The organism is Azoarcus sp. TTM-91, from assembly GCF_012911025.1.
GTDB lineage: Bacteria > Pseudomonadota > Gammaproteobacteria > Burkholderiales > Rhodocyclaceae > Azoarcus.
This window is the reverse complement of the sequence record NZ_WUEI01000032.1, coordinates 1-45,505: the sequence shown is the minus strand read 5'-3', so window position 1 is coordinate 45,505 and position 45,505 is coordinate 1. Positions and strand designations below refer to the sequence as shown.

Sequence of the window (45,505 nt, the reverse complement as noted above, 5' to 3'; positions counted from 1 at the left end):
CCTCCTTTCCTCCCCGTGCGACCGACCTCAGGCCCACCGCTTCTCCGTCCGCCCCCGCCCGCCTCCCCGGCGATGCCAGCCGGCGCCGTGCCCGCAATGCCCTGCTGCTGTTCGTGATCGCCCTGCCGCTGTCGATCTGGCTGTTCCGCTCGGCCGAAGTGCTGTGGGCCGGCATCATGCCGCTGGAAGGCGCCACCTTCATGGGTGCAGCCACCGCCTTCGGCGCCGCGCTCGCCATCGCGCCCCTGCTGTGCCTGATCGGCTTCCTGGTCGCGCTGTGGTGCGGCGTGGAGAGCGTCTATCAGGCGCGCGACAAGCGCACGCCGGTGCTGGACAAGTTCATCGTCGGCCTCGGCTTCCTGATCTGGTTCCTGCCGGCGGCAGCCACGCTGGCGACCATCGTCGATTCGCTGCTGAGGGGCCGGGTGCATTTCCCCAGCCCCTCGCGCGACTACTTCCTCGCCACCGATCCGATTCCCTACTGGCAGGGCATAGGCTTCCTCATCCTCGCCACCGGCTTCTTCAGCTTCCTCGCCTGGCGCTACTGGCGGTCGAAGCTGCAGCGCAAGGGCTGAGCTCCGCCGGTTGCCGCGCCCCGATGTCCGCTCCCGAATCCTTCTCCACCGTTGCCCGGCGGCTGCTCCACCACGCCTGGCCGGTGCTGGTCGCCCAAGTGCTCTCCATCGGCATGATGGTGGCGGACACGCTGATCGCCGGCGCCTACGGCACCGCCGATCTGGCGGCGGTGGCGGTGGGCGGCGGGCTTTATGTCTCGGTGGTGATGTTGCTGGTCGGCATCCTGCAGGCGGTGGCGCCCACCATCGCCCACCATTACGGCGCCGGCCGCCTGGAGGAGATCGGCCCGGCGCTGCAACAGGGTTTCTGGCTGGCCGCCATGCTGGCGCTGCCCGGCACGCTGATGCTGGCGCAGCCGGGCATGCTGCTGGAACTCGCGCGGGTGCCGGCGGAGGTGGCGGAGAAGGCGGCGGACTACATGATGGCGACCGCCATCGGCCTGCCGGCGGTGCTGCTCTACCGCACCTTCTACGCCTTCAACAACGCGGTGGGCCGGCCGCGGGTACTGATGACGATCAGCTTCGTCACCACCACCAGCCATGTGCCGCTGGCCTGGGCACTGACCCACGGCCACCTCGGCTTCGCGCCGCTGGGCGCCGCCGGCTGCGGGCTGTCCACCGCCGTCGTCTGCTGGCTGGCGCTGCTGTGCGGCGCCACCTACCTCGTCCGCAACCCGGCCTACCAACGCTACCGCATCTTCACCGCCTGGCAGCCGCCGCGGCTGCGGGCGCTGGGCGCGCTGTTGCGGCTGGGCGTGCCGATGGGTTTTTCCACCTTCATCGAGATCACCTCCTTCACCCTGATCGCACTCTTCGTCGCCCGGCTGGGCGCGGAGGCGGTAGCCGGCCACCGCATCGTCGCCAACCTGGCGGCGCTGATCTACATGCTGCCGCTGTCGATGTCCATCGCCACGCTGGTACTGGTGGGCCAGGCGGCAGGCGCCGGCGACTGGGCCCGGGCGCGGGCGACGATACGGGTGGCGCTGCTGATCACCGCCGGCCTGGCGGGCGGCATCGGCCTGCTGCTGTGGCTGGCGCGGGCGCCGGTGGTCGCGCTGTCTTCGGCGGATGAAGGCGTGCGGGCGGTGGCGCTGGGGCTGATCGTGTTCATCTGCGTCTACCAGCTCTTCGACGCGGTACAGACGGTGGCCTCCCACGCCCTGCGCGGCTACAAGATCACCTTCGCGCCCATGCTGCTGCACACGCTGTGCTTCTGGGGCGTGGGCCTGGGCTGCGGCTACTGGCTGAGCTTCCACGCGCCCTGGCGGGTGGCGGCGCCCAGCGTGGCCGGCTTCTGGGAGGCCGGCGTGCTGGCGACCCTGCTCGCCTCCCTGCTGTTCGGCGCCTTGCTGCGGCAGGTAACCCGCCGGCTGGGTCGCGCCGCCACCTGAATGCCCGGCAGCCCGCCGCGGGCGGCGGGCGCCGGCCAGCACGAACCTCAGAACAGTTCGTTCACCCGCTCCGGCGGCCGGCCGACCACCGCCTTGTCGCCGCGGACGATGATGGGGCGCTCGATCAGGATGGGATGGGCGACCATGGCGTCCAGCCAGCCGTCGTCGTCCAGCTGCTTGCCGGCGTAGTGCTCCTTGAACACGTCCTCACCCTTGCGCAGCAGCGCCTCCGGCTTCATGCCCAGTTTGGCCAGCAGGCCGCGCAGCTCTTCCTTGCTTGGCGGCGTCTTCAGGTACTCGACGACCTCGGGCGTGACGCCCTTTTCCGCCAAGAGCGCGCAAGCGGAGCGGCTCTTGCCGCAGCGGGGGTTGTGGTAGATGCGGATGTCGCTCATCGGGAAGCTCCTGGGTATCGAAAGATCGAATCAAAACCTGTTGGGCGGTATCGGACTCAGGCGCCCAGCCAGCCCTTGCGCAGGCGGCGCGCGGCCGGCGTGGGCTTGTCCGCGAGGGTGAGCTTGATGCTCTCGGCCGGCGCGGCGGCCAGCGTCAACTCGAAGCGCATCAGCTCGTCGCGGCGGAAGGCGTGGAGCTCGACGCGCTCGCCCGGCTGGCGGCGGGCCAGCATGGCCTCCACCGCCGCCACGCTGCCGGCCTTCAGGCCATCCACCGCGACCAGCACGTCGCCCGCCGACAGCCCGGCCGCTTGGGCCGCGCCGCCGTCGTAGACGTTCGCCAGCTTCACCTCGCCGCTGCCTGCCAGCTTGGCGCCCAGCACTGGCGCGGCGGAAGCGGCCTCGGCCTTGTAGCCCACGCCGAAGCCCTTCAGCAGGCGGGCGAGCGGCAGGTCGTCGGTGCCTTCCACCGTCTTGCGCAGCCAGGCGGCCAGCGCATCGCCGCCGATCTCGGCGACCGCGGCGTAGATGCCGTCCTCGGCCACCCCTGCGCCAGTGCGGCCATGGCGCTGCCACAGCAGGCGCATCACATCGTCCAGGCTGCGCTTGCCGGCGCTCGCCTCGCGCAACTGCAGGTCCAGCGCCAGCGCGATCAGCGAGCCCTTGGCGTAGTAGCTGACGATGGCGTTGGGGGCGTTCTCGTCCTGGCGGTAATACTTGGTCCAGGCGTCGAAGGAGGATTCGGCCACGCTCTGTTTCAGGCGGCCCGAGCCGCGCAGCACGGCGGACACCGTCTTGCCCAGCAGGCCGAGGTAGTCCTCCGCCGGCAGCACGCCACTGCGCACCAGGGCGAGGTCGTCGTAATAGGAGGTGAAGCCCTCGAAGGCCCACAGCAGGCGGGTGTAGTTCTCCTGCGCCAGATCGTAGGGCGTGAAGGCGGCGGGCTTGATGCGCTTGACGTTCCAGGTGTGGAAGTACTCGTGACTGCACAAGCCGAGGAAGGTTTTGTAGCCGTCCGGCAGGCCCTTCATGCCGGGCCAGGGCAGATCGCCCCGGCTGGCGATCAGCGCGGTGGAGGCGCGGTGCTCCAGGCCGCCGTAGCCATCGCCGACGATGAGGGTGAGGAAGGCGTAGTAGTCCATCGGCGTCGGCGCGCCGAAAAGTTCGATCTGCCAGTTGCAGACGCGCTCGAGGTCCCGGGCGAGGCGCGCGGTGTCGCAGTCGTGGCGGCCGGTGAGCACGATGTCATGGCGCACGCCGCCGGCCTCGAAGTGGGCAAGCGTGTAGCGGCCCATTTCCACCGGGTGGTCGATCAGCTCGTCGTAGTTCGCCGCGCGGTAGAGGCCGAAACCGTAGGCCTTGGCGGCACCGCGTTCGCCGGCGGCACGCGGCAGCGCGGTCGCCACCTTCCAGCCCTTGGCGGCGGTGGCCGGAGGCGGCTGGATGTCCACCAGGCAGGGTGCATCCACCTGCCCTTCCACTGCCAGGAAAACACTGGTGCCGTTGAAGAAACCGTGGGTCTGGTCGAGGTGGGCGGCGCGCACCGAGAGATCCCAGGCATAGACCTCGTAGTGCAAGGTCAGCGCCTTGCCGGCCGCCACCGGGGCCGCACGCCAGCTGTGCTTGTCCAGCTTTTCCAGCTTCACCGGCTTGCCGCCGGCCTCGGCGCGCAGGCTGACGATGTTGCGGGCGAACTCGCGGATCATGTAGCTGCCCGGAATCCAGGCCGGCAGGCTGAAGCGCTGGCCGGCGGCATCCGGCTGCGCCACCGTGCAGCTCACTTCGAACAGATGGGCCTCGGGGCGGGCCGGGCGAATGACGTAGCGGATCGGGACAGCAGCGCTCATGGACCAGGACCTGTGGGCAAAGACCGCGATTCTAGGCGCTCCGCAGCCGCCGCCTCAAACCGCTGCCCGATTTTAGGGCAGCCCGCACCCCGCCTTTGCGCTCAAGGCGATAGCTGCTTCCCCCACACCTTATCCACAGGGCCATCCACGGCGGCTGGGGAAAAGCGGGCACACCGCAGCACTCTCAGCGTACCGAGAAGCCTTTCCCGGTCCGTGCCCATTTTTTAGTCAACGCCAGGGAACCCTTTATAAACAGCCTCTTGAAGCACCTCGCCACAGGTTTTCCACAGCTTCACCCACGATGGGCGGGGACAACTTCCACGACCGTTTCACACGTTCCCCCGCTGTGGCGGCGATAACTGTACAGGTATACAGTTATCGCCGCCATGGTCGATTACGCCGAACTCCACTGCCTCTCCAACTTCAGCTTCCAGCGCGGCGCCTCCCATCCGGAAGAGCTGGCGCAGCAGGCGGCCGCCCATGGTTATCGCGCGCTGGCGATCACCGACGAATGCTCGCTGGCCGGCGTGGTACGGGCCTACCGGGAAATCCACAGCCATCAACTGCCGCTGCAACTCATCGTCGGCAGCGAGATTGCGCTGGATGACGGCCTCCGCCTGGTACTACTGGCCACCGACCGCCAGGGCTATGGCGCCCTCTCCCGCCTGATCAGCCGCGGCCGGCGGGCGGCGGAGAAAGGCAGTTATAGCCTGCGCCGGGAAGACCTCGCTCGTGGCCTGCCCGGCTGCCTCGCGCTGGTACTGGCGCCACCGGGCGTACCGGACGCCGGGCAGTTGGTGGAAGCCTGCCGGTGGACACACGACCGTTTTCCCGATGCCAGCTGGCTGGCGGTGGACCTGCCGCTGGACGGGCATGAGCGGCCCCGGCTGGCGCTGCTGCAGGCGGTGGCGGCGCAAGCCGGCATCCCGGCGGTCGCCGCCACCGGCGCGCTGATGCACGCGGCCGCCCGCCGCCCGCTGGCGGATGTGCTCGCCGCCATCCGCCTTCATGTCCCGGTGGCCGAGGCCGGCTACCGGCTCGCCGCCAATGGCGAGCGCCGCCTGCATGAGCGGGCAACGTTGGCTCGGCGCTACCCGGCCGCCCTGCTGGCGGAAACACTGGTGATTGCCGGGCGCTGCCGCTTCAGGCTGGATGAACTGCGCTACGAGTATCCGCAGGAGCTGGTACCCGCCGGGGAAAGCGCTGCCTCCTGGCTGCGCCGGCTGGTCGAGGGCGGGCTGGCGTGGCGCTTCCTCGACCCCTCCATGGGCGAACGCTCGGCGGTCGCCGCGCCGGGCGCGCCCGCTCCGCCGCCGGCCGGGGCCGATCCCGCGCCGCCCACCGTCCGCAAGCAGGTGGAGCAGGAGCTGGCGCTGATCCGGGAGCTGGGCTACGAGGCTTACTTCCTCACGGTGCATGACATCGTCCGCTACGCCCGCAGCCAGGGCATCCTCTGCCAGGGGCGCGGCTCGGCGGCGAATTCGGTGGTGTGCTGGGCACTGGGCGTCACCGAGGTATCGCCGGAAACCGGCAACCTGGTGCTGGAACGCTTCATCTCGCGCGAGCGCAACGAGCCGCCGGACATCGACGTCGACTTCGAGCACGACCGCCGCGAAGAAGTCATCCAGTACATCTACCGCAAGTACGGCCGCGAGCGCGCCGCGCTGGCGGCCACCGTGATCAGCTACCGCGCCCGCAGCGCACTGCGCGACGTCGGTCGCGCGCTGGGCTTCGGCGAGGCGCAGCTCGAGCGCCTGTGCCGCGATCATTTCTGGTTCGACGGCAGCAAGATCCAGGCGGAGCGCCTGCGCGACGCCGGCCTGGACCCGGACAGCCCGATGGTGCACAGGCTGGCCGCGCTCACCACCGAACTGATCGGCTTCCCCCGCCACCTCTCCCAGCATGTGGGCGGCTTCGTCATCGCCCGCGGCCGGCTGGACGAACTGGTACCGATCGAGAACGCCACCATGGCCGAGCGCACGGTGATCCAATGGGACAAGGAGGACCTCGACACCCTGGGCCTGCTCAAGGTGGACGTGCTGGCGCTGGGCATGCTCACCGCGCTGCGCCGCAGCCTGGAGCTGGTGGCAGCCTGGGAAGGCCGGCGGCTGACGCTGGCGGACATTCCGAAGGAGGAGGCAGCGGTCTACGACATGCTTTGCAAGGCCGACGCCATCGGCGTCTTCCAGGTCGAATCCCGCGCCCAGATGACCATGCTGCCGCGCCTGCTGCCGCGGGCCTTCTACGACCTGGTGGTGGAAGTCGCCATCGTGCGGCCCGGCCCCATCCAGGGCGGCATGGTGCATCCCTACTTGGAAGCGCGCGCCCGGATCAGGCGCGGAGAAGACCCGCTGGCCGGCCTGAAGGAAAAAATCCGCCCGGTGCTGGAACGCACCCATGGCGTACCCATCTTCCAGGAACAAGTCATGCAGCTAGCGATGGTGGCCGGCGACTTCACCGGCGGCGAGGCCGACGACCTGCGCCGCTCCATGGCGGCCTGGCGCCGCAAGGGCGACCTGAAGCGCTACGAAATCAAGCTCATGCAGGGCATGGCCAAGAACGGCTATTCGGCCGAATTCGCCGAACGCCTGTGCAAGCAGATCCAGGGCTTCGGCAGCTACGGCTTCCCGGAGTCCCACGCCACCAGCTTCGCCATCCTGGTCTATTTCTCCGCCTGGCTGAAATGCTTCCACCCGGCCGCCTTCCTCTGTGGCCTGCTCAACAGCCAGCCGATGGGCTTCTACTCGCCCTCGCAGCTGATCCAGGACGCCCGCCGCCACGGCGTCGAGGTACTGCCGCCGGACGTCCGCATCAGCGACTGGGACTCCACGCTGGAAGCCCTGCCCGCGCCGGCGCCAGCCAAGCCGGCGGTGCGCCTCGGCCTGCGGCAGATACGCGGCCTGGGCGAGGACGCCGGCCAGCGCATCGCCGCCGCCCGCCGCCAGGCCGTGCCGAGCTCGGTGGACGAGCTCGCCATCCGCGCCCGGCTGACGGCGCTGGACCTGCGCCATCTCGCCGCCGGCGGCGCCTTCGTCGGCCTGGCCGGTCATCGCCGCCAGGCCTTGTGGCAGGCTGCCGGCAGCGCCCCGCTGCCCGGCCTGCTGGCGCAGGCGCCCGGCCGCGAGGCCCAGACCGCGCTGACGGCGCCGACGGAAGCGGAAGAACTGCTGGCCGACTATGCCCGCCTCGGCTTCACCCTGGGCCGCCATCCGCTGGCCCTGCTGCGGGAGACACTGCGCCGCCAGCGCTTCCTCAGCGCCAGCGACATCGCCGGCAGCCCGGACCGCATGCTGGCGCGCGGCGCCGGCATCGTCACCTGCCGCCAACGCCCGGGAACCGCCAAGGGCACCTTGTTCGTGACGCTGGAGGACGAGACCGGCTTGATCAACGTCATCGTCCATCCCGAGCTCATCGAGCGCCAGCGGCGGGAAATCCTCGGCGCCCGCCTGCTCGGCGTCTATGGCCAGATCAGCAAGCAGGGGCAGGTCGTGCAGCTGATCGCCAACCGGGTGGTGGACCACTCCGCCCTGCTCGGCCAGCTGGATACCCGCAGCCGGGATTTCCATTGAGCAGCGGCCAGGCCCCGTCAGCGTTCCTGCCCGACCGGCTCAGGCAGCGGCTCCGGCAATGGCAACTCGTCCCCCTGCTTGATCATGAACACCTGGTAATGCACCGCCTGGGCAAGCAGGCGCAGGGCGCGCACGCTCACCAGCCGCTGGCCATCGGCCAGCAGGAACTCGCGCTGCGGCTGGAAATGGCGGCCCGGCATCAGCAGCACCCGGCCACGGCGCAGGCGCAGCGCCATCTGGTAGCGGCCGTTGGGATGCGAGATCACCGGCATCACCCTCACCGCCTCCGCCTGCGCGCCGACGAACTCGACGCCGCAACGCAGTTGCAGCCCCTCGCCGGAGAAGCCAACCCAGCGCACCAGCCCGGGCCGCCAGGCGCCGCCGACTTCGCGCAGCATCACCAGCTCGCCCGCGCGCAGCGGCTGCGGCGGAGCCTCGCCTTCCAGCTGCACGCCAGAACTGCTCTCGTTGCACACCTGCAGCACCGCCGGCGTTTCATCTTCTCCGGCGCCCTCCAGCTCCAGCGGCAGTCCGTGGAACGCCAGCGAGACCTCACCCGCCTCTGCCTGCAGCGCCCGCCAGCAATGCACCAGGCCCACCTTCAGCTCCACCTGCATCAAGCGCAACTGGCGCCGGCGCGGATGACGCCGCCGCGGCGGATTCAGCCATTCCCGCTGCAAGCGCAACAGCAGCTGCAACTCCTGGGGCGAGGCGAACTCGCCGTTCTGCAGCTGCGCCATCCGTTCGCTCAGGGCGCGGCTTACCGGAGCCAGATCCACCAGCCACCAACGTGCTTCGGCTCCGCCGACCGGCAACTCGTCCACGAACTGCGGCGGCAGATCGGCGTCATCGCGGAAAACGAAGGCACCCGGGATGTCCGGCACGTCGCGGATGCGCTGCAGGCGCAAGCCGGGCGCCTCGCGCTCCACCAGCGCGATCAGGTTCTCTATCCATTGCGGGTCCAGCCGATTGGCCGCGTTCATGCCCAGCAGCAGAATGCGGCGGTACAGCTCGCCCAGCCGCGCACCGTCGCTGCCACCACCGTCCGGCTTGCGATAGCGCTCCCACCCCTGTTCGGCGATGCAGGCGAAAAGCTGGTGGCAATCGCGCCAGAAGCCATCCGGCAGGGCGCTATAGCTGCGCGCATGGGCGCATTGCAGGCGCCAGGCGCTGAGCAGCGCACCGGTCAGCGCCTGGCGCACCGGGCCGCGCCGGAAGAAGCGCCCCGCGTCGCGGCCGAGGTCCACCGCCACCCGCTTGTAACTGGTGTGCAGGCAAAGCAGCAGTTGCTGCGCCAGCACGGCCGCACGTCGTGCTGCCAGCACCGAGGCCGCGGAACTGGCGCGCGCGGCGTCCAGCAGCGGCGGCAGCACGCTCTGCAGAGCGTGCTCATGCTGCTGCAGCATCTGCAGGCGGGCGCCGGGATCGGCGGTGAACATCACCGGCGTCTCCAGCGCGTCGAGCAGTTCCATGCCATCGACGATATGCGCCGACTCCCTGCCGCCATAGGCCGGCGGCATCGCCACACCATCCTCGTCCAGCAGGGGCTGTCTGGTCAGCGAAGCCAGGTTGAGTCGAATCATGATGGCGCGGCTTCCGGTCACGGCGGGGGGTTCTGCAAAGGAAAGGGCGACCACCGCCGGCGATACTTAATCCGGCCGTGGTCGCCCCAGGCAGCGGCCGGGAAAGCGACCGCTGTGGCAGTTGCAGCGCTGCCTACTTCTTGCTCTTGCCCTTGGGCACCACCGGCAGCGCATTCAGCAGCGCCAGCAGTTCGCCCTTCCCGCGCGTCGCCAGCAGGCTCAGGCCAGCGCGCAGCAATTCGGACTTGGTGCTCTCGCGGCCGGCCTTCAGCAGATCGGCCCGCAACTGCTTGAGTTGCGCATGCTCATGCTTGGGCAAGGAGAAGGAATCCCGCACCACTTTCTCCCGCTTGCCCGCCTTGCCGGCCTTGGCCTTGTCAGCCGGCTTGGCCTTCGTCGCCGCACCTTCCCCCTTGGCCTGCGCCTTGACCGCAGCGGCCGGTTGCGGATCGGCAACTTTCCGGGGGGCCGCCGCAGCCTTGACCGCTTTGCCGCTCTTGACGGATGCGCCGGCGGACGCGGGCGCTTTCCTGGCCGTGCCGGCGACAGCGACAGGCTTCTTGGCGGTCTCGGCCTTGGGTACGCGGGTATTGGCCGCGGCCGGCTTGGCGCCGTTGCCGCCAGCAACCTTGGCCGACGCCGGCGCAGCCTCAGCCGCCGTCCTGGCTCTGGGCGCAGGCGCGGCTGGGGCCGCGCGCTTAGCCGCCGGCTTGCCCGCCGCGCCGTTGGCAGACGCCTGCGCCGCAGCGGAAGCCGGCTTGGCGGCGGCGCCGGACGCGGGAGTGACTGAAGCCCTGGCGTTGGGCTTGGAGCGGGGTTTGGGAGCAGGCTTGCCCACAGCTTCTGGTGAGGCTGCCGGCTTTGCTGAACCACGTCCATTCGCCGCAGGCTTGCTTGCGGCGGACTGCGCCGGGCGGGCGTTGGCCGGCTTGGCCGCGACTGCCGGCGTCGTACCCGCAGGCTTTGGCGCCGCTGCCGCGGAGGGCTGAGCCGCAGCCGGTGGCGTTGCCTGCCGGGGCGCGGCATCAGCCGCCTTTGCTGCACTCACCGCCTTTGACGCTGGCGTCTTCGCCACGGCCTTTGTCGCCATCTTCGCCTTCGCTGCGGGTGGCTTGCCCGCCGCGCCAGCCTTCGCTGCGGGCGTGGAGTTGGCCGGCCGCTTCTTCGCGGTCGCGGTGCCCGCCTGCTTGTCCTGTCCTGCGGCCTGCTCCGCCGCCTTGCCGTTCTCCGCTGCCATGTCAGCTCTCCTGTGATTCCTTGCCTTGGATCTATCCAGCCCGACACCCCTTTAGCCTGACGGCATGGATCGGGCGCAACCAGGGATGGGGTAATACCATAAGGCCGAAAACCGGCGCTACCTTGCCCAGCAGCAATGCACGCGTTGCGCCTTTTCAGGACGGCATGGTTTTGATATTTCGCAAATGCGAACCATCTCCCCCTCGCTAGTCTTCCGGCCTACTCAAACCGGAATAGCGCGCATGAATCTCAGAGGCTTCATCCTTGCCACCTCCGCCGCCGTCGGCATCATTTTCCTTGGCGGCAGCTGGTTGGCGATAGGCCAGGCCTTCGATTCCGCGTTCAGCACCCACGCCCGCAGCCAGGCGAACGAGGCTGCCCGCCTCAGTTTCGCCGCCATGTACGTCGTCATGAGCCAAGGCTGGAGCCGCGCCCAGGCGGAGGAGTTCCTTGCCGGCGTGCATGGCGACGGCAGGAATGGCCTGCGGGTCGCCATCTTCCGTGGGCCTGCAGTGGAAGCACGCTACGGCAACATCGCCCAACCCGCGCCCGGCCAGCTTGTGCGGCGCGCCCTGGAATACGGCGAGTCCACCGATAAGCTGGAGGAAGGCGAGTTCCGCAGCGTACACGCGCTGAAGGCGGAATCCCGCTGCCTCGCCTGCCACGACAATGTCCGCAGCGGCGACGTGCTCGGCGCTATCGAGGTGACCCAGCCCTACGCCAAGGTGCTGCAGGACGTGCGCTTCGGCTTCTATACCACCGCGGTGCCCAGCCTGCTGTTCGGCTTGCTGCTGGCGGGCGCGGCGGTGTGGTGGGTCAGCCGCAGGATCGCCGGCAGCGTCAGCGAGGTCGAGCGCAGCCTGGAGTCCATCAACAAGGTGGCCGATCTGCGCCATCTGGTGCCGCGTGCCCGGCCGGACAGCTTTACCGAGATCGAGCGCATGCACGACGCCATCGCCGGCCTCGCCGCCCGCCTGCGCACCATCGCGGTGGACAAGGACATCCTGCTGTTCGAGATCGGCCTGCTGGAGAAATTCGTCATCACCTCGGAGGTGATACGCGACTGGCGCGCCTACGTCGGCAAGCTGCTGCAGGAGATCAACGCCATCGTCGACGCCCGGGTGCTGTTCTCGGTGTTCCAGATCGACGACGAGCTGTTCGACATCGAGATCTTCTGGCATGCCCTGCCCGACGAGGCCATCCGCCAGCACATCGAGCAGACGGTGCACGAAACCCTGCGTGCCGACACCCGCTTCAGTGAACCGGCCACGCTGAACATCCATCACCACTACCCCGACGCCGCCGACAACGCGCCCACCATAGACAGCCGCGACCTCACGCTGAGGGTGAAATCCTTCTTCGTCGATCGTCCGAAGATCGGCAGCATCGTCGGCATCGGCGTGCATTCCGGCGCCATGCTGGAGCAGACGCACAACCTGGTGATCGACTCCATCCTCTCCACCCTGCTCAACGTGGTCGGCTCCATCAAGGCCATCCACAAGTACACCCGTGACCTGGAGTACTACGCCACCCGGGACCCCCTGACTGACCTCTACAACCAGCGGGTGTTCTGGGAGTTGCTGGGCTACGAGGTGGACCGCTGCCGCCGGCACGACAGCGCCGCCACCCTGCTGGTGATCGACCTCGACAACTTCAAGCTGATCAACGACCACTACGGCCACGCCACCGGCGACCACTACCTGCAGCAGTTCGCCACCGCCATCCGCGACGCCCTGCGCAGCGGCGACGTGCTGGCGCGCTACGGTGGCGACGAGTTCGTCGTCATCCTGCCGGAGACCCAGCTCGAACAGGGATACACCCTGGCGCGCCGGGTGCTGGAAACCACCCGCCAGCTGACGGTGGACGCCCCCAACGGCGATGCGATACGCGCCACCGTTTCCATCGGCCTGGCCGTGTTCCCCGACCATGCGACTTCGGCCAAGGATCTCTTCCTGTTCGCCGACAACATGATGTACCGCGCCAAGAACGAGGGTAAGGAGCGGGTGGTGCTGCCAACCACCGAGGACGTTATGGCGGTGTTCCGCGACGTCTCCGAGATGAGCATGGCGGTGCTGGCGGCGGTGAACGAGCGCAGGGTGATTCCTTTCTTCCAGCCCATCATGGCTGTGCAGTCCGGCGCCATTGCCGCGGTGGAGGTGCTGTCGCGGCTGGAAGTCGGCGGCCAGTTGATGCGGGCGGACCAGTTCATCGAGATCGCCGAGAAGATAGGCGTGATCCACCGGCTGGACGCCATCGTCATCGAAGCCGCGCTGGAGAAGGTGCGGCAGAGCGACTACAGCGGCTACATCTTCTTCAACCTCTCGCCGCGCGCCCTGGTGCTGGCCGAGTTCGCCCGCACGCTGCGCACCGTGGTGCGCAATTCCGGCATCGCACCGGAACGCATCGTGTTCGAGATCACCGAGCGCGACACGGTGAAGAACCTGTCGCTGCTGGAGCGCTTCATCGTGGATCTGCGCTCCGAGGGCTTCCGCCTCGCCATCGACGACTTCGGTTCCGGCTTCTCCTCCTTCCACTACCTGCGTCGCTTTCCGTTCGACTTCCTGAAGATCGAGGGCGACTTCATCGCCAACATGATCCACAGCGAGCGCGACCGCATCTTCGTCCAGAGCATCACCGAACTGGCGCGGGCGTTGAAGATCGAGGTGGTGGCGGAGTTCGTCGAGTCGGCCGAGGTGCTGGCGCTGCTGAAGGACTTCGGCATCGACTACGCGCAGGGTTACCACGTCGGCCGGCCCGACCGGGAAATCCTCGGCCAGCGCATGCAACCGGAGGCCGCCGGCTAGTCATCGCAGGCGGCTGCCGGCCGCCCAAAAACAAGGCGGCGCTCACCGGAAGGTGGCGCCGCCTTGTTTTTGGGATCCGCAGCGGATGTTCAGGAATCCAGCCTGCCCGCCGCCGGGCAATTGCGCGTGCAGTTCTTCAATCCCTTCTGGCGATCCACGCACAGGCAGTACTGGCTGTTTTCCCGGCACAGGGAATCCGGCAAGGGCTCTCCCGGCTCGAAATCCTTCACCCGGGTGACCTTCAGGAAATGCAGTGCGGCCCCCAACCCCTCGAATAGCGTCAGCCGGCCGTCACCGGCATGCAGCCAGCGGCTGTCCAGCGACAGCGCGAAGCAGCCATTGCGCTGGCCGCTCACCGGGTGCAACCTCACTCGCGCCTGCTGCCGCAGCGGCGCAAATGCAAATTCAAGCCAAGTAGAAACACGCTCGACAGACTCCATCCCGAGCCCTCCTTCTTATATTGCTACGTCATCTTCGCCAGAGCAGGCCGGCGAAGGGTGTGGAAGGCGTCATTATCCCCACTTGAAGAAAAGCGGCAATCTGCAGCGCACAAAAAAATACATATTCTTTCAATCACTTCCCGGCACCACCTTACGCAGTTTTGTTGATTTCTTAATCGAACTGCGTCTGGCTATACTCCGGCCTCATTCCACTTAGAGGAGACACCATGAAACTCGAAACCCTCGCCGTGCATGGCGGTTACAGCCCTGATCCCACCACCAAAGCGGTAGCCGTTCCCATCTACCAGACCACCTCCTACGCCTTCGATGACACCCAGCATGGCGCAGATCTTTTCGACCTAAAGGTGGCCGGCAACATCTACACCCGGATCATGAATCCCACGACCGCGGTGCTGGAGGAACGCATCGCGGCGCTGGAGGGCGGCATCGCCTCGCTAGCCGTGGCTTCCGGCATGGCGGCCATCACCTACGCCATCCAGACCATCGCCGAAACCGGGGACAACATCGTCTCCGCCGCCACCCTCTATGGCGGCACCTACAATCTTTTTGCCCATACTTTCCCCCAACTGGGCATCGAAGTCCGCTTTGCCGACCACCGCGACCCGGCCGCCTTCGGCAAGCTGATCGATGAGCGCACCAAGGCGATCTTCTGCGAATCCGTCGGCAACCCGCTGGGCAACATCACCGACTTCGAGCGCCTGGCCGAGATCGCCCACCGCCACGGCATCCCGCTGATCGTGGACAACACCGTACCCACACCGTACCTGTGCCGCCCCTTCGAGCATGGCGCCGACATCGTCGTCCACTCGCTGACCAAGTACCTGGGCGGCCACGGCAATTCCATTGGCGGCGCCATCGTCGACTCCGGCAAATTCCCCTGGGCAGAGCACAAGGCCCGCTTCCGCCGCCTGAACGAGCCGGACGTGTCCTACCACGGCGTGACCTACACCGAAGCCCTGGGCGCCGCAGCCTATATCGGCCGCGCCCGGGTGGTGCCGCTGCGCAACACCGGCGCCGCACTCAGCCCCTTCAACGCCTTCCTGATCCTGCAGGGCATAGAAACGCTGGCCCTGCGCATGGACCGCATCTGCGAGAACACGCTGAAGGTGGCGGAATTCCTGCGGGCGCAGGAGAAGGTTGAATGGGTGAATTACGCCGGCCTGCCGGACCACGCCGACCACGGCCTGGTTCGCAAGTACATGGGAGGCCGCGCCTCCGGCATCCTCTCCTTCGGCGTTCGCGGCGGCCGCGAAGCCGGCGCCCGCTTCCAGGATGCGTTGAAGCTGGTGACCCGGCTGGTGAACATCGGCGACGCAAAATCCCTCGCCTGCCACCCGGCCTCCACCACCCACCGCCAGTTGGGGCCGGACGAACTGAAGCGCGCTGGCGTATCCGAAGACATGGTGCGGCTGTCCATCGGCATCGAGCACATCGACGACATCCGCGCCGACCTGGAACAGGCGCTCGCCGCGGTCTGAGCCAGACAGCCCCATAAAGAAAAACGGACGGAGATATCCGCCCGTTTTTCTTTTTACGCCCGTCCTTCCCTCAGCCGGCTACCGCATCGATGAAATGCGCCAGCGCGATGTCCTTCTCGGTGAGCCCGCCGGCGTCATGGGTGGAGAGCAGGATTTCCACCTTGTTGTAAACATTGGACCACTCGGGATGGTGGTCCATCTTCTCCGCCTGCAGCGCCACCCGGGCCATGAAGGCGAAGGCGGCGTTGAAGTCCACAAACTGGAACTTGCGCCGGATCGCCTCCCGCTCGCCATCCAGTTGCCAGGCAGGCAAGGCGCCCAACGCCTCGTTCCGCTCGGTACTGCTCAAACGTCCGCTCATCTGCTTACCCTCCATGGCAATGGCCGCAGTGCGGCCCACCCGGTCAGCGCAGCGAAAACTGTACCTGCCTGCCCTTGCCGCCGTCGGCCGCCTCGACCTTGGGCGCCAGCAGGAAGACCCGTTCCGGCGCCACACCACCGTCACCAAGCAGCCATTCCTTGACGTTCTGGGCACGCGTCTGGGCCAGCCCGCGGAAATCCTCGTCGCTCACCTTGGTGTTGGCCATGATCAGCGCTTCCATCTCCGCTACCGGCAGCGTCTTGGCGAGGCCGATGAAGTTGCGCGGCTTCTCGAATTTGCCCTGGTCGTAGACTTCCTTCAGCAGCGCCGGATATTCCTTGGCATCCACCTGGATGTCGTCCAGCGAGGGCGCCTCCTGCCCGCGCTTGACCATGGATTTCAGCTTCTCTGCCTTCACCTGGCGCTCCATCAGCGTGCGCTTCAGGCCGTCCAGGTCGGCCACCGGATCGGCCTTGCCGGTCACGTCCAGCCGCAGTGCCGGCCTGTCCTTCAGCGCTTTGGCGAGGTTGGCCAGCTTCTCCGCCTCTTCACCGCCCGGCTTGCGCGCGCCCGGCGCGAACTCGATGTAGGACAGTTCCTCGCCGCCGAACATCGACCCCAGGAGCGAGAACGGTGCGGTAACCGCCTTGCCCACCAGATTGACCAGCGCCCGCATCACCAGCCCGAACACCGAGAACTGGGGGTCGTCCAGGGTGCCGCTGACCGGCAGGTTGAGGTCGATCTCGCCACGGCCGTTCTTCAGCAGCGATACCGCCAGTTGCACCGGAAGGTTCAGCGCGTCCGGGCTGTCGACCTTGTCGCCGAAGGTGAGCTGGTCGACGAAGATGCGGTTGGTCGCCGTCAGCTTGCGGTCCTCGATCTTGTAGTTCAGGTCGGCGGACAGCTTGCCCTTCTGGATGCCGTAGCCGACGTATTTGCCGGAGTAGCTGGAGATGCCGGTGAGTTCGAAATCCTTCATCGCCAGCACGATGTCCAGGTAGCGGTCCTGGCGGAAAGGGTTCAGTTCGCCCTTCACCGACACCGGCGCGGCATTGTCCACCTTGCCGTTCAGGTCCAGCTTGGCGATGGTGGAAGGATCGGACGACAGCCCGGTCAGCTCCCCGCTCATGCCGGTGAGGTTGGCATCGTAGTTGGGCCGCACGAAGCGATCGCTGAAGGCGATGTTGCCGCCGCGGATGCGGATGCGGTTCACCTTGATCGGCGGCACCTCGGCCGGCGGCGGCACTTCGGCGCTGGCAGTGCCCTTGCCGGGCGCGGCGGCTACCGGCGCGGTTGCGGCCACCGGCCCTTGCTGGACCTGCGCCTCCGCCTCGGCGCCCGGACGGATCTCCCGCAGGTTCAGCTGCCCCTGATCGTTCAGGATCAGCCGGGTGTAGAAATCGTTCAGTGCCACATCGCCGATAGCAAGAGAGAACGGCGCCAGGCGGACGTCAATGGCGGACAGGTTGAGGACGCGCCAGCGCACGAAGTCGGTGGCGTTCAGGCGATCCACCGAGGCGAAGTCGGCCACGCCCAGGTCACCCTGGAAGCGGCCTTCCAACTCGCCGCCTCGAGCGGTCGCCAGTTGCAGCCGACCCTGGGTGGTGAGATTGCCGCGGGAGATGGCGATCTTGGTCTCTTCCAGCACATAGGGCTGCAGCGGCAGCAGATCCACCTTGCTGAGCTTGAGCTTGAGATCCGCCTTCAGCGGCTCCAGGCCGAAGGTGCCCTCCAGGCCCAGGGTGCCGTTCTTGTTGATGCGGCTGTCGAAATCGATCTTCGCCATCGCGCCTTTGGCGGTGGAGAGGTTCTCCGCCTTGAAGCTGAGGCCGTCGGCCGCCATCACCACCGGCTTGCCGGCGCTGCGGTCTTCCAGCCGCAGCGAGCTGCCGGTCAGGCTGAAACGGCCGATGCTGGCGGTCCATGCCGGACCACTGGCGCCGCCGCTGCTCTTGCCCATCAGGCGTTCGAGGTCCAGGCTGCCATCGGCCAGGCGCACGGCGGACACCGACGCGCCGGAGATGCCGAGCTCGCCCACCTTGGCGCTGCGCCCGGACACATCCACCTCGGCATCCGCCACCTTTACCGCCGGCACCTTGATCGCCGCGTCCTTGCTGCCCTTGAGTGCCAGTACGAAGTCGCGCAAGGCCACGGTTTCCGCGTTCACCTTGATCTCTGGCTCCTTGCCGCCCAGCTTCAGGTGATAGCGCAGCGCCGCATCCAGCTTGGCGTCGCGCAGCTCGCCGCCGGGCAGCGCCTCGGCGAAATAGGCGGCGTAGCGCGCCGGCTGCAGGGTCTCGATCAGCACCGAGCCATCCAGCTCGACATTCGGCGTCAGCCGCAGCTGATCCTGGTGGCTGAACTTCTCGCCACCGTCGGTGTGGTAATCCAGCCGGATGTCGGCCGGCATGTCGCCAGTGTTGGCAAGGTCGCGCAGGTCCAGATTGATTGCCTCAAGCCGGGCCACGAAGGGCTTTTTGAAACCGTCATCGGTGAAGCGGACCACGCCATCGCGGATGCGCGCCTGCGCCAGCAGGAAGCTGAGCGGAGCAGCATCCGCTGCAGGCGTCGCCTCGGCCGGAGCCTCCTTGCCCGCGGACCTGCGCCCGGTGTCCTTGGCTCCGCCGTCGGTCTTGGGCAGCAGGCCCATCAGATTCAGCGAGCCGTCGGCCCGGCGTACCACGTCGATCTCCGGTTGCTGCAGTAGCAGCCGGGAGAAATGCCAGCGGTTGGCCAGCGGCTGGACGTCGGCGAACTCCACCCCCAGCTCACCGATGGATACGGCGGGCTGGCCTTTCTTGTCCTGCACCACCAGGCCGTTCAGCTGCGCCTGGCCTTTCAGCGTCACCGCGGGCTGGCCGTCCGCCGGCTGGGAGAAGCCGACTTCCAGGTTGGTCGTCAGCGTGCCGGAGGGGATCAGGAAGCCGGGTTCGAACGGCAGGTATGCCAGCCAGCGCGACACCTCGAAGTCCTTGAGAGCGATGTCGAGCACGGTTTCCCGCGTCTCGCTGAAGGGCTTGCTGCGGCCGGTGAGCACCAGGTCGTCGCCATTGACCTTGGCCGAGAGCTTGGGCTCGACGAAGACATCCACCTTGACCGGCAGGTTGGAGACGAAGGGCACGCCGATGTTCAGCTCGCTGATCTCGTGCTTCAGGCCCTTGGTCTTGTCGTCGATCTCGATCCGGCCGCCGTCGATGCTAATGTTGCCAATGGAGAAGCGCGTCTCGCCGGCATCCTCTTCCGGTGGCGTGGCCAGACGCTCGATGACGTCGGACCAGTTGCTGCGGCCCTCGCCCTCGTTCACCAGATGCACCCGCGGCCCGCGCACCGCCAGTTCATGCAGCACCGGCCCGCCCCGCAGCAGGGATTCCAGCTCCAGGTTGGCGCGCAGCAGCTCTATGGCCAGCGCCTCGCCACCGCCGCCGGCCTCCATCACCTTGACGCCATGCACCTCGGCCGTAAGCGTGAAGGGGTTGAAGCCGATGCGCTCTATGGAAACCTCGCGCCCCAGCTTGTCGTTCAATATCTGCACCGCGTAGTGGCGCGCCACCGGGGGCACCACGCCGAAGCCGAGCACCGCAACCGCGGCCACCAGGCCCACTCCCCACTTCGCCGGGCGCACGAACCGCTTCATGCGGGCGGAGGAGATCGGGTCGGGGGTCGATTCAGTCATCAAAACGCTCCATACAGGACTACCTGTTTTTCTGTTCTTGCTTGCCATCCGGCGGCTCCCGCCACCCGCGGCAGCCAGCGGCTGCCGCCTCGTCTCGTGTTCTCGATTGCCGCTATGCAGCGCGGCGCGTATTCTGCGCCGCTTTCAACGCTTCAGGCACCCACTTGGCTGACCAGACCTTCGACCTCGTCGTCATCGGCGCCGGCGCGGCGGGCATGATGTGCGCCGCCACCGCCGGCCAGCGAGGCCGTCGCGTGCTGCTGCTGGACCACGCCACGAAGCTGGCGGAGAAGATCCGCATTTCCGGCGGCGGGCGCTGCAACTTCACCAACCTCAAGGTCTCGGCGGACAACTACCTGTGCCGCAACCCGCATTTCGTGCGCTCGGCGCTGTCGCGTTACACGCCGCGGGATTTTATCGGGCTTGTGGAGCGCCATGGCGTCCGATACCACGAAAGATCCTGGGGCCAGCTTTTTTGTGACGATTCCGCTCAGGACATCATCGACCTGCTGCGGGCCGAGTGCGATGACGGCAAGGTGCGCTGGAACACGCCAGTCACCATCCAGGCGGTGGAGGCCACTGGCGAGACCACGCCGGATGCCACCCGGTTCATCGTCCATACCGATGCCGGCCAGTACCTTGCCCGCAGCCTGGTGATCGCAACCGGCGGCCTGTCCATCCCCAAGATCGGCGCCACGCCGTTCGGCTACCGCATCGCCGAGCAGTTCGGCCTGCCGGTGGTGGCGCCGCGGCCGGCGCTGGTGCCGCTCACCCTGCCGCCGGAGACCCTGGAGCGGCTGGCGCCGCTGGCCGGCATTTCCTTCGAAGTGCAGGCGCGCTGCCGCGGCGGCGAATTCCGCGAAGCGGCGCTGATCACCCATCGCGGCTTGTCCGGCCCGTCCATCCTGCAGGTCTCTAGCTACTGGCAGGCCCAGGCCTACGAAGACGGCGACTGGGAAGCGGTGGGCCTCAACCTGCTGCCGGACGTGGACGCCGAATCCTGGCTGCTGTCCCATGCAGGCGAGCGCGCCCTGCTCGGCAACCTGCTCGCCGAGCATCTGCCACGGCGCTTCGCCCATGCCTGGTGCGAACTGCATGGCTGGCAACGGCCGCTCAACAGCTTCCGCCACGCCGAACTGCGCCAGGTTGCCGCCACCCTCGCCGACTGGCGGCTGGCGCCCTCCGGCACCCAGGGCTATGCCAAGGCGGAGGTCACGCTGGGCGGCGTGGACACCCAGGCGCTGTCGTCCAAGACCATGGAAGCGCGCAAGCAGCCCGGGCTGTACTTCATCGGCGAGGTAACGGACGTCACCGGCCACCTCGGCGGCTACAACTTCCAGTGGGCCTGGTCCTCCGGGCACGCGGCCGGCGAGCACGCCTGAGCCGCCCTCCTCCGGCGTCGTCATCACCCTGTCACAGCACGGGACCACGCTGGCGGCGTCATCCTGATCGTCCGCCGCAGATGCAAGAAAAGCAGGTCCGCAGCATCTTCCTGTCCGACGTCCACCTCGGCACCCGTGGCTGCCAGGCGGACCGTCTGCTGGACTTCCTGCGCCACTATGAATCCGAACACCTCTACCTGCTCGGCGACATCGTCGATTTCTGGGCGATGAACCGCAGCATCTACTGGAGCGCCACCCAGAACACGGTGGTGCAGAAGATGCTCCGGCGGGCGCGCAAGGGCACTCAGGTGATCTTCATCCCCGGCAACCACGACGAAGCGCTGCGCGAATACATCGGCATCACCTTCGGCGACATCCGGCTGGAGTCGGACTGGATACACCAGACCGCCGACGGCCGCCGCTTCCTGCTGCTGCATGGCGACGAATACGACCAGGTGACGCGCTACCACCGCTGGGTCGCCGTCATTGGCGACGTCGCCTACAACACCCTGGTGCGGCTCAACACCTGCCTGTCGCGCATCCGGCGCCGGCTGGGCATCTCCGGCTACTGGTCGCTGGCCGGCTACGCCAAGCGCAAGGTGAAAACGGCGGTGAGCTTCATCTTCGACTTCGAGGATTCGGTGGTGCGCGGCGCCCGCGAGCGTGGCGTGGATGGCGTGATCTGCGGCCACATCCACTGGGCGGCGATCAAGGAAATCGGCGGCATGAGCTACATCAACTGCGGCGACTGGGTGGACAGCTGCACCGCCATCGTCGAGCACATGGACGGCCGCCTGGAACTGGTGGAATGGAACGCCAGGCCGGCCGCGCTGCTGGCGCCGCCCAAGCCCGCCAGCAACGAAGAAGACGAGACCGCGCTGGCGCGCTAGACCGGCGCCCGCTTCACTCGCAGCAGCGGCAGGTAGGCGCAGAACTGCACCGCCAGCAGCCCACCGAAGGCGATCTTGAGCGCGACATCCAGCGCATGGCCGGCCAGTTGCAGGCCATCCAGCGCCAGCCCCATGCCCCACTGCACCGCGAAAGCCCCGGCGAACGCCATGAGGTTCACCGCCGTGCTCACCCGGCCGAACTGCGCCCGCGGAAAATAGCCGGCGGCCGCCAGGTAAGACTGGGAATTGACAGCGGAGAACACGCCGAACAAGCACCAGGCCAGCCCCAGCGGCAGGCAGTCGATCAACAACGCCAGTTCCACCAACAGCATGCCGGCGTAGCCCACCCGCAGTATGGCCGGCGAGCGGATGCCACTGCGCGCCAGCCGGGTGCCGAACAGGCCCATCGCCAACTGGCCGGCCAGCATGCCGAGGTTGAGGATCAGCAGGTAGCGCGCCGCCCCCGCCAGCTCCAGCCCGCTGACGTTCATCAGCCAGGGCACCACCCACAGCCCCTGCAAGGCCATGAAGCCGCCGGTAAAGAAGGTGGCCGCCCCGGCATAGCGCAGGAAGTCCCGCGAACGGAAGATGGCGGCCACCGAGGCCAGCGCGGCAGCGAGCGTGTCCTGGCCGGTATGCGGCGCTTCGTCCGGCAGCGAAATGAAGATCCAGGCCGAGGCCAGCAAAGCGCAGGCGGTGATGCCCCAGAACAGACCGCGCCAGCCCAGCAGCGGCAGCAGCGCCTCCAGCGGCGCACTGGCGGTGAGGGCGCCCAGCGCGCCGGCGGCCATGATGAAGCCGGTCATGGAGCCGTGGCGCTCCGGCGGATACCACATCGCGAAGCCCTTCAGCCCGGCCATCAGGCAGGCGGACACGCCCAGCCCGAGCAGGCCGCGGGCAAGGCCCAGCGAGGCCAGCGAATCGCCGGTGGCGAAGGCGACCCCGCCCAGGGCGGTGACCAGCAGCAGGCTGCCCTCCACCCGGCGCGGACCGTAGCGATCCAGCGCGATGCCGATGGGAATCTGCATCAGCCCGAAGGCGACGAAATAGGCGCTGGTCAGCAGGCCCAGTTCGGCGGCGGACAGGCCCAGCTCGGCGGAAAGCGCCGGCGAGATCACCGCATTCACGGTGCGCAGCAGGTAAGAGAGGTAGTAACCGAGAGCGAAAGGCAGGAAAACCCGGCCCAGGGTGCTGGGGAGCTGAGCGGACGACATCGGTAGTAGCGGCGGGAAGGCGGTGGAAGAGGCAAAGGAAGGGGAAGGCGGGCATTCTGCCTGCCGCCGCAAGACATGGGTCAACCGAGGCAGCAGCTGCGCCGGTATCCACACACCCGCCCCTCGCCTCTCAGGCAGTGCGGCGGGAGCGACTACAGTCTCTGCCACCGGTAGCCGCGACCCGGCAGGCTGCTCTCCGATATGGAAGCCCGCCCCATCTCGCAGTGCACAACAATCGGGGCATACCACGCATAATGTGCATCGGCGTGGCCTCTCCAGGCGGCGTCCGCCCCCAACCGACCTTTCAAGACGGGAGCCCTCATGCTGCTCGAAAAAGACCCCGCTCATGCCTTTGTCCCCTACCCGGCGGTGGCCGTCGCCCATGCGCCCGCCGGGCCGCTTGCCGGCCTCAGCTTCGGCGTCAAGGACCTGTTCGATGTCGCTGGCTATCCCACCGGCGGCGGCAACCCGCATGTGCTCGCCCTGTCCGGCATCAAGACCGCCACCGCCCCCGCAGTCCAGATGCTGCTGGATGCCGGCGCGCGCTTCGTCGGCAAGACCTATACCGACGAACTCGCCTTCTCCATGAGCGGGCTCAATGCCCACTTCGGCGTGCCGCGCAACGGTGCCGCGCCGGAGCGCACGCCCGGCGGCTCCTCTTCCGGCTCGGCGGCGGCGGTCTCCAACCGCTTGGTGGATTTCGCCATCGGCACCGATACCGGCGGCTCCATCCGCTGTCCGGCCAACCACTGCGGTCTCTTCGGTCTGCGCCCCAGCCACGGCCGCATCACCCTGGAAGGCAGCCTGGATCTCGCCCCCAGCTTCGACACCCTGGGTTTCTTCACCCGCGACAGCGTCACGCTGGCGCGCGTGGGAGCCGTGCTGCTGGGCGAGGACAGCGCCGCGCTACCCGGCACCGTGCGCCTGCTCTATCCGGAAGATGGCTGGAGCTTGCTGGACGGCGCCGTCAGGCAGGCTCTCCAACCCGCGCTGGAGCGCGTGGAGGCCGCTCTCGGCAGCGCGAGCCTGGTCCGCATGGCCAGCGCCGGCACCGACCGCAACTTCTCCGCCTTCCGCCACATCCAGGGCCGGGAAGCCTGGGAGAGCGACGGCGAAATGATAGAGCGCTACGGCCTCGTGCTCGGCCCCGGCGTGCGCGAGCGCTTCGCCTGGGGACGCAGCGTCAGCAACGAGAAGCTGGAAGAAAGCTGGCAGGTGCTGCGCGAGGTCCAGGCGGAAATCGCCGAACTGCTGGGAGAAGACGGTGTGCTGGTGCTGCCCACCATGCCGGACATTGCCCCGCTGCTGACCACCGGCGAGGCGGCGCTGGACGAATATCGCAACGCCTCGATCAAGCTGCTCAGCCTCGCCGGCCTCTCCGGATGCCCGCAGCTGTCGATGCCCCTCGCCACGCGCCTGGGCGCGCCGCTGGGCCTGTCGTTGATCGGCCCGGCCGGCAGCGACCGCAGCCTCGTCGCGCTCGCGGGCCGAATCGCGGCTTGAACACTCCACGGCACGGAAGATCCACGTCTTCCGCGCCAGCGTGGCGGTCCATGCGCCGGCCGACGCGCTGCGGTACCGGTCCTGCCTGCCCCGGCGCTGCAGCCCTTCCCCGGCGACCCGCAACCGTCTACTAGTGCACCGCCCCCATGGGGCCGCTCGCGATCAGGCTGGCGCCGCAGGCTGTCTTCATCCCGTGCAGCGCCACCGGCACGCCGTCGACGCTGTAGCAGGCACTGCCTTCGACGATGGGGAATACCCCCTTGCACTTCGGGCAGCTCACCTTGTGCCCCACGCCGGCAATCGGCCTGCCATTGAGATCGGTCTGGCCGAAGCCTTCCAGCACGGTGCCGCCGTGATCGGTGCTGTCACCCTTGCGCACGATGTCCATCGCCAAGCTCCGTCAGCCCTTCATCCCCGGGCGCCGGCATTAGCCGGCGCCGCCATGGCCTGTTTCCGGCGGGGCATGGTGTTGTCCATCAACAGCGTTCGCGGCAGTGCGAAGCCCCGGAAAAGCTGCTGGGTGAAGGGATTTTCGCGCTTGTCCGCCGTCACCCGGTAACGCATCCCCCCGTCGGTCGCAACAAAGCTCAGATCCACCGCGATCTCGCTCGCGCCGTTGAGCTGAGCCTGGCTGAACAGCCTGAACATCGACCAGGGGCCGCGATAGGCCACACCGCTGCTGTTGCCCTCGCCCCCCACCAGCGTGATGCGGCTCTCCCCCCCGCCACTGGCTCCGCTGAGGGTGTTGGGCCAGATCAGCGCGGTGGGAGCGGTCGCGCCATGGCTGTAGCCGACCAGCTGGCCCTCGATGTTGAGCACGCTGCTACGCCGGGTCGCCGTCAGGCCCAGGGGTTCGACGGAGAACTGGATCCCCAGGTTGCCCCGGCTGCCGAAGAAGGCATCCCGTATCCGGTCCGCCGCCTGCAGCTGGGTGAGCAGGTCGGTACGCAGCAGATGGCCACCCAACCGTTCGGAGTACAGGGCCTCCAGATTGTCTTCGAGCAGGACTCTCAGATACTGCGCCTTGAACTGCTGCAGCTTGCCCTGCGGGCCGAAGAAGGCGGCAAAGTCGTCCAGGGAGACTTCCTGCCGGCTGCCGGGGCTGAAGGGATAGCGTCCTGCCAGGCGCTCGTTGTAGAAGCGGAAGACGTCCGCATCCCAGCGTCGCTCCAGCTCGGTCAGCGCCTCTATCATCAGGACCAGGGAAGACTCGTCAGCCAGCTTGCCGACCTGCCGGTTCAGTGGCTGCGGCAAGCCCGCGGCAGCGCGGCGGAGATTGCCTATGGGATCCGGCCCCTTCATCGCCAGCCGGTCCAGCACAACGCCCAGGGCCGCCTTGCCGCGGTTCGGGCTGTCATGCACGCCCTTCAGCAGCTCCTGCACGCCGGCGATGAGTTGCATGGTCTCGTCCAGATAGGCCGCTTTGTCGCCCTTTGCCACCAGCAAGCCGGTGAGCGGCGCGAAGTTGCTCACGATGTTGCCAGCCTGCGGCGCTGCCGCTGCCGCCGCCACCGCGGCCCCGGCCGCCGCGTCGTCCTTGTCCCCGGCTGCGGGCACCAGCCCCTCGGTATTGTCACGGACCGTCTCCAACAGACGGCGCAGGGGCGCAGCCGGCCCGGTCACGCTGCCCAGCACATTGACAGCCTGATTGAGGTCATCGAAATCCCGCACCTCGAGCCGGTTCAGGTTGCGCTGCCAGGTGTCGATGTAGTCACGGTGGTAGATGGCGCGGATGCGTTCGGCGAGGGCGTCCCGATCGGCCTGGGAATAGTCGATGCTGCGCCGCTCGCCCAACGCCCACTGGTCGATGATTGCCAGATCCGCCATGCCTTTGCTGTTCGGCTCGAAGTAGCGCAGGTAGCCCTTCGCGGTGAGCAGGGCATCTATCCGGCCGTTGGCCGGCGGGCGGCCGGGCTCTTCGGCCGCATTGGAGGTCTGATAGACGATGTCGAAGGCGGGGCCGATCTCGCTGCGCAGGTCCAGCGGCGTGCGCAGCACCTGGCCCGCCTCGCCGCGCATACTCAGGTACACCCGCTGGGGCATCGGGATCTGCCGCAACTTGTTCTGGACCTGGGCCACCCGCGACCGGTACTGGGGCAGATCGGTATCCACATGCGCCATCGCGTAATCCAGGTGGCCCTGCAGCGCCAGCTGGACCTCGTTCTCGCCGGGGAAGGCGGACTGCCACTGCTTCGCCATCCATTCCTGCACGATGGGCGCGCGGCGGCTCGGCCGCTCCTCGATCATGCGATAGACCCGCAAGGCCGCCAGCTGCGCGTCGCTGCCGGCCTGCGGCGACTCCATGGCGGCCATGACTCCGCCGGCCACCTGGGGCAGGAAGCGCTGGCCGAGCAGCGACATGTAGGCCTCGTCCACCTTGGGTCCGATCTGCCGCCCCGGGTACAGCCCCATGTCCGACACCAGCGGCCAGGACGCCCGGTAATCGCCGAATACCAGGACTGCGCTGCGGATCTGGTTGAGGGGAGCCAGCAGGTTGCGGCCAGTCGGATCGGCGCCGCCATCGATGACGTGCGCGCCAAAGCCGCCGCTGCGCTCCAGCACCATCGCCGTCCTGTCCCGGTTCACCGTGTAGAAGTGATACCAGCCGGCGACCACCAGCAGGCTGCCCAGCGTCGCCACGCCGGCGCTCAGGGCCAGCGCCCGCCTTTTCGCCGCGATCACCTTGAGGTTGTCGCTGGCCAGCCCGGCTTCGGGATAGATGACGGACTGGAACAGCTGCCGGGCGAAATACACCACTGCCCGCCCACCGGGCTGGGCATCGGCAATCGACGGCGCAATGCCGTAGCTGTGGGCAGCATTGCCAACGAAGGCGTTGCAGAGCAGGCCCTGCTGGTAAACCGAAGAGAAGTAGACACCCCGCGGCAACGCCGGCGTGGCGTAGCGGTCACTGCCCAGCACGTCGGCCAGGAAGCCCAACAGCAGCAGCCGCATGCCGGCCAGTTGGCGGATGAGGGAAAACAGGGCTTCGCGTTCCTCCAGTGCCAGGGCGGCACTCAGCGCATCGAAGACCTGCTCGTTCAGCCGCTTCACGAATTCGTCATAGCGCTGCCCCAGCTCGGCAAGCCAGGCGTCGTAATCGTGTACCGAGTCCAGCGAGAAGGTGAAGCCGAAGATGTCCTCCCGAACCGCCTTCGGCAGGCGGGCGAAGAAGACCTCGAAGCCCTCGAGGCGGTCGAACTTGCTCAGCACCACATAAAGCGGCGGCCGCATCCCCAGTTGCCGGCAGAGTTCGGCCAACCGGGAGCGCAGCAGGATGGCCAGCGCCTTGCGGTCGCTGGCCGGAAGGCCAAGCAGGCTCACCAGGTCCACCATCAGCACCACGCCGTTGAGCGGACGCCGGCTGCGGTTGCGCGCAAGCCAGGCTATCAAGTGCGTCCACAGCCTGGCGTGGGTGCCGGCCGGCAGGTATCCACCGCCGCCTTCGCCCTGTGCTGAGGGCGGCTGCGCCGCCTCCCCGCCTCCTGCGGGAACAGGCTCATCCTCCCACGCCATCTCGGCATCCTGCGGTTGGCTGACGAATTCGCCCGGCGGATCTATCAGCACTGCCTCGTTGCCCATCCACCAATCCACCGGATAGGCGAGGTCGGGATCATCGAGCAGGCGGCCGCTGCCGGCCTTGGCCTCGCCCGTCAGGGAGAAGCTCTGGTTGCTGCGGTTGATGAAGCTGGTCTTGCCGGTGTTTTCCTGCCCCAGCACCAGGTACCAGGGCAACTGATAGAGCGCATTCCGCCCCTCCAGATGGGCGCGTAGCATCGCGAGACTACGGTCCAGCGCACGCTCCTGAGCCTCCACATGGCGCAGGCAAGGATCCTGTGCGTGCTGCACGTCCCGCTGCCGCTCGGCCTCCAGACGGCGGTTGCGCCGCTGCAGCCGTAGCGCCCAGAGCAGCATGGGCAGCATGAGCAGGATCACGGTTGCCAGCACGCGGGCGGTCAGGCTCTCCAGCGGGCGATAGTCCCGCCACGCAAGTTGCGGCCCCAGCCACCACAGGGCGATCAGCAGGAACACCAGCCCGAGCACCAGCAACAAGGGCATACCCTGCCCGATCCAGCGCAGCGCGGTGAGGCCGCTGCGCTTCAGGAAAGACCTGTTCTTCCACATATCGAGTTCCCCAGCTTAGAGCCTTGCCCCCGCAGTACCCGACGCCGCGGCGTCGCTCGCATGGCGGGCGAGGTGTTTGAACAGTGCCGGCTCCCAGTCCGGCATCGCGGCCTTGAGCATGAGTTCGTGAGCGGCGCGATAGAGCTTGCCGGCGAGCCAGGAGAAATCCCTGGCCCCGAGCAGATCCGCGGCGATGCTCATGGTGTGACATTGGTCGCGCAGGTCGCCGGCCTCCCCCTGCAGCGTCTCCAGCTGGCGCAGCAGAGCCTCGACCCCGCCCTTGTCCAGGCAGGCGAGCAAGCTGGCGCGCAGTTCATCGAACGCCGGCCGGCAGGCTGCGGCCTTGCCGTCCTCCTCGTCGGCACCGCTGAGCCAGGCCAGGGTTTCACCGTCGACGAAGGGCCGGCCGTCGGCGAACTGCAGCGTGCACAAGCCAGGAATGCGGGCGACGAAGCGCTCCGACGCCAGCCGGATCGAGGACGCCACCTCGGCCATTTCCAGCTGCCGGGCAATCGCAGCCGCAATGAAACTGCCGCGTATCCAGTAGGGGGAGCCGGCAACGCTCTTCTCCACCCGCTGCAGTAGTTGCGGGCTGAGCTTGTTCCCGGCCACCGCCTCCTGGTAGCCCTCCGCCACGTCGCGCGGCACGCCCATCAGTTCGGTGCGCTGCTCGCGCCGGGAGGGCGGCGCCGCGGTCAGGTGCGCCCACAGGGCGAAGCGGCGCAGCAGGTAGCCAGTGGGGTCATAGGGGCTCTGCTGGTTGATGAAGTCGGCCACCGCCAGCAGGGAGCGCTTTGCCTCCCGCTCATCGCCCAGCTTCAGGGCGGCCTCCTCCTTGAAGTAGGCCTCGTCGATCGCGGGGCTGGCGGCCGGACGCGGCGCGGCGCCGGGTGGCCCCGCCGCTGCCCGGCATGTCTCCTCCAGCCGGCGCTGGAACGAGGCCTCCAGGCGGGTGAGCAAGGGCACGTCGAGCTGGGCTGACGAGGCGCAGGCCTGCAGCCTGTCCAACGCCGCGCTTGCCCGCTGCTGCTGCGGCCGGGCCGCGTCATCGGCAGGAATGGAACCCAATGCGGCCATCATCCGCTCCAGCAGCAGCCCAACCAGCCGGCGCTTGTGCGGATAGCCGGTGGGGCCGGGCTTGGGATGGCCGCAATCCCAATAGTGCTCGACCATGCCGGCAAGCAGGCCGGAGGCATCCGCCCATCCGTGCCAGCTGCGCTCGCGCAAGCGGGCGGTGATCAGATGCCCGGCGATCCGGAAGTGCTTGCACTGGCGCGCCAGGTATGAGCAGGCGGACTCTTCGACATAAGCCCAATCCATGGCGGCTTCATGCAGACCGCCCAGCTTGACCATCTCATGATCGATGGCCTGGAAGGTCTCATCTTCCTCATCGAAGACGCCCGCGGGCTGCCTGGCATCCAGCGGCGCAAGCAGCAGTTCGAGATCCAGCGGAGGCGGCCTCACCAGTGACAAGCCTCCCGTTGCAGGGCAATCAAGCCCTGAAGCCCGCTGGCATCGAAGCGCAGGCCGTCCATCTGGGCCGCGTCGCTTTCAACCCGCAAGACACTTCCCGGCTGCGCCAGTTGGCGTAGTTGTTCGATGGCGACCAGGCCGCGACCGGCATCCACCAGCCTGCCGTCCTCCAGCACCTGCCAGGGGCGCGCGCCACCCAGCGGGTGACCGTCCAGAGACAGACGGATCTCCATGCGACTCCTGGCGATCGGCCTGTCGGCAAGCAACTGCAGGCGCGAGATGTTGGACAGGCAGCTGATCACCAGGCGGGTCTGGCCGGCGGGAGCCCCCAAGGCCGGCGCGGACAGGACGACACGTGTCTGCGCCGGCGTGGCGTCCGCCTCCTGCAGCAGGCGGAACCCCTCCTCGTTGGGGGAACGCTCCGTCTCCAGACGCCGTACCAGGCTGACGATGTCCGGCTCCTGCCGCACCGGAGCCGGAACGCTGGCACCATCGGCTTCCCTGCTGTCCGCACCGGGCGGGCTGGGCGGCGTGCCGGCCTCCGCATCGAAGCAGGCAAGCCTTTCCACCGCCGACACGATGTGGACGCAGTCGCGGGGCGCCGCCGCAATCGCCGACTCACCCGAACTGCATCCGGCCGCCGGCGCCAGGAGCAGGCAGAGCAGCGGGCAGAAAAGCCGGCTGGAGTATGTCTTCATGGCGTCCGCCCCTCCACGTCCAGGCGATGGTTCTGGCATTTGTGCGCGAGCGTCCGCTTGGGGATGCCGAGGCTCTCGGCGGCCAGGCGACGGGAGCCTTGCGCGCGGCGCAGCCGGTCGCTCAACAGGTGGCGCTCGAACAAGGTCATGGCTTCGGGCAGGTTGTTCGTGCCCCAGAGCGTCCTCAACAGTTCCAGCTCGTCTCCGGGCGAAGCCCTCTCGCCAGCCGCGGTTTGCAGTTCGGCGAGCGCGTGGGCGCCGATCCAGCCTCCCGGCGCGGCCCTCTCCGCGGCCACCAGTACCAGGCTGCGCAGCTCCCTCACGTTGCCGGGAAAGCGGTGAGCCTGCAGCAACGCCAGGGCCCGCTCCGACAGGCCCATGACATTGCGTTGGTGCTCGCGGTTGAACTGCAAGAGGATGTGCGCCGCCAGCGCCGGAATGTCTTCCCTGCGTTCGCGCAGCGGCGGCAGGTGCAGCACCTGCTGGCGGATGCGGAAATAGAGGTCTTCGCGGAAACGCCCGTCTCCAACCAGTTCCGGCAGCGGACGATGGGTGGCACAGATCAGGCGGAAGTCCGAGCCTTGCTCCCGACTGGCGCCCAGGGGGCGGAACTTCTTCTCGTTGAGCAGGCGCAGCAGGCTGCCCTGCAGGTCCAGGGGCATGTCGCCGATCTCATCCAGGAACAGCGTGCCGCCGTGCGCCGCCGCCACCAGCCCTTCGCGTGCCTGCGCCGCCCCGGTGTAGGCTCCGCGCACGACACCGAACAGCTCCGACTCGATCAGGTCCTTGGGGATCGCGGCGCAGTTCACCGGTACGAACCGTCCCTGGCGGGAAGACGCCTGGTGGATCAGCCAGGCTGCGTGGTCCTTCCCCACGCCGGTCTCGCCAGTGAGCAGCAGCGACAGGGACGAATCCGCCAGGCGCAGCAGTTCGTTGCGCACGCTCTTCGCCGCCGGGCCACCGCCGATGAACTCGGCCGCCAGCAGGCGGCCTGCGCCAGCCCTTTCCCGTTGCCCCGGCCTGGACGGCTCTGCCTTCGCCGGACGCGGGCGCTCCTGCAGGCGCGCCAGCAGCCGCCCGTAGGCCTGGAGCAGAAGCTGCCAGGACGGAGAGACCTGCCAGCCCTGCACTGCGTCCGGCTCGCCCATCACCATCAGCACGCCAGCCGCGCGCATGCTGGAATCGAACAAGGGTGTCACCTGGAGTGCGTCTTGCTGCGGCAACTTCTCCCGCAGGCGCTCGAACCCTTCTCCCACATCCACCAATGTGTCGATGCGTTCCACTCGGCGGGATTGAGCCGCGGTCAGGCTGTAGACCAAGGGGTTGTCCAGCTCGTCCATGGCCAGCGTGGGGAGCACGTCGGCAGGCGCGTGGCCGCCGGCAAGCGGCAGCAAGGCACCGGCCGACGCGTCCCGCCAGTAGCAAGCTCCCGCGCTCAAGCGGTGGGCGGCCATGGCGCCGCGGACGAACACGCCTGCGAGTTCCACCGCCGTGTTCGCCGCGCTCATGTCGCGGATCAGAGTGGCCACGGCCAGCGCCTCGCCGTCGGACGCCGGTTTCATTCGAGCGTCGCGGCGAAACAGCCGCCCTCCCAGTTCAGGCGCGCCAGGCTGAACGCCCTGCCCGCGGCCAGCGATTGGAGCACGGCCAGCGAGAGCGGCGGCATCAGTTCCCCGTCCAGACTCGCGTCCAGCATGCGGGCGCCATGGAGATGCCGGGAGCAGCGAGCGCGCAGTTCGTCGCGCACGCAATCGCCGATGTCGAGTTCCGCCTCGTAGCGCTGGACGAACTGTCTTTGCAGTCGCTGCAAGCGGCTGTCGACGATCTCCGCCAGTACCTCTTCGCCCAGATACCGATAGGGCACCAATTGCATGCGTGCCAGCAGGGCGGGCTTGAAGAACTGCATCAGGCGTTCCCGCAGCGACGGCAGGTCGATGTCCGGAAGCCCCTCGGCCGCACGCTCGAAACCGAGATTGCTGGTGAGGAAGAAGAGGATGTTCCTGCAGTCGATGCACCGCCCTTCCCCATCGGTCAACATGCCCTTGTCGAAGACTTGGTAGAACAGGTTGAGCACTTCCGGATGAGCCTTCTCCACCTCATCCAGCAGCACAACCGAATAGGGTTGCCTGCGGATCGCCTCGGTCAGCACCCCGCCCTCGCCGTAACCGACATAGCCCGGCGGCGCCCCCTGCAGGCGCGAAACGGTATGCCGCTCCTGGTACTCGGACATGTTGATGGTGGTGAGGAAGCGTTCCCCGCCGAACAGCGCCTCCGCGACGGCCAGCGCGGTCTCCGTCTTGCCGACGCCGCTCGGGCCCACCAGCAGGAAGGCGCCCAGCGGCACATCCGGCCGGCGCAGATCCGCCATGGCCGTCAGCAGGTGCCGGTGCAACTGCTCCAGGGCGGCGTCCTGGCCCTTGACGCGCTCGCGCAGCGTGGCCGGAAGCCGCTCCAGCCGGGTCATCTGATCGCTGCCGATCGTGGCCGCCGGTATCCCGGTCCAGTCAGCAATGACCTGGGCGATCTGCTCGGCCCCCACGTCCGCATGCAGCAGCGCGCCCTCTCGCTGCAGGGCCTCCAACTCGGCGACCCTGGCCGCGATGGCCGGTCCCTGCCGGGCTTCCTCCGCTCTCAAGGCGAGGATCTCATCCACCAGTGCGCGCTGGTGCCGCCAGGCCTCCTCTACGCCGACGATCTCGTCCTGCAGCTGTAGCTTGTCGGTCGCCAGCGTGTCCAGGCGGCCCAGCCTCACCTTGCGTCCGGCACTTTCGTCCCGCGCCAGATGCGCCGCTTCAGCCTCGATCTCGCGCAACCGGTTTTCCAGCGCCGCCAGCTGACGCGGCGGCTCCGCCAATGCAGTCGCCACCCGGGCACAGGCGGTATCCAGGACATCGATGGCCTTGTCGGGCAACTGGCGGCCGGAGAGGTAGCGGGCAGCCAGGCTGGCCGCCGCCTGGAGCGCATCCTCACCGATGTAGACCTGGTGCTCCCGTTCGTACACCGGACGCAGGCCGCGGAGAATATGTACCGTCTGCTCCGGCGTGGGCTCGTCCAGTTTGACCAGCTGGAAACGGCGGGTCAGCGCCGGGTCCTTCTCGAAGTACTTCTTGTATTCGGACCAGGTGGTCGCCGCGATCGTCCTCAACTCCCCGCGCGCCAGGGCCGGTTTGAGCAGATTGGCCGCATCGCTGCCGCCAGCCGCATTGCCGGCGCCGATCAAGGTGTGCGCTTCGTCGATGAAGAGGATGATCGGTTCGGGCGAGGCTTTCACTTCGTCGATCACCGCCCTCAACCGTTTCTCGAATTCTCCCTTCACCGAAGCGCCCGCCTGCAGGGCGCCGAGATCCAGCCCCCACAGCTGGATGCCACGCAGCGCCAGCGGCACCCGGCCCTGTATCACGCGCAGCGCCAACCCCTCCACCACGGCGCTCTTGCCCACCCCTGCATCCCCCACGACGATGGGGTTGTTCTTCCGTCGGCGCGACAAGATATCGATCATCAGGTCGATCTCGCGGTCGCGGCAAAGCACCGGATCAATCCGCCCGCCCCGGGCCTGGGCGGTGAAATCGTGGCCGTACTTCCCCAGCGCGCTCTCGCCCTCTTGCCTGGCTGGCCGACCTTCCGACGTGCCTGCCGCAGGCAGCGCCTCCGCCGACGCCGAAAGGAAGGCCGAGAATTGCCTGCGCAGCGTCTCCCTGTTGATTGCGTCCAGCAGTTGGATGGCGGGCAGAGGCAGATAGCGGGCCGGCTTGAGCAGCATGGCGAGCAGCAAGGCACCGCTGCGCATGCTCCCCAGCCCGAACTCGACCGAACCCAACAGCCAGGCCTCCTGGACGAGCTCGACCAGCAAGGGCGAAAACGCCGGATAAGCGCCCCGAACAGTTCCCGCGCCGGACCAGGCTGTGGCCAACGCCTGCCTGACCTCCTCCACGTCCAGGCCGGCACTGGCCAGCACCATGCAGACATCGCACTGGGGCTGCTCAAGCAAAGCGGCCAATAGATGCGCGACCGTCACCTCGTCACCGTGCTGGCTCATGCACAAGGCCCCTGCGCTCTCCAATGCCTGTCGGCAGAAAGGATTGAGGCGCTCCAGGAGCGCAGGAAGATCGACGACTAGCACGGCACACCTCCCTCTCTTCGCCATCCGCCTCTGGGGCCGGATCACGGATCAATCTCTACGTCATTTTCAATCAATTCAATAATCATAATACAAATGCATTTCCAATAATCACTTCATCACATAAACTGAAGTTCAGCCCCACTACCCCGGCTCCCCTGCGCTATGCCAGCAACGCCGCAGGAGGCGCAGACACCAGGGGCAACCTAAGTGCTACTCGCTCCAGGGCCACGCCTCCGCGCTTCCAGCATCGAGTTGTGCTCAGGAGCAGGACATCTCTGGACATGCAGGCAGCGAGACCGGCCTCGAGCCTTTCCCGCCCGCCTGGTCGCTTTTCAACAATTTGTCGGCAAGGAGTGCGCAATGGCGCAGAAAGATGGATCCGTCGCACCGAAGGAGCGCATCAACATCAAGTACGTCCCGGCCACGGGCGGACAACAGGAGGAGGTCGAACTTCCTCTGAAGATGCTGGTGACGGGCGACTTCAAGGGGTACGAAGAGGCCACGCCGCTGGAGGAGCGCACCGCGGTGCGGATCGACAAGGACAATTTCAACAGCGTCATGGAGAAGGCCGGACTCACGCTGAACATGGACGTGCCTTCGATGCTTGAGGGCAAGGAAGACGACACGCTTAACGTCAAGCTGTCGTTCGCGGGCATGAAGGACTTCAGCCCCGACGCCATCGCCCAGCAAGTCCCCGAGCTCAATACCTTGCTCGCGCTGCGGGAGGCCCTGGTAGCGCTGAAGGGCCCGATGGGAAACATCCCTGCCTTCCGGAAGAAGATCGAAACCCTGCTGGAGGACGAAGCCGCCCGCGGCAAGCTGAGCGAAGAGCTGGACGCGCTCTTCAGCCCCGCCCGGGATCAGTGACAGCGCCCCTCCCACTCATCGATGCCCTTGGTCTCTAAGGAACCGCACAGCATGAACGAGCAAATTGCAGAGGCGCCGGCCCTGGCGTCGCAACCCGGCAGCCTCCTTGCCAACATCATGGCGCAGACCCGTCTGGCGCCCGATCAGGAGGGTTATGCCGTCGCCGAGCGCGGCGTGGCCACCTTCATCGCCGAGATGCTCAAGAGCAACGACCGCGAGCGCCCCATCAACAAGCTGCTGGTCGACAGCATGATCGCCGAGATCGACCAGAAACTCGGCAGGCAGATGGATGCCATCCTCCATCAGCCGCAGTTTCAGGAACTGGAATCTGCCTGGCGCGGGCTGAAGCACCTGGTGGACAACACCGACTTCCGCGAGAACATCGAAATCGAGCTGCTCCACGTCACCAAGGCCGAAATGCTGGAGGATTTCGAGAGCGCGGGCGACATCACCCGCAGCGGCTTGTACAAGCACATCTACACCTCGGGCTACGGCCAGTTCGGCGGCAAACCGATCGCTTGCACCGTGAGCAACTACACCTTCGGCCCCACGGCCCCCGACATCAAGCTGCTCGGCTATGTCGCCGCGGTCGGCGCCATGGCCCACGCCCCTTTCCTGGCCGCTGCCGGCCCGGAGATGCTCAACATCGACTCCTTCCAGGATCTGCCCAACCTCAAGGAGATCAAGGACATCTTCGAGGGCCCCCGTTTCGCCAAATGGCGGGGGCTCCGCGAATCGGAAGACGCGCGTTACCTCGGCCTGACGATGCCGCGCTTTCTGCTCCGCCAGCCTTACGACCCGCTGGAGAATCCGGTGCGCCGCTTCAACTACAAGGAAAACATCGACGGCAGGCACGCCCACTATCTGTGGGGCAACTCCGCTTTCCTGCTGGCAGGCCGCATCAACGACAGCTTCGCCAAGTACCGCTGGTGCCCCAACATCATCGGTCCGCAGTCCGGCGGCACGGTGCACGACCTTCCGGTTCATCTCTACGAGTCCCTGGGACAGTTGCAGGCCAAGATACCCACCGAGGTCCTGGTATCCGACCGCCGCGAGTTCGAGCTTTCCGGCGAAGGCTTCATCCCGCTGACCATGCGCAAGGACAGCGACAACGCCGCCTTCTTTTCCGCCAACTCGGTACAGAAGCCCAAGCTCTTCGCCAAGACCCCCGAGGGCGAAGCGGCGCAGACCAACTATCTGCTCGGCACCCAGCTCCCTTACATGTTCATCATCAACCGCCTGGCGCACTACATCAAAGTGCTGCAGCGGGAGCAGATCGGCAGCTGGAAAGAACGGCAGGACCTGGAGCGGGAGCTCAACAACTGGCTGCGCCAGTACATCGCCGACCAGGAAAACCCCTCCGCCGATGTGCGCAGCCGGCGTCCGCTGCGGGCGGCCCGGGTTATCGTGCGGGATGTGGCTGGCAATCCGGGCTGGTATCAGGTCTCCATGTCGGTGCGGCCCCACTTCAAGTACATGGGCGCCAGCTTCGAACTGTCGCTCGTCGGGCGGCTGGACAAGGAGTAAGCCCCGGAGGCCGTCATGCCACGTGTTCCCGGCCGGGGCAGCCTGTTCGAGCGGCTGACCCCGGAGCTGCCTCCGTATCGCGCACGCTCGCCGCATGACCTTGCTGCAGAGCGCGTCCAGGCGGTCAAGCGCCATCTGGAATGGATCCTCAACACCCGCCGGGGCAGCGCTCCCAGCTGCCCCGAGCTGGGTTTGCCGGATTTCAACGATGCCGCCATCGGCAGCGAGGATCTGCGCCTGACTCTCTGCACGGCCATACACCAACTGATCACCCGCTTCGAACCGCGGGTGCAGCAGGTGGAAGTGCGATCACGCCCGGAGGAGCACGGCCCTGCGCTGCTGCAGTTCCGTGTTCATTGCGTGATGCCGGTGGACGGGGTGAAGGAGCAGGTGGAAATCGACCTCCTCATCCATTGTCCGGACCAGTTCGCAAAGGTCCCCTGAGACCCGGACCAGGACCAGGACCACTCAGATGCCGCTTAGAACGAAATTCCGTGAAGAGATGGAGTTCCTGCGCCGGATAGGCCGGGAGTTCGCGCACGAGAACCCGCAACTGGCCCACTTCCTGGGAGAAGAGGCCAACGACCCCGACGTCCAGCGCCTGCTGGAAGGAGTCGCCTTCCTGACGGCCAAGATGAGCCTGAAGATCGAGGATGACTTCCCCGAACTCACTCATTCCCTGCTGCAGTTGCTCTGGCCCAACTACCTCCGCCCGCTGCCCAGCATGACCATGGTGCGCTTCGAACCGATGGAGAACGAAGTCACCACCCGCAAGCGGATACACAAGGGCACGCCGCTGCTGTCGCGGGCGGTCGAGGGCGTGCAGTGCCAGTTCCGTACCTGCAAGGAGGTGGAAGTCTTCCCGCTGCGCATCGCCGCGGTCAGCGACGCCCATTCCCAGGAAAAATCCATCCTGCGCGTCGAGCTCGAGCCGACAAGCCTGGATTTCGTCCTCAGCGACATGGATTGCGACCGGCTCGAGTTCCATCTGAGCGGCGACGACACCACCGCCCGCAACCTCTATCTCTGGTTGGCGCGCTACCTGGAGCAGATCCGGGTCGACATCGATGGCACCGCCCGACACCTGCGCCCGGACGTCCTTGAGTTTCCCGGTTTCAGTCCGGAGGAAGCCTTGCTGCCCTATCCGCGGAACGTCTTCGACGGCTACCGGATCCTGCAGGAGTACTTCGTTTTTCCCCAGCGTTTCCATTTCTTCGCCCTCAATCAACTCCGCCCCCTGTGGCCCCGCCACAAATGCCAGCGGGTCCGGCTGGAGTTCCACTTCAGCCGCCCCATGCCGGCGGGCACCCGACTGCACAACGGCGATCTGTCGCTGTACTGCGCGCCGGCGGCGAATCTGTTCGACCACGCGGCCGAGCCCATCCTCCTCGATGGACGCTCGGCGGACCACAGGCTGAGCCCTGCCGGCCTGCGTCCAGATGCCTACGAGGTCTTCAGCATCGACGAGGTCAGCGGCTGGCAGAACGGCGCCCATGGCAAGCCCGGGCGCTGGCTGCGCACCTACCACCCTTTCGAGTCCCTGCAGCACGAGATCGAGCACAGCCAGGGCCGCACGGCGCTCTACTACCGCACCCGCCTGGAGAACACCCATGGCAGCAGCGGCATCCAGCACCGCATCGCCTTCGTTCGCGCCGACGAGACCGAGTACATCGGCGAGAGCGAAACCGTTTCCCTGTCACTCACCTGCACCAACCGGGATCTGCCGCTGTCGCTGGGCCCGGGCGACATCTGCCTTGGCACGCTGGGTGCAATGGAAACGCCCAATTTCGTCCGCTTCCGCAACATCACCGCGCCCACGCCGTCCTACCGGCCGGTACTCGACGGCGAGCTGCACTGGAGCTTGATCTCCAACCTCTCGCTCAACTATCTCTCGCTGCTCTCCGTCGAGCCCCTGCGCGCCGTCATCCGTGCCTACGACTTCGCCGCCCTGCACGACATCCGCCAGGCCAGGGCCAGCCACAAGCGGGTGGCAGCCATCCAGGATGCCAGCACCTCCCCCGCAGACAGGCTGGTCCGCGGTCTGCCCGTCCGTGGCATGCGGACGAGTCTCCGTGTGGATGGCGCCGGCTTCCTCTGTGAGGGCGACCTCTATCTCTTCTGCACGGTGCTGAGCCAGTTCTTCTCGCTCTACGCCAGCATCAATTCCTTTCACATGCTGGAAGCAGTCAACACCAGCAACCACGAGCACTACTCATGGCCCATGCAGATCGGCAAACAACCCCTGATCTAGCCGACACCGTGCTGGCCGAAGCCCGCAGCAGCAACTTCTTCAGCCTGCTGGAGCGCTTGCATCGCCTGCACGGCGACGACCTCGAAGCCCGGGACCGCCTGCGCCCCGGGCGCCAGCGCGTACGGCTGTCCGCATATGCCGGGCTGGGCTTTCCCGCCGCAGACGTCTCCCGGGCCACCCGCCTGCCGGCAGCATCGACCAGCGACTACCTCGTGCAGGCAACCTTCCTCGGCCTGCATGGCCCCGACTCCCCCCTGCCCGGCTACTACCTCGACCGCCTGGCCTACGAAGCCGGCCAGGGCGTCGGCATACGCCCGGCTTTCCTGGATGTCTTCCACCACCGGCTGCTGATCCAGTTGCACCAGGCTTGGCGCAAGTACCGCTACTACATGCGCTTTCGCCAAGGCGCGGACGACCATTTCTCACGCTGTGTGTTCGCGCTGATCGGGCTGGGCGACGCTCGCCTGCGTGGCGAAACCCCCATCGCCTGGAGCCGTCTCCTGAGTTTTGCCGGCATGGTGGCAAGCCGCAGCCGCTCCCCCGGCATGGTGGCCGGCATCATTGCCCACTGCTTCGACCTGCGAACCGTTCACATCCGCCAGTTCGAGCTACGCCACACCGCGGTGCCGGAAGACCAGCGCAACAAGCTGGGACGAAGGAACTGCACGCTGGCACGGGATTTCGTCCTGGGGAGGCGGGTCAGGAGCCGCCACAGCAAGTTCACCATCTGCATCCCCGCCCTGAGCCGGCAGCGCTTTCGCGATTTTCTCCCCAGCGGGGTCGAATTCCCCCGCCTGCGGAAACTCATCGACTTCCTGCTGCGCGACCCTCATGCCTACGACATCGAACTGGGCCTGCGCGTGGATGAGGTCCCGTCCTTCAACATTGCCCGCAGTGCCGGCAGCCATCTGGGCTGGACAAGTTTCCTGCGGCCGGCAGAGGGACAACGGCCGCCGACAGTTCGCGTGAAGGTTCGCCAATGAGTAACCTCGACAGCTATTCCCGGGTGGCCTTGATCGTCACCAACCCCCAGGCCCTGCGCCTGGGCAGTCTGCCCAGGCATCACTTTGACCGGCATGGCGGCTTCATCGGCTCGCAGCGTGCGGACTGGCTGCTGGACGACGGCCGGCGGAGCATCAGCCCATCGCACTGCCAGGTCATCTGGGACGATGGTGCCTTCTGCCTGGTCGACCGCAGCGGCGATACCCGCATCAACGACAACCCGGCACCACTCGGCAGAGACGTCAGTGTCCGCCTCACACAAGGCGATCACATCCAGGTCGGCCCCTTCCGCATCGCGGTGCACCTGGAACAGGCGCACCGCGATCTGCCCGATCCCGACCGTCACCTCGCCGAACACAGCATCGAGGAATTGCTCTACGCCGAACACGGCGACGCCTCAGAGCGGGACGGCCCGGTGCTCTTGCCGGAAGGCCGGCATTCGTCCCGTTCCTCCCCTTCCGGCGATTCGCACGATCTGCTGGCAACACTCATGCAGACATCGGGGCAGGCCGTGCTTGACCCCCTGCTCGCGCTGGACCAGGCCCGCGCCATGCGAGCCTCCGCCTCCGAGTCATCGGCTTCCAAAGGCATCCCACGCGCGGAGCAGGTGCCTCCCGCCCTCGAGGCCGTTTTGGAGTCAGCCCCTTCCCCAACCTTCGGAGACGACCGAATGCCGCGATATGACTTCTCCAGCACCCCTGCCCTCCTCTCCTCGGACGGGGTGGCAGAGGCTCATACTCTGCTACGCCCGCTCCTCGACGGCCTGGGCCTCTCCGCCAGCGACGTGGACAGCACCCGCCTGATGTTCGACTCCGGCCAGGCCATCCGGGCCTTCGTGCAGGGGCTGCTCACCCTGCGCAGCGGTACCCATGGTGACGGCAAGCTCCACCTGCAGAGCCGTACACTGCAACCGATAGAAGACAACCCGCTGCACCTGGAGCAGAGCTGCGACGACACCCTCCGCGCCCTGTTTTCCAACCAGCGCAGCCAGGTTCACCTTTCCCCCAGGGCCGCGGTGGAGGAGAGCCTGGATGAACTGGGCCGGCACCAATACGCCATCCAGCAAGGCATCGAAGCCGGCTTGACTGCCCTGCTGCAGGCTTTCGCCCCAGAGCAGTTGCTGCAACGCTTCCATCGCTACCAGCCCACCTCGGCCGCTCCTGGGCAGCCCGACGACTGGGCCTGGGAGATGTACACCCATTACTACAGGGAACTCAGCTCCAATCGCCAGCGCGGCTTCTCCAAACTGTTCTGGGAAGTGTTCGAACAGCATTTCGACCGCGCCATGCGCGCGGAAGCGTAATGAGGCGGACGCTCACCATCCTGCTGGCCACCTTTCAGGTCGCCGCCTGCGGCACGGTGAGCGACGCGCTCAAGAAAACCGCTCAGGTCCTGATGGATCCCTCCATCCAGGTTGGCCCGAACGCGGATCAGCCAACCCAGATCGCACTCAGCCTCTATGCAGACCGGGATGTCAATCCCAACCCTGAGAGCGCGATAGCCGACCCGGCAGCGCCGGATACCGACCAGCCTCCGACGGTACCGCCGGACGAAGGAAATGACAGCCCCTACGCCATCCGCCTGAACGGGGCGAGCCAAGCAGAACTGGTCGAGAGCCTGCGCATCCTGCTGGCCCATCTCCAGGAGAGCCCCAGCGCCACGCCACCCTCGATCTCCTCAGGGAAGCAGCAGGCAGAAGCTCCGGTCCCGCCCGTCGCGCCTCGCCCCGCCAGTGCGTATCCGGCGGGCCTCTTGATGTCCTTACCAGCCAATACAGCCACGGCATATGACAAAATCTTCCGGAAAGCAGTGGAGGGCGGGACCACCGCCGCCCCCCCGACACCGCCAAGCCAGCAAGCCAATCAAGCGCTCGCACCCGGCCAATATCAACCGGGCTCGCACCTGCCGGACATCCCCTCGACGGCGTCTTCGGCGAGCCCCTCGGGCAGCGAGCTCGCGACCCCCATCGCCTTCAAGGTACTGCAGCTCAAGGACGACTCCCTGCTGCTCAACGCCAGCGCCGAGCAGTTGTGGCTAGAAACCAAGAAAGCCCTGGGCAGCACCTATCTCAGCATGGATGACTATGTGCTGCTTCCCGGGCAGTTCAAGTACATCAATTTCCGGCCGATCGACGCCGACGCCAATTACATCGCGGTCGTCGCCAATTTCCGTGATCCGAATGCCTCCACCTGGAAGCAAGTGCTGCGGGTCCCTCCCCGCGGGGAACGGTACGCCTTGCTGATCTCCTTCCAGGGCAGGCACCTTGCCCTCACCGATGAACGTCATCCGCCCGCCCCGCCACCGCAATCGAGCAGGAAACCATGAGCAGCAAGAACCAGATCATTCTCAGCGAGGGAACCTTCTTCGAGCCGCAGCACTTCCAGCAGCTCGTGCGCGTGCTGGAACACCAGCTCAGCAGCCGTGCCGACGGCATGGCTTCCTATCCCTACGGGTTCACCGACCTGCAGGTGAACCAGGAATACCTCGCATTCGGAAAGATCGCCATTACGCACGCCAGAGGGGTAATGCCGGACGGCACCGTTTTCAACATCCCCAACGACCAGCCGCCACCGGAACCGCTCGTGATAGGCGACAGCGCCGCCGACAACCAGCTTGTCTACCTGACGCTGCCCCACCGCTCCGACGGCGTCATGGAAGTCCGCTGGCCGGAAACCTATGCCCATCACCGCTACGTCATGCGGGCGGAAGAGCTGCTGGACACCCACAGCCAGGCCGGCGACTACCGGTCCATCGACCTGGCTGTCCCCAACCTGCAGCTGGCCCTGGAGCGGGAGGACCGCAGCGCCTACGCCTGCCTTCCCTTCGCCCGCATCTGCGGTCGCCGTGCCGACGGCAGCCTGCTGCTGGATGAGCGCTTTTACCCGACCGCACTCTCCCTGCAGGCGATTCCCCCGCTAGGCCGCTTCCTGGGAGAAGTCAGCTCGCTCATGCGCGAGCGGGCCCGCACACTTGCCCAGCGCATTGGCAGCCCGGGGCAGGCGGGGGTTGCCGATGTCACGGATTTCCAGCTGCTCCAGGCCTTCAACCGCCTGTACGCCGAATTCCTGCACCTCTCCCGCCAGCCGACCACCCATCCGGGCCAGCTCTATTGTGCCTTCCTCGCTGCCATCGGCGAGCTGGCCACCTTCATGGAGCAGGAACGCCTCGCCCCCGACCTTCCGGCCTACCGGCATGAAGACCTGGCCAACAGTTTTCAGCCGCTCGAGGCCACACTGCGCCGCTATCTCAGCAGCGTCCTTCAGCCGCGGGCGGTATCCCTCCCTCTCGTCAAACAGCAGTACGGAATCCACACCGCTCAGGTAGCCGACACAACGCTGCTGGACCATGCGGACTTCATTCTTGCCGTCACCGCGCAGCTCCCGGTGGAGCGGCTGCGCCAGCTGTTCCTGCAACAGGTCAAGGTCGCTTCCATGGAACGTCTGAGCGAACTCGTCAGCCGCCAGCTGCCCGGCATCCCGCTGGCGCCGCTGCCGGTGGCGCCGCGCCAATTGCCCTTCCATGCCGGGTACACCTACTTCCAGCTCGACAGGAACCATCCCGCCTGGCAGCAGATGATGCACAACACCGCTGGCATCGGCTTCCACATCACCGGTGACTATCCCGGGCTGAACATGAACCTCTGGGCCATTAGAGAGAGGACGCAATGAGCACGACCGTCGACATCAACCGCGAGAGCGACTTCCATCGCGCGCCGCCCTCCCCGGCCATCGCCCGCAAGGACGACATCGCCTTCGACACCGTCGCCCACCTGGACCAGGACGCAGACCTGGCCTTCCAGCTGCGCGGGCACAGCATCAACCCGCTGGTAGACGCCGCCATGCCCTTGTTCGGCCTGGTCATCCGCCTGCGCAGGCTGGAGTCATACAACCACGTCAATGAGCTCCACGTCACCGTACGCGACCAGATCAAGGCAATCGACGATGAGATTCTCCTCCACGGCTACGACAGGGTCACCCAGATGGCCTACCGCTACGCCCTGTGCAGCTTCGTCGACGACGCGGTAATGAGCACGCCCTGGGGCTCCAACTCGCCATGGGCGGAGCGCTCGCTGCTCAGCGTTTTCCACAACGAGACCTGGGGGGGCGAGAAATTCTTCACCGTGCTGTCGCGCATGCAGATGGAACCCGAGCGCTACCGCGATGTGCTGGAGTTCAAGTACCTGTGCCTATGCCTGGGCTTCAAAGGCAAGTACGGCATACAGCACAACCAGGCCGAATCGCTCAATACCCTCATCGTGAAACTGCATCGGGTGCTGCGCCCTCTTCGCGGGGAGGCCCCCGAACAGCTGACCGACGCGCGGGCAAACATTGCCTCCCAACGCTATCGCCTCAGCCGGCAGTGGCCGGTGTGGATGCCCTGGGTCATCGCGCTTGCGGCGCTGGCATGCATCTATGCCCTCTTCGCTCTCAGGCTGAACGACACCACCGAACTCGTTCTGCATTCCCTGGACCGCATCCTCAAGCACTGAACCCTGCAACTGACGGGAAGCCCCATGCCCCAGCAATCCGCCCTGCGCTTCACCTTCAGCATCGGCGACACCGCCTTCGAGGTCATCGAATTCACCCTCGACGAAGGCCTCTCCGAGGGCTACCGCCTCGAACTCGACCTCGCCAGCCCCGACCCCGCCATCGACTTCGCCACCGTCCTCGACGCCCCCGCCCACTTCACCCTCTGGCACGCCCACTCCCCCCTGCGCCACCTCTGGGGCCAGGTCTCCACCTTCGAACAGGGCGACACCGGCTTTCGCCGCACCCGCTACCGCGCCCTGGTCGAACCCCGCCTCGCCCGCCTTTCCCTCTGCGCCAACTGGCGCATCTTCCAGCACCAGAACGTACCCGCAATCCTCCAACGCCTCATGGCCGAACACGGCATCACCGCCTACGCCCAGCAACTCACCGAGCCCCACCGCCCCCGCGAGTACTGCGTCCAGGCCGGCGACAGCGACCTCGACTTCCTCCTGCGCCTGGCCGCCGAAGAAGGCCTCTTCCACCGCTTCGACCACCACGCCGACGGCTGCACCCTCCTGCACGGCGACAGCCTCCAGGGCCAGGGCGGGATCGAG

The 45,505-nt window shown here is 67.1% G+C and carries 32 protein-coding genes; 18 read left to right on the top strand and 14 right to left on the bottom strand.

The features are described 5' to 3' along the window. Both GRF61_RS11220 and GRF61_RS11215 read left to right on the top strand, forming a co-directional pair. A partial coding sequence (locus tag GRF61_RS11220) for a hypothetical protein (RefSeq protein WP_348982383.1) occupies positions 1 to 575 on the top strand: 575 nt, incomplete at its 5' end. A gap of 23 nt (positions 576 to 598) precedes the next feature. Then, entirely contained in the window at positions 599 to 1,966 is a 1,368-nt protein-coding gene (locus GRF61_RS11215; RefSeq protein WP_169150741.1) for an MATE family efflux transporter, read from the top strand. Positions 1,967 to 2,013: 47 nt separating this feature from the next. Here the strand turns inward: GRF61_RS11215 and arsC are convergent, their stop codons facing one another. Next, positions 2,014 to 2,361, bottom strand: a complete 348-nt coding sequence (arsC, locus tag GRF61_RS11210; protein ID WP_169150740.1) for an arsenate reductase (glutaredoxin) — start codon at positions 2,359 to 2,361, stop codon at positions 2,014 to 2,016. 56 nt (positions 2,362 to 2,417) lie between these two features. Continuing rightward, on the bottom strand, positions 2,418 to 4,208 hold the full coding sequence (locus tag GRF61_RS11205; RefSeq protein WP_169150739.1) for a PDZ domain-containing protein: 1,791 nt from the start codon (positions 4,206 to 4,208) through the stop codon (positions 2,418 to 2,420). A gap of 386 nt (positions 4,209 to 4,594) precedes the next feature. Between GRF61_RS11205 and GRF61_RS11200 the strand changes: the two genes are divergently transcribed. Next, positions 4,595 to 7,777, top strand: a complete 3,183-nt coding sequence (locus tag GRF61_RS11200; RefSeq protein ID WP_169150738.1) for an error-prone DNA polymerase — start codon at positions 4,595 to 4,597, stop codon at positions 7,775 to 7,777. A gap of 17 nt (positions 7,778 to 7,794) precedes the next feature. Here GRF61_RS11200 and GRF61_RS11195 read toward each other — a convergent pair whose 3' ends face one another. Further along, positions 7,795 to 9,360: a hypothetical protein gene (locus GRF61_RS11195; RefSeq protein ID WP_169150737.1), complete on the bottom strand. Its 1,566-nt coding sequence runs from the start codon at positions 9,358 to 9,360 to the stop codon at positions 7,795 to 7,797. Positions 9,361 to 9,493: 133 nt separating this feature from the next. Beyond that, complete coding sequence (locus tag GRF61_RS11190) at positions 9,494 to 10,597, bottom strand: transcriptional regulator (RefSeq protein ID WP_169150736.1); 1,104 nt, start codon at positions 10,595 to 10,597, stop codon at positions 9,494 to 9,496. 241 nt (positions 10,598 to 10,838) lie between these two features. Here GRF61_RS11190 and GRF61_RS11185 point away from each other — a divergent pair, with 241 nt between their 5' ends. After that, complete coding sequence (locus GRF61_RS11185; protein ID WP_169150735.1) at positions 10,839 to 13,400, top strand: bifunctional diguanylate cyclase/phosphodiesterase; 2,562 nt, start codon at positions 10,839 to 10,841, stop codon at positions 13,398 to 13,400. An 89-nt stretch (positions 13,401 to 13,489) separates the two neighbouring features. Here the strand turns inward: GRF61_RS11185 and GRF61_RS11180 are convergent, their stop codons facing one another. Further along, complete coding sequence (locus GRF61_RS11180; protein WP_169150734.1) at positions 13,490 to 13,771, bottom strand: hypothetical protein; 282 nt, start codon at positions 13,769 to 13,771, stop codon at positions 13,490 to 13,492. A 296-nt stretch (positions 13,772 to 14,067) separates the two neighbouring features. Between GRF61_RS11180 and GRF61_RS11175 the strand changes: the two genes are divergently transcribed. Then, positions 14,068 to 15,339, top strand: a complete 1,272-nt coding sequence (locus GRF61_RS11175) for a bifunctional O-acetylhomoserine aminocarboxypropyltransferase/cysteine synthase (RefSeq protein WP_169150733.1) — start codon at positions 14,068 to 14,070, stop codon at positions 15,337 to 15,339. 70 nt (positions 15,340 to 15,409) lie between these two features. On the opposite strand, the gene GRF61_RS11170 is transcribed toward GRF61_RS11175, so the two are convergent. Beyond that, positions 15,410 to 15,715, bottom strand: coding sequence for a 4a-hydroxytetrahydrobiopterin dehydratase (locus GRF61_RS11170; protein WP_282447185.1), 306 nt, complete (start codon positions 15,713 to 15,715; stop codon positions 15,410 to 15,412). A 28-nt stretch (positions 15,716 to 15,743) separates the two neighbouring features. Next, positions 15,744 to 19,373, bottom strand: coding sequence for a DUF748 domain-containing protein (locus GRF61_RS11165; protein WP_169150731.1), 3,630 nt, complete (start codon positions 19,371 to 19,373; stop codon positions 15,744 to 15,746). 164 nt (positions 19,374 to 19,537) lie between these two features. Between GRF61_RS11165 and GRF61_RS11160 the strand changes: the two genes are divergently transcribed. Beyond that, a complete protein-coding gene (locus GRF61_RS11160; RefSeq protein WP_169150730.1) occupies positions 19,538 to 20,755 on the top strand; it encodes an NAD(P)/FAD-dependent oxidoreductase in 1,218 nt (405 codons plus the stop codon). A gap of 80 nt (positions 20,756 to 20,835) precedes the next feature. Then, the gene (locus tag GRF61_RS11155) at positions 20,836 to 21,645 is read left to right on the top strand and encodes a UDP-2,3-diacylglucosamine diphosphatase (RefSeq protein ID WP_169150729.1); all 810 of its coding nucleotides are present in this window, start codon (positions 20,836 to 20,838) and stop codon (positions 21,643 to 21,645) included. Here GRF61_RS11155 and GRF61_RS11150 read toward each other — a convergent pair. Next, positions 21,642 to 22,859, bottom strand: coding sequence for an MFS transporter (locus GRF61_RS11150; RefSeq protein WP_169150728.1), 1,218 nt, complete (start codon positions 22,857 to 22,859; stop codon positions 21,642 to 21,644). The two genes, GRF61_RS11155 and GRF61_RS11150, sit on opposite strands and share 4 nt — an antisense overlap. 321 nt (positions 22,860 to 23,180) lie before the next feature. Here GRF61_RS11150 and GRF61_RS11145 point away from each other — a divergent pair, with 321 nt between their 5' ends. Next, positions 23,181 to 24,362, top strand: a complete 1,182-nt coding sequence (locus tag GRF61_RS11145; protein WP_211165901.1) for an amidase — start codon at positions 23,181 to 23,183, stop codon at positions 24,360 to 24,362. A 130-nt stretch (positions 24,363 to 24,492) separates the two neighbouring features. On the opposite strand, the gene GRF61_RS11140 is transcribed toward GRF61_RS11145, so the two are convergent. From GRF61_RS11140 to tssH, 6 genes are read right to left on the bottom strand one after another with little or no spacing between them, the layout of a single operon-like run. After that, positions 24,493 to 24,750 (bottom strand): PAAR domain-containing protein, encoded by a 258-nt coding sequence (locus GRF61_RS11140; RefSeq protein ID WP_169150727.1) that lies wholly within the window; start codon positions 24,748 to 24,750, stop codon positions 24,493 to 24,495. A gap of 20 nt (positions 24,751 to 24,770) precedes the next feature. Then, the gene (gene tssM / locus GRF61_RS11135; protein ID WP_169150726.1) at positions 24,771 to 28,484 is read right to left on the bottom strand and encodes a type VI secretion system membrane subunit TssM; all 3,714 of its coding nucleotides are present in this window, start codon (positions 28,482 to 28,484) and stop codon (positions 24,771 to 24,773) included. A gap of 15 nt (positions 28,485 to 28,499) precedes the next feature. Continuing rightward, entirely contained in the window at positions 28,500 to 29,948 is a 1,449-nt protein-coding gene (gene tssA / locus GRF61_RS11130; RefSeq protein WP_211165900.1) for a type VI secretion system protein TssA, read from the bottom strand. Then, a complete protein-coding gene (gene vasI, locus GRF61_RS11125; protein ID WP_169150724.1) occupies positions 29,945 to 30,655 on the bottom strand; it encodes a type VI secretion system-associated protein VasI in 711 nt (236 codons plus the stop codon). Before vasI ends, tssA begins: the two co-directional genes overlap by 4 nt. Beyond that, complete coding sequence (locus GRF61_RS11120; protein ID WP_169150723.1) at positions 30,652 to 32,217, bottom strand: sigma 54-interacting transcriptional regulator; 1,566 nt, start codon at positions 32,215 to 32,217, stop codon at positions 30,652 to 30,654. The genes vasI and GRF61_RS11120 overlap by 4 nt, the downstream gene beginning before the upstream one ends. Further along, the gene (gene tssH / locus GRF61_RS11115; RefSeq protein ID WP_211165899.1) at positions 32,214 to 34,775 is read right to left on the bottom strand and encodes a type VI secretion system ATPase TssH; all 2,562 of its coding nucleotides are present in this window, start codon (positions 34,773 to 34,775) and stop codon (positions 32,214 to 32,216) included. Before tssH ends, GRF61_RS11120 begins: the two co-directional genes overlap by 4 nt. A gap of 360 nt (positions 34,776 to 35,135) precedes the next feature. Here tssH and tssB point away from each other — a divergent pair, with 360 nt between their 5' ends. From tssB to vgrG, 10 genes are all read left to right on the top strand, one after another. Next, the gene (gene tssB, locus GRF61_RS11110) at positions 35,136 to 35,642 is read left to right on the top strand and encodes a type VI secretion system contractile sheath small subunit (RefSeq protein WP_169150722.1); all 507 of its coding nucleotides are present in this window, start codon (positions 35,136 to 35,138) and stop codon (positions 35,640 to 35,642) included. Between the two features lie 51 nt (positions 35,643 to 35,693). After that, entirely contained in the window at positions 35,694 to 37,169 is a 1,476-nt protein-coding gene (tssC, locus tag GRF61_RS11105; protein WP_169150721.1) for a type VI secretion system contractile sheath large subunit, read from the top strand. A 15-nt stretch (positions 37,170 to 37,184) separates the two neighbouring features. Next, entirely contained in the window at positions 37,185 to 37,613 is a 429-nt protein-coding gene (gene tssE / locus GRF61_RS11100; protein WP_169150720.1) for a type VI secretion system baseplate subunit TssE, read from the top strand. A gap of 28 nt (positions 37,614 to 37,641) precedes the next feature. After that, on the top strand, positions 37,642 to 39,420 hold the full coding sequence (gene tssF / locus GRF61_RS11095; RefSeq protein ID WP_169150719.1) for a type VI secretion system baseplate subunit TssF: 1,779 nt from the start codon (positions 37,642 to 37,644) through the stop codon (positions 39,418 to 39,420). 8 nt (positions 39,421 to 39,428) lie between these two features. After that, the gene (gene tssG / locus GRF61_RS11090; protein WP_211165898.1) at positions 39,429 to 40,403 is read left to right on the top strand and encodes a type VI secretion system baseplate subunit TssG; all 975 of its coding nucleotides are present in this window, start codon (positions 39,429 to 39,431) and stop codon (positions 40,401 to 40,403) included. After that, a complete protein-coding gene (gene tagH / locus GRF61_RS11085; protein WP_169150717.1) occupies positions 40,400 to 41,725 on the top strand; it encodes a type VI secretion system-associated FHA domain protein TagH in 1,326 nt (441 codons plus the stop codon). The genes tssG and tagH overlap by 4 nt, the downstream gene beginning before the upstream one ends. Then, on the top strand, positions 41,725 to 42,747 hold the full coding sequence (gene tssJ, locus GRF61_RS11080) for a type VI secretion system lipoprotein TssJ (RefSeq protein WP_169150716.1): 1,023 nt from the start codon (positions 41,725 to 41,727) through the stop codon (positions 42,745 to 42,747). The genes tagH and tssJ overlap by 1 nt, the downstream gene beginning before the upstream one ends. After that, the gene (gene tssK / locus GRF61_RS11075; RefSeq protein WP_169150715.1) at positions 42,744 to 44,090 is read left to right on the top strand and encodes a type VI secretion system baseplate subunit TssK; all 1,347 of its coding nucleotides are present in this window, start codon (positions 42,744 to 42,746) and stop codon (positions 44,088 to 44,090) included. The genes tssJ and tssK overlap by 4 nt, the downstream gene beginning before the upstream one ends. Then, on the top strand, positions 44,087 to 44,911 hold the full coding sequence (icmH, locus tag GRF61_RS11070; protein WP_169150714.1) for a type IVB secretion system protein IcmH/DotU: 825 nt from the start codon (positions 44,087 to 44,089) through the stop codon (positions 44,909 to 44,911). The genes tssK and icmH overlap by 4 nt, the downstream gene beginning before the upstream one ends. 24 nt (positions 44,912 to 44,935) lie before the next feature. Next, positions 44,936 to 45,505, top strand: a 570-nt coding sequence (gene vgrG, locus GRF61_RS11065; protein WP_169150713.1) for a type VI secretion system tip protein VgrG, incomplete at its 3' end; no start/stop codon positions are given.

What these genes read in the sequence shown, in the direction of transcription:
- GRF61_RS11215 (WP_169150741.1), top strand. Translation starts at nt 599, where the DNA reads ATGTCCGCTCCCGAATCCTTCTCCACCGTTGCCCGGCGGCTGCTCCAC.
- arsC (WP_169150740.1), bottom strand. Translation starts at nt 2,361, where the DNA reads ATGAGCGACATCCGCATCTACCACAACCCCCGCTGCGGCAAGAGCCGC.
- GRF61_RS11205 (WP_169150739.1), bottom strand. Translation starts at nt 4,208, where the DNA reads ATGAGCGCTGCTGTCCCGATCCGCTACGTCATTCGCCCGGCCCGCCCC.
- GRF61_RS11200 (WP_169150738.1), top strand. Translation starts at nt 4,595, where the DNA reads ATGGTCGATTACGCCGAACTCCACTGCCTCTCCAACTTCAGCTTCCAG.
- GRF61_RS11195 (WP_169150737.1), bottom strand. Translation starts at nt 9,360, where the DNA reads ATGATTCGACTCAACCTGGCTTCGCTGACCAGACAGCCCCTGCTGGAC.
- GRF61_RS11190 (WP_169150736.1), bottom strand. Translation starts at nt 10,597, where the DNA reads ATGGCAGCGGAGAACGGCAAGGCGGCGGAGCAGGCCGCAGGACAGGAC.
- GRF61_RS11185 (WP_169150735.1), top strand. Translation starts at nt 10,839, where the DNA reads ATGAATCTCAGAGGCTTCATCCTTGCCACCTCCGCCGCCGTCGGCATC.
- GRF61_RS11175 (WP_169150733.1), top strand. Translation starts at nt 14,068, where the DNA reads ATGAAACTCGAAACCCTCGCCGTGCATGGCGGTTACAGCCCTGATCCC.
- GRF61_RS11170 (WP_282447185.1), bottom strand. Translation starts at nt 15,715, where the DNA reads ATGGAGGGTAAGCAGATGAGCGGACGTTTGAGCAGTACCGAGCGGAAC.
- GRF61_RS11165 (WP_169150731.1), bottom strand. Translation starts at nt 19,373, where the DNA reads ATGACTGAATCGACCCCCGACCCGATCTCCTCCGCCCGCATGAAGCGG.
- GRF61_RS11155 (WP_169150729.1), top strand. Translation starts at nt 20,836, where the DNA reads ATGCAAGAAAAGCAGGTCCGCAGCATCTTCCTGTCCGACGTCCACCTC.
- GRF61_RS11150 (WP_169150728.1), bottom strand. Translation starts at nt 22,859, where the DNA reads ATGTCGTCCGCTCAGCTCCCCAGCACCCTGGGCCGGGTTTTCCTGCCT.
- GRF61_RS11145 (WP_211165901.1), top strand. Translation starts at nt 23,181, where the DNA reads ATGCTGCTCGAAAAAGACCCCGCTCATGCCTTTGTCCCCTACCCGGCG.
- GRF61_RS11140 (WP_169150727.1), bottom strand. Translation starts at nt 24,750, where the DNA reads ATGGACATCGTGCGCAAGGGTGACAGCACCGATCACGGCGGCACCGTG.
- tssM (WP_169150726.1), bottom strand. Translation starts at nt 28,484, where the DNA reads ATGTGGAAGAACAGGTCTTTCCTGAAGCGCAGCGGCCTCACCGCGCTG.
- vasI (WP_169150724.1), bottom strand. Translation starts at nt 30,655, where the DNA reads ATGAAGACATACTCCAGCCGGCTTTTCTGCCCGCTGCTCTGCCTGCTC.
- GRF61_RS11120 (WP_169150723.1), bottom strand. Translation starts at nt 32,217, where the DNA reads ATGAAACCGGCGTCCGACGGCGAGGCGCTGGCCGTGGCCACTCTGATC.
- tssB (WP_169150722.1), top strand. Translation starts at nt 35,136, where the DNA reads ATGGCGCAGAAAGATGGATCCGTCGCACCGAAGGAGCGCATCAACATC.
- tssC (WP_169150721.1), top strand. Translation starts at nt 35,694, where the DNA reads ATGAACGAGCAAATTGCAGAGGCGCCGGCCCTGGCGTCGCAACCCGGC.
- tssE (WP_169150720.1), top strand. Translation starts at nt 37,185, where the DNA reads ATGCCACGTGTTCCCGGCCGGGGCAGCCTGTTCGAGCGGCTGACCCCG.
- tssF (WP_169150719.1), top strand. Translation starts at nt 37,642, where the DNA reads ATGCCGCTTAGAACGAAATTCCGTGAAGAGATGGAGTTCCTGCGCCGG.
- tagH (WP_169150717.1), top strand. Translation starts at nt 40,400, where the DNA reads ATGAGTAACCTCGACAGCTATTCCCGGGTGGCCTTGATCGTCACCAAC.
- tssJ (WP_169150716.1), top strand. Translation starts at nt 41,725, where the DNA reads ATGAGGCGGACGCTCACCATCCTGCTGGCCACCTTTCAGGTCGCCGCC.
- tssK (WP_169150715.1), top strand. Translation starts at nt 42,744, where the DNA reads ATGAGCAGCAAGAACCAGATCATTCTCAGCGAGGGAACCTTCTTCGAG.
- icmH (WP_169150714.1), top strand. Translation starts at nt 44,087, where the DNA reads ATGAGCACGACCGTCGACATCAACCGCGAGAGCGACTTCCATCGCGCG.